The organism is Kitasatospora sp. NPDC003701, assembly GCF_053587085.1.
In genome coordinates this window covers 169,524-227,194 of record NZ_JBSFNM010000005.1, presented here as the reverse complement: position 1 = coordinate 227,194, position 57,671 = coordinate 169,524, and the positions used below count along the sequence as shown (strand labels likewise).

46 protein-coding genes and 2 tRNA genes (2 of these 48 cut by a window edge) are annotated in these 57,671 nt (G+C 72.6%); 37 read left to right on the top strand and 11 right to left on the bottom strand.

The genetic code is table 11. From position 1 onward, the window contains the following. Nucleotides 1-1,276: the 3' end of an aconitate hydratase AcnA gene (gene acnA / locus ACWDRR_RS07405; RefSeq protein WP_449771204.1), read on the top strand. Its footprint begins 1,385 nt before the window's first position; only the last 1,276 of its 2,661 coding nucleotides appear in the window; the start codon falls outside the window, past its left edge; it ends in the stop codon at nucleotides 1,274-1,276. A gap of 173 nt (nucleotides 1,277-1,449) precedes the next feature. Further along, entirely contained in the window at nucleotides 1,450-2,757 is a 1,308-nt protein-coding gene (locus ACWDRR_RS07400; RefSeq protein ID WP_449771203.1) for a glycoside hydrolase family 18 protein, read from the top strand. A gap of 130 nt (nucleotides 2,758-2,887) precedes the next feature. Here the strand turns inward: ACWDRR_RS07400 and pepN are convergent, their stop codons facing one another. Next, a complete protein-coding gene (gene pepN / locus ACWDRR_RS07395; RefSeq protein ID WP_449771202.1) occupies nucleotides 2,888-5,461 on the bottom strand; it encodes an aminopeptidase N in 2,574 nt (857 codons plus the stop codon). Between the two features lie 222 nt (nucleotides 5,462-5,683). Here pepN and ACWDRR_RS07390 point away from each other — a divergent pair, with 222 nt between their 5' ends. Beyond that, the gene (locus tag ACWDRR_RS07390) at nucleotides 5,684-6,316 is read left to right on the top strand and encodes a mycothiol-dependent nitroreductase Rv2466c family protein (protein ID WP_449771201.1); all 633 of its coding nucleotides are present in this window, start codon (nucleotides 5,684-5,686) and stop codon (nucleotides 6,314-6,316) included. Between the two features lie 94 nt (nucleotides 6,317-6,410). Here ACWDRR_RS07390 and ACWDRR_RS07385 read toward each other — a convergent pair whose 3' ends face one another. Beyond that, entirely contained in the window at nucleotides 6,411-7,826 is a 1,416-nt protein-coding gene (locus ACWDRR_RS07385) for an amino acid permease (RefSeq protein ID WP_449771200.1), read from the bottom strand. A gap of 321 nt (nucleotides 7,827-8,147) precedes the next feature. Here ACWDRR_RS07385 and ACWDRR_RS07380 point away from each other — a divergent pair, with 321 nt between their 5' ends. The 4 genes from ACWDRR_RS07380 to ACWDRR_RS07365 all read left to right on the top strand — a co-directional run bounded on the left by ACWDRR_RS07380 (nucleotide 8,148) and on the right by ACWDRR_RS07365 (nucleotide 11,784). After that, complete coding sequence (locus ACWDRR_RS07380; RefSeq protein WP_449771199.1) at nucleotides 8,148-8,762, top strand: biotin transporter BioY; 615 nt, start codon at nucleotides 8,148-8,150, stop codon at nucleotides 8,760-8,762. Nucleotides 8,763-8,889: 127 nt separating this feature from the next. After that, nucleotides 8,890-9,375 carry a ribose-5-phosphate isomerase gene (locus ACWDRR_RS07375; protein WP_449771198.1) on the top strand — a complete coding sequence of 162 codons (486 nt, stop codon included), beginning with the start codon at nucleotides 8,890-8,892 and terminating at the stop codon, nucleotides 9,373-9,375. 313 nt (nucleotides 9,376-9,688) lie between these two features. Beyond that, complete coding sequence (locus ACWDRR_RS07370; protein ID WP_449771197.1) at nucleotides 9,689-10,918, top strand: PP2C family protein-serine/threonine phosphatase; 1,230 nt, start codon at nucleotides 9,689-9,691, stop codon at nucleotides 10,916-10,918. Nucleotides 10,919-11,589: 671 nt separating this feature from the next. Beyond that, on the top strand, nucleotides 11,590-11,784 hold the full coding sequence (locus tag ACWDRR_RS07365; protein WP_329487645.1) for a hypothetical protein: 195 nt from the start codon (nucleotides 11,590-11,592) through the stop codon (nucleotides 11,782-11,784). Nucleotides 11,785-11,847: 63 nt separating this feature from the next. On the opposite strand, the gene ACWDRR_RS07360 is transcribed toward ACWDRR_RS07365, so the two are convergent. Then, on the bottom strand, nucleotides 11,848-12,588 hold the full coding sequence (locus ACWDRR_RS07360) for a DUF6348 family protein (RefSeq protein WP_449771196.1): 741 nt from the start codon (nucleotides 12,586-12,588) through the stop codon (nucleotides 11,848-11,850). Between the two features lie 260 nt (nucleotides 12,589-12,848). On the opposite strand from ACWDRR_RS07360, the gene ACWDRR_RS07355 reads away from it, so the two are divergent. Then, nucleotides 12,849-13,400 (top strand): DUF6197 family protein, encoded by a 552-nt coding sequence (locus tag ACWDRR_RS07355; RefSeq protein WP_449771195.1) that lies wholly within the window; start codon nucleotides 12,849-12,851, stop codon nucleotides 13,398-13,400. A 142-nt stretch (nucleotides 13,401-13,542) separates the two neighbouring features. Here ACWDRR_RS07355 and ACWDRR_RS07350 read toward each other — a convergent pair. Continuing rightward, a tRNA-Gly gene (locus ACWDRR_RS07350) sits at nucleotides 13,543-13,616 on the bottom strand. Nucleotides 13,617-13,760: 144 nt separating this feature from the next. Between ACWDRR_RS07350 and ACWDRR_RS07345 the strand changes: the two genes are divergently transcribed. The 6 genes from ACWDRR_RS07345 (at nucleotide 13,761) to clpX (ending at nucleotide 20,375) form a co-directional block, all read left to right on the top strand. Continuing rightward, nucleotides 13,761-13,834 (top strand) — tRNA-Pro (locus tag ACWDRR_RS07345). A gap of 179 nt (nucleotides 13,835-14,013) precedes the next feature. Then, entirely contained in the window at nucleotides 14,014-15,483 is a 1,470-nt protein-coding gene (locus ACWDRR_RS07340; protein ID WP_449771194.1) for a DHA2 family efflux MFS transporter permease subunit, read from the top strand. 255 nt (nucleotides 15,484-15,738) lie between these two features. Continuing rightward, nucleotides 15,739-17,142: a trigger factor gene (gene tig / locus ACWDRR_RS07335; protein ID WP_449771193.1), complete on the top strand. Its 1,404-nt coding sequence runs from the start codon at nucleotides 15,739-15,741 to the stop codon at nucleotides 17,140-17,142. A 323-nt stretch (nucleotides 17,143-17,465) separates the two neighbouring features. After that, nucleotides 17,466-18,083: an ATP-dependent Clp protease proteolytic subunit gene (locus tag ACWDRR_RS07330; protein ID WP_305067940.1), complete on the top strand. Its 618-nt coding sequence runs from the start codon at nucleotides 17,466-17,468 to the stop codon at nucleotides 18,081-18,083. A gap of 59 nt (nucleotides 18,084-18,142) precedes the next feature. Further along, on the top strand, nucleotides 18,143-18,805 hold the full coding sequence (locus ACWDRR_RS07325; RefSeq protein WP_327676905.1) for an ATP-dependent Clp protease proteolytic subunit: 663 nt from the start codon (nucleotides 18,143-18,145) through the stop codon (nucleotides 18,803-18,805). Nucleotides 18,806-19,085: 280 nt separating this feature from the next. Then, on the top strand, nucleotides 19,086-20,375 hold the full coding sequence (clpX, locus tag ACWDRR_RS07320; protein ID WP_030397392.1) for an ATP-dependent Clp protease ATP-binding subunit ClpX: 1,290 nt from the start codon (nucleotides 19,086-19,088) through the stop codon (nucleotides 20,373-20,375). A gap of 76 nt (nucleotides 20,376-20,451) precedes the next feature. Here the strand turns inward: clpX and ACWDRR_RS07315 are convergent, their stop codons facing one another. Both ACWDRR_RS07315 and ACWDRR_RS07310 read right to left on the bottom strand, forming a co-directional pair. Continuing rightward, the gene (locus tag ACWDRR_RS07315; RefSeq protein WP_449771192.1) at nucleotides 20,452-21,261 is read right to left on the bottom strand and encodes a hypothetical protein; all 810 of its coding nucleotides are present in this window, start codon (nucleotides 21,259-21,261) and stop codon (nucleotides 20,452-20,454) included. A gap of 97 nt (nucleotides 21,262-21,358) precedes the next feature. Continuing rightward, nucleotides 21,359-22,234: a hypothetical protein gene (locus tag ACWDRR_RS07310; protein ID WP_449771191.1), complete on the bottom strand. Its 876-nt coding sequence runs from the start codon at nucleotides 22,232-22,234 to the stop codon at nucleotides 21,359-21,361. Nucleotides 22,235-22,421: 187 nt separating this feature from the next. Between ACWDRR_RS07310 and ACWDRR_RS07305 the strand changes: the two genes are divergently transcribed. Further along, a complete protein-coding gene (locus ACWDRR_RS07305) occupies nucleotides 22,422-25,061 on the top strand; it encodes a valine--tRNA ligase (protein WP_449771190.1) in 2,640 nt (879 codons plus the stop codon). Nucleotides 25,062-25,394: 333 nt separating this feature from the next. Next, a complete protein-coding gene (locus tag ACWDRR_RS07300; RefSeq protein ID WP_449771189.1) occupies nucleotides 25,395-25,916 on the top strand; it encodes a hypothetical protein in 522 nt (173 codons plus the stop codon). 28 nt (nucleotides 25,917-25,944) lie between these two features. Here the strand turns inward: ACWDRR_RS07300 and ACWDRR_RS07295 are convergent, their stop codons facing one another. The 3 genes from ACWDRR_RS07295 to ACWDRR_RS07285 form a co-directional block, all read right to left on the bottom strand. After that, nucleotides 25,945-27,474, bottom strand: coding sequence for a chitinase (locus ACWDRR_RS07295; protein WP_449771188.1), 1,530 nt, complete (start codon nucleotides 27,472-27,474; stop codon nucleotides 25,945-25,947). A gap of 164 nt (nucleotides 27,475-27,638) precedes the next feature. Next, a complete protein-coding gene (wecB, locus tag ACWDRR_RS07290; RefSeq protein WP_449771187.1) occupies nucleotides 27,639-28,769 on the bottom strand; it encodes a non-hydrolyzing UDP-N-acetylglucosamine 2-epimerase in 1,131 nt (376 codons plus the stop codon). A 90-nt stretch (nucleotides 28,770-28,859) separates the two neighbouring features. Then, nucleotides 28,860-30,293 (bottom strand): glycosyltransferase, encoded by a 1,434-nt coding sequence (locus tag ACWDRR_RS07285; protein ID WP_449771186.1) that lies wholly within the window; start codon nucleotides 30,291-30,293, stop codon nucleotides 28,860-28,862. A gap of 174 nt (nucleotides 30,294-30,467) precedes the next feature. Here ACWDRR_RS07285 and folC point away from each other — a divergent pair, with 174 nt between their 5' ends. From folC to rodA, 8 genes are all read left to right on the top strand, one after another. Next, nucleotides 30,468-31,859, top strand: coding sequence for a bifunctional tetrahydrofolate synthase/dihydrofolate synthase (gene folC / locus ACWDRR_RS07280; protein ID WP_449771185.1), 1,392 nt, complete (start codon nucleotides 30,468-30,470; stop codon nucleotides 31,857-31,859). A 2-nt stretch (nucleotides 31,860-31,861) separates the two neighbouring features. Next, nucleotides 31,862-32,209 (top strand): DUF4233 domain-containing protein, encoded by a 348-nt coding sequence (locus ACWDRR_RS07275; RefSeq protein WP_449771184.1) that lies wholly within the window; start codon nucleotides 31,862-31,864, stop codon nucleotides 32,207-32,209. 107 nt (nucleotides 32,210-32,316) lie between these two features. Beyond that, nucleotides 32,317-32,730 carry a nucleoside-diphosphate kinase gene (gene ndk, locus ACWDRR_RS07270; RefSeq protein WP_360637090.1) on the top strand — a complete coding sequence of 138 codons (414 nt, stop codon included), beginning with the start codon at nucleotides 32,317-32,319 and terminating at the stop codon, nucleotides 32,728-32,730. A 310-nt stretch (nucleotides 32,731-33,040) separates the two neighbouring features. Further along, nucleotides 33,041-34,066, top strand: a complete 1,026-nt coding sequence (locus ACWDRR_RS07265) for a rod shape-determining protein (RefSeq protein ID WP_305067939.1) — start codon at nucleotides 33,041-33,043, stop codon at nucleotides 34,064-34,066. A gap of 92 nt (nucleotides 34,067-34,158) precedes the next feature. Then, a complete protein-coding gene (gene mreC / locus ACWDRR_RS07260) occupies nucleotides 34,159-35,106 on the top strand; it encodes a rod shape-determining protein MreC (protein WP_449771183.1) in 948 nt (315 codons plus the stop codon). Between the two features lie 3 nt (nucleotides 35,107-35,109). Continuing rightward, nucleotides 35,110-35,751: a rod shape-determining protein MreD gene (gene mreD, locus ACWDRR_RS07255; RefSeq protein WP_449771182.1), complete on the top strand. Its 642-nt coding sequence runs from the start codon at nucleotides 35,110-35,112 to the stop codon at nucleotides 35,749-35,751. A gap of 53 nt (nucleotides 35,752-35,804) precedes the next feature. Beyond that, nucleotides 35,805-38,066, top strand: coding sequence for a penicillin-binding protein 2 (gene mrdA, locus ACWDRR_RS07250; protein ID WP_449771181.1), 2,262 nt, complete (start codon nucleotides 35,805-35,807; stop codon nucleotides 38,064-38,066). Continuing rightward, on the top strand, nucleotides 38,063-39,262 hold the full coding sequence (gene rodA / locus ACWDRR_RS07245) for a rod shape-determining protein RodA (protein ID WP_449771180.1): 1,200 nt from the start codon (nucleotides 38,063-38,065) through the stop codon (nucleotides 39,260-39,262). The genes mrdA and rodA overlap by 4 nt, the downstream gene beginning before the upstream one ends. A 137-nt stretch (nucleotides 39,263-39,399) precedes the next feature. Here rodA and ACWDRR_RS07240 read toward each other — a convergent pair whose 3' ends face one another. Continuing rightward, nucleotides 39,400-40,698, bottom strand: coding sequence for a M14 family zinc carboxypeptidase (locus ACWDRR_RS07240; protein WP_449771179.1), 1,299 nt, complete (start codon nucleotides 40,696-40,698; stop codon nucleotides 39,400-39,402). 278 nt (nucleotides 40,699-40,976) lie between these two features. Between ACWDRR_RS07240 and ACWDRR_RS07235 the strand changes: the two genes are divergently transcribed. The 11 genes from ACWDRR_RS07235 to ACWDRR_RS07185 all read left to right on the top strand — a co-directional run bounded on the left by ACWDRR_RS07235 (nucleotide 40,977) and on the right by ACWDRR_RS07185 (nucleotide 55,807). Then, nucleotides 40,977-42,902 (top strand): TIGR03960 family B12-binding radical SAM protein, encoded by a 1,926-nt coding sequence (locus ACWDRR_RS07235; protein ID WP_449771178.1) that lies wholly within the window; start codon nucleotides 40,977-40,979, stop codon nucleotides 42,900-42,902. A gap of 222 nt (nucleotides 42,903-43,124) precedes the next feature. Then, complete coding sequence (locus ACWDRR_RS07230; RefSeq protein ID WP_449771177.1) at nucleotides 43,125-43,925, top strand: TIGR03936 family radical SAM-associated protein; 801 nt, start codon at nucleotides 43,125-43,127, stop codon at nucleotides 43,923-43,925. 396 nt (nucleotides 43,926-44,321) lie between these two features. Then, nucleotides 44,322-47,918 (top strand): Rne/Rng family ribonuclease, encoded by a 3,597-nt coding sequence (locus ACWDRR_RS07225; protein ID WP_449771176.1) that lies wholly within the window; start codon nucleotides 44,322-44,324, stop codon nucleotides 47,916-47,918. 222 nt (nucleotides 47,919-48,140) lie between these two features. Next, a complete protein-coding gene (gene rplU, locus ACWDRR_RS07220) occupies nucleotides 48,141-48,458 on the top strand; it encodes a 50S ribosomal protein L21 (protein ID WP_360637117.1) in 318 nt (105 codons plus the stop codon). Nucleotides 48,459-48,470: 12 nt separating this feature from the next. Continuing rightward, complete coding sequence (gene rpmA / locus ACWDRR_RS07215) at nucleotides 48,471-48,728, top strand: 50S ribosomal protein L27 (RefSeq protein WP_360637120.1); 258 nt, start codon at nucleotides 48,471-48,473, stop codon at nucleotides 48,726-48,728. A gap of 99 nt (nucleotides 48,729-48,827) precedes the next feature. After that, entirely contained in the window at nucleotides 48,828-50,306 is a 1,479-nt protein-coding gene (gene obgE / locus ACWDRR_RS07210) for a GTPase ObgE (RefSeq protein WP_449771175.1), read from the top strand. Nucleotides 50,307-50,622: 316 nt separating this feature from the next. Beyond that, the gene (gene proB / locus ACWDRR_RS07205; protein WP_449771174.1) at nucleotides 50,623-51,759 is read left to right on the top strand and encodes a glutamate 5-kinase; all 1,137 of its coding nucleotides are present in this window, start codon (nucleotides 50,623-50,625) and stop codon (nucleotides 51,757-51,759) included. 132 nt (nucleotides 51,760-51,891) lie between these two features. Continuing rightward, nucleotides 51,892-52,419 carry a hypothetical protein gene (locus ACWDRR_RS07200; RefSeq protein ID WP_449771173.1) on the top strand — a complete coding sequence of 176 codons (528 nt, stop codon included), beginning with the start codon at nucleotides 51,892-51,894 and terminating at the stop codon, nucleotides 52,417-52,419. A 175-nt stretch (nucleotides 52,420-52,594) separates the two neighbouring features. Further along, nucleotides 52,595-53,917, top strand: coding sequence for a glutamate-5-semialdehyde dehydrogenase (locus ACWDRR_RS07195; RefSeq protein ID WP_449771172.1), 1,323 nt, complete (start codon nucleotides 52,595-52,597; stop codon nucleotides 53,915-53,917). Between the two features lie 100 nt (nucleotides 53,918-54,017). Next, nucleotides 54,018-54,611 (top strand): SCO2584 family spore wall biosynthesis protein, encoded by a 594-nt coding sequence (locus tag ACWDRR_RS07190; protein ID WP_449771171.1) that lies wholly within the window; start codon nucleotides 54,018-54,020, stop codon nucleotides 54,609-54,611. 134 nt (nucleotides 54,612-54,745) lie between these two features. Beyond that, nucleotides 54,746-55,807: an SCO2583 family membrane protein gene (locus ACWDRR_RS07185; protein WP_449771170.1), complete on the top strand. Its 1,062-nt coding sequence runs from the start codon at nucleotides 54,746-54,748 to the stop codon at nucleotides 55,805-55,807. Nucleotides 55,808-55,937: 130 nt separating this feature from the next. On the opposite strand, the gene ACWDRR_RS07180 is transcribed toward ACWDRR_RS07185, so the two are convergent. Beyond that, complete coding sequence (locus ACWDRR_RS07180; protein WP_449771169.1) at nucleotides 55,938-56,996, bottom strand: M48 family metallopeptidase; 1,059 nt, start codon at nucleotides 56,994-56,996, stop codon at nucleotides 55,938-55,940. Between the two features lie 245 nt (nucleotides 56,997-57,241). On the opposite strand from ACWDRR_RS07180, the gene ACWDRR_RS07175 reads away from it, so the two are divergent. After that, a complete protein-coding gene (locus ACWDRR_RS07175; RefSeq protein WP_406198499.1) occupies nucleotides 57,242-57,388 on the top strand; it encodes a hypothetical protein in 147 nt (48 codons plus the stop codon). A gap of 160 nt (nucleotides 57,389-57,548) precedes the next feature. Further along, nucleotides 57,549-57,671, top strand: the 5' portion of a protein-coding gene (locus tag ACWDRR_RS07170) for a hypothetical protein (protein WP_360637147.1). It continues 36 nt past the right edge of the window; the window shows 123 of its 159 coding nt (coding positions 1-123); its start codon is at nucleotides 57,549-57,551; the stop codon falls past the right edge of the window.

Below are 57,671 nucleotides of genomic sequence, written 5' to 3'. Positions count from 1 at the left end.
CAAGGTCGTCATGGACTACTACGAGAAGGCCGGCCTGCTCCCGTACATGGAGAAGCTGGGCTTCAACCTGGTCGGCTACGGCTGCGTCACCTGCATCGGCAACTCGGGCCCGCTGCCCGAGGAGGTCTCGGCCGCCGTCAACGAGTCCGACCTGGCGGTCGTCTCGGTGCTCTCCGGCAACCGCAACTTCGAGGGCCGGATCAACCCCGACGTCAAGATGAACTACCTGGCCTCCCCGCCGCTGGTGGTCGCCTACGCCCTCGCGGGCAACATGAACATCGACATCACCCGCGACGCGCTGGGCCAGGACGCCGACGGCAACGACGTCTTCCTCGCCGACATCTGGCCGTCCGAGAAGGAGGTCGCCGACACCGTCGCCGGCTCCATCGACGAGGCCATGTTCGACAAGGGCTACCAGGACGTCTTCGCCGGCGACCACCGCTGGCAGTCGCTCCCGGTCCCGACCGGCAACACCTTCGAGTGGGACGCCGAGTCCACCTACGTCCGCAAGCCCCCGTACTTCGAGGGCATGGCCAAGACCCCGAGCCCGGTGACCGACATCGCCGGTGCCCGCGTCCTGGCCAAGCTGGGCGACTCGGTCACCACCGACCACATCTCCCCGGCCGGCAACATCAAGCCGGGTACCCCGGCGGCGCAGTACCTGACCGCCAACGGTGTGGAGAAGCGCGACTTCAACTCGTACGGCTCGCGCCGTGGCAACCACGAGGTGATGATCCGCGGCACCTTCGCCAACATCCGCCTGCGCAACCAGATCGCGCCGGGCACCGAGGGCGGCTACACCCGCGACTTCACCCAGGCCGACGCGCCGGTGTCGTTCATCTACGACGCCTCGCAGAACTACCAGGCCGCCGGCACCCCGCTGGTCGTCCTGGCCGGCAAGGAGTACGGCTCGGGCTCGTCCCGCGACTGGGCCGCCAAGGGCACCGCGCTGCTGGGCGTGAAGGCCGTCATCGCCGAGTCCTACGAGCGCATCCACCGCTCGAACCTGATCGGCATGGGCGTCCTGCCGCTGCAGTTCCCGGAGGGCCAGAACGCCGAGTCCCTCGGTCTGACCGGCGAGGAGACCTTCTCCTTCACCGGCGTGACCGAGCTCAACGAGGGCCGCACCCCGGCGACCGTCAAGGTCAAGGCCGTCGGCCCGGCCGGGACCAGCACGGAGTTCGACGCGGTCGTGCGCATCGACACCCCCGGCGAGGCGGACTACTACCGCAACGGCGGCATCCTGCAGTACGTGCTGCGCAGCCTGATCGGCTGATCACCGCGGTGACGGCGGGGCCGAGGCCCCGCCGGTAAAGAGACAGTCAAGAGGCCGGATCGCGTCAACGCGGTCCGGCCTCTTGTATGTCCGGACCGAATGGACTAAACCTCTGTTTCAGCTTGGTCCAGACCATTTGACGCTGAATCAGAGAAAGCCGCAGGTCTTCTCCCATGCGCATGATCAGTCGCACCGCCGCCCTCATCGCCGCCGCCACGGTGGCCGCCGCCCTCGCGGCCCCCACGGCCCAGGCCCACGACCGTGACCACGGCCCGAAGCTGAAGGGGCAGCGGGTCGGCTACTTCACCCAGTGGGGCGCCGACAGCTCCGCGAAGCGGGTGCAGGAGTCCGGTCAGGCCGAGAAGCTCACGGTCATCAACTACGCCTTCGGCAACGTCTCCGCCGAGGGCACCTGCTTCGAGTCCAACGAGGCGGGCCAGGGCGACGCCCTGAACGACTACCAGCGCCCGTTCTCCGCCGCCGAGTCGGTGGACGGCGTCGCCGACCGCCCCGGCCAGAAGCTCAAGGGGCACTTCAACCAGCTGCGCAAGCTCAAGGCCGAGAACCCGCAGCTGAAGACGGTGATCTCGCTCGGCGGGTGGAGCTGGTCCAAGTACTTCTCGGACGCCGCCGCCACCGAGGAGTCCCGCAAGAAGTTCGTCTCCTCCTGCATCGACCTGTACATCAAGGGCAACCTGCCCCGGCTCGGCACCGCCGAGGGCGGCACGGGCGCCGCGGCCGGAGTCTTCGACGGCATCGACCTCGACTGGGAGTACCCGGGCGGCGGCGGTGACGCCGGCAACGTGGTGCGGCCCGAGGACGGCCACAACTTCACCCTGCTGGTGCAGGAGTTCCGCCGCCAGCTGGACCAGCTCAGCGGCCGCAAGGGCCCGCACTACCTGCTGACCGCGGCGGTGGCCGCCAACGAGACCGTGGCCGCCCGGCTGGAGCTGCCCACGCTCTCGCGCTCGATCGACTGGCTCAACCTGATGACCTACGACCTGCACGGCCCGTGGGAGGGCACCGGCCCGGCCGCCCACCACGCCAACCTGTACTCCGACCCCAAGGACCCGTCGCCGCTGCAGCGCAGTGCGGACAAGGCGGTCGACTTCTACGCCCAGCACGGCCTGCCGGGCTCCCAGACCGTGCTCGGCGTGCCGTTCTACGCCCACGGCTGGACCGGGGTGCCGGCCGGCAAGCGGGGCGGCCTGTACCAGTCGGCCACCGGCGCCACCGCCGACTTCACCTACAACGAGGTCTCCCGGCTGCCCGGCAAGGTCTACACCGACCGTGACCACGGCGCGTCCTGGAAGTACGACGGCACCAACTTCTACAGCTACGACAACGCCGAGGTGCTCACCCAGAAGGCCCGCTACACCCGGTGGAACGACCTGGCCGGCGTGATGGTCTGGTCGCTGGACGGCGACGACGCCGACGGCAGCGCGCTGGAGGCCCTGGACCGCGGCCTCCAGCGCGGCTGACCGGCGCCGGAAGCAGGAGCCCCGGACACAGGAGTCCCGGGCACGGGAGCGCCGGAAGCAGGAGCCCCGGACGCGGGAGCCCCCGCCGCGAGCACGCGCGGCGGGGGCTCCCGGTGCGGCCGGGGACGGCTCAGGCGCGGTCGCAGGCCTGCGCCCGCAGCGCCCGGGCCAGGTCGTCCCGGCGCTCCAGCACCAGCCGGCGCAGCGCCGGCGCCGCGTCCGGGTGGCCGGCCAGCCAGGCGTCCGCCTCGGCCAGCGTCTCCTCGCTGATCTGGGCGTGCGGGAAGAAGCCGCCGACGATCCGCATCGCGATCTCGATGGTCCGCTCGGACCAGACCCGCTCCAGCAGCTTGAAGTACGGCGCCGCGTACAGCGCGGTCAGGTCGCGGTGCGCGGGCAGCGCGAAGCCGGCGATGTTCGCCTCGACCAGCGCGTTGGGCAGCTCGTCCGAGTCGATCACGGCGGACCAGGCGGCGGCCTTGGCCTCCGGGGTCGGCCGGGCGGCCAGGCACTGGGTGTACTGGCGCTTGCCGCTCGCGGTGTTGTCGGCCGCCAGCTCCTCGGCGAGCTCCTCGTCCGAGGCCTGGCCGGCCGCGGCCAGCGCCAGCCAGAGCGCCCAGCGCAGCTCCTGGTCGACGTCCAGGCCGTCGATCCGGGCGGTGCCGGCCAGCAGCCCGCGGACCAGGCCCAGGTGCTCGGAGCCGTTGGCGGTCTGCGCCAGGAAGCGGGCCCAGGCCAGCTGGTGGTCGCTGCCGGGGGTGGCGGCGCGCAGCTCGCGCAGGGCGCCGTCGGCCAGCAGCCGGCCGCCCTCGCCGCGCCAGGCCGGGTCGGCGTACAGGTCGACGGCGCCCTTGGCCTGCAGGTGCAGCGACTGCAGCACGCCGATGTTGGACTCCTGCCCGGCGAAGCGCAGCACCAGGGCGATGTAGTCGCGGGCCGGCATCAGGCCGTCCCGGGTCAGGTTCCACACCGCGGACCAGGCGAGCGCCCGGGCCAGGTCGCCGTCGACGTCGCCGAGGCCGGCGCGCAGCGTCTCCAGCGACTCGGTGTCGAAGCGGATCTTGCAGTACGTCAGGTCGTCGTCGTTCAGCAGCACCAGCGCGGGCCGGGGCCGGCCGACGGCTTCGGCGACGACGGTGCGGGCACCGGTGACGTCCAGCTCGATCCGCTCGGTGCGCACCAGCGCGCCGTCGGCGTCGCGGTCGTAGAGGCCGACGGCGATCCGGTGCGGGCGCAGGGTGGCGCCGTTCCCGGCGTCCTGGAGGACGGCGAGCTCGGTGATCCGGCCCTCGGCGTCCACGGTGACCTGCGGGGTCAGCGAGTTGACGCCGGCGGTCTGCAGCCAGGCGGCGGCCCAGGACTTGAGGTCGCGGCCGCTGGTCTCCTCCAGGATGTCCAGCAGGTCGGCGAGCTCGGTGTTGCCGAAGGCGTGCCGCTTGAAGTAGCGGCGGGCGCCCTCGAAGAAGGCCTCCGAACCGACGTACGCCACCAGCTGCTTGAGCACCGAGGCGCCCTTGGCGTAGGTGATGCCGTCGAAGTTGAGCTTGGCGTCCTCCAGGTCCCGGATGTCCGCGGTGATCGGGTGCGTGGTCGGGAACTGGTCCTGCCGGTAGGCCCAGGCCTTGCGCTGGTTGGCGAAGGTGATCCAGGCGGAGGAGTAGCGGGTGCGCGCGCCGATCAGCGCGTAGGAGCCCATGAAGTCCGCGAAGGACTCCTTCAGCCACAGGTCGTCCCACCAGCGCATGGTGACCAGGTCGCCGAACCACATGTGCGCCATCTCGTGCAGGATGACGTTGGCCCGGCCCTCGTAGGCGGCGTCGGTGACCTTCGAGCGGAAGATGAACTCCTCGCGGAAGGTGACGCAGCCCGGGTTCTCCATCGCGCCGATGTTGTACTCGGGCACGAAGGCCTGGTCGTACTTGCCGAACGGGTACGGGTAGTCGAACTCCTCGTGGAAGAAGTCCAGTCCGAGCTTGGTGACGCCGAGGATCTCGTCGGAGTCGAAGTAGGGCGCGAGCGACTTGCGGCACAGCGCGGCGAGCGGGATCTCCAGCGTGGTGCCGTCGGCCAGCGTGCGGCTGTAGTGGTCGGTGGCCACGTGGTACGGGCCGGCGACCACCGCGGTGAGGTAGGTGGAGATCGGCTGCGTCGGCGCGAACTGCCAGGTGCGGGCGGCGCCTTCGGTGCTCACCTGCTCGTGCACGGCGTTGGAGCGGACGTCCCAGGCGGCGGGCGCGGTGACGGTGAAGGAGAACGGGGCCTTCAGGTCGGGCTGCTCGAAGGTGGCGAACACCCGGCGGGCGTCGGCCGGCTCGTAGTGGGTGTAGAGGTAGGTCTCGCCGTCCACCGGGTCGGTGAAGCGGTGCAGGCCCTCGCCGGTGCGGCTGTACGCGCAGTCCGCGTCCACCACGAGGACGTTCTGCTCCGCGAGGCCGTCGACGTGCACCCGGGCGCCGTCGAAGGCGGTGGCCGGGTCGAGCGCGCGGCCGTTCAGGGTGACCGCGCGGACGGCGCTCGCCAGCAGGTCGAGGAAGGTCGAGGCGCCCGGCTCGGTACAGCGGAAGGCGATCGTGGTGGTGGAGCGGAAGGTGGCGGCCGCCGGGTCGGGGGCCGAGGTCACGTCCAGCCGGACCTGGTAGCTGTCCACGGCCAGGATGCTGGCCCGCTGCTGGGCTTCGTCGCGGCTCAGGTTCTTGCCCGGCACGGCGGTACTCCTTTGTCCGGCTCGCACGGTGGTGCGGTGTTCACTGGTGCGGTGGGGTGCTGCGCGTTGTGGTGCTGCGGGGGCATCCTTTCACGCCGCCCGCGCCGGTACCATTGCACAAACCGGGGCGCCGGTCCGGAATCAGCGGCGCCCTGCGGGTGTTCGGGATCGGGTGGACCCCGTGTCGGGGGCCGCCCCGCATCTCACCGAAGGACGACAGCCGTGACGACTGCCGCTGAGCGCAAGACCGCCGACTTCTGGTTCGACCCGGCCTGCCCGTGGGCCTGGATGACGTCCCGCTGGCTGACCGAGGTCCAGCAGCTGCGCCCGGTGGACGTGAACTGGCACGTGATGAGCCTGTCGGTGCTGAACGAGCACCGTGACCTCCCGCAGGACTACCGCGAGCTGCTGGACAGCGCCTGGGGCCCGGTCCGGGTCTGCATCGCCGCCGCCCAGCAGCACGGCGACGAGGTGCTCGGCCGCCTCTACACCGAGCTGGGCACCCGCTTCCACAACCAGGGCCTGCCCCGGACCCGCGAGACCGTCGAGGCGGCGCTGGTCGCGGCGGGCCTGCCGGCCGAGCTGGCGGACGCCGCCGACACGGACGCGTACGACGAGGCCCTGCGAGCCTCGCACAAGGAGGGCATCACCCTGGTCGGCGAGGACGTCGGCACCCCGGTGATCGCGGTCGAGGGCGCGGACGGCGAGCGGGTGGCCTTCTTCGGCCCGGTGGTCACCCCGGCCCCGCGCGGCGAGGCCGCCGCCCGCCTCTGGGACGGCACCCTGCTGGTCGCGTCGACCCCGGGCTTCTACGAGATCAAGCGCACCCGCACCGCCGGCCCGTCCTTCGAGTAGGCGCACCCGCACCGCGGGCCCGTCCTCGCGGGCGGGGCCGCGGCAGCGCGAAGGGCCCGGTACCGCTCGGCGGTACCGGGCCCTTCCGCATCTCCTACCGGCCGGCGGCGGCGTCGCGGCGCTGCTTGAACAGCCCCGCCGCGACGAGCAGCGCGACGAGCACGCCGGCCGCGTACAGCTGCTGCCGGTTGCCCTCGGTGGTGGTCATCAGCGCCAGGATGCCGACCACGGCGGCCATCGCGATCCAGGTCAGGTACGGGAAGCCCCACATCCGGACGGTGAGCAGCTCGGGCGCCTCGCGCTCCAGACGGCGGCGCATCCGCAGCTGGACGACGCAGATGAAGAACCAGACCACCAGGATGGCGACGCCGGTGGTGTTCATCAGCCAGGTGAAGACGGTGTCGGGCCAGAACTTGGAGGCCAGCACCGCGCCGAAGCCGAACAGGCAGGAGGCGACCACGGCCAGCCGCGGCACCCCGCCGCTGACCTTGGCCAGCGCCTTCGGGCCCTGGCCGCGGGAGACCAGCGAGTACGCCATCCGGGAGGAGCCGTAGATGTTGGCGTTCATCGCGGAGAGCAGCGCGATCAGCACCACGGCCTCCATGATGGTGCCGGCGCCGGGCACGCCCAGGTGCTGCAGGACGGTCACGTAGGGACCGTTCTCGACGACCGACGGGTCCTTCCAGGAGACCAGGGTGACGACCAGGGCCATCGAGCCGATGTAGAAGATCGCGATGCGCCAGACGGCCGTGCGCACCGCGTTGGCGACGTTGCGCTTGGGGTCGTCGGACTCGGCGGCGGCGATGGTGACCGTCTCCAGGCCGCCGTAGGCGAAGACCGAGGCGAGCAGGCCGACGATCAGTCCGCTGACACCGGTGGGCAGGAAGCCGCCCTGGCCGGTGAGGTTCTCGGTGCCGGGGGCGCCGGGGCCGAGCACCCCGGCGACGCCGAGCCCGCCGATCACCAGGAAGGCGATGATCGCGGCGACCTTGATGGTGGCGAACCAGAACTCGAACTCGCCGAAGTTCTTCACCGCGGTGAGGTTGCTGGCGCAGAAGAAGACCATGAAGAGGCCGACCCAGACCCAGGCGGAGACGCCGGGGATCCAGCCGTTGACGATCTTCCCGGCGGCGGTGGCCTCGGCCGCGACGCCGCAGCAGAGCATCACCCAGTACATCCAGCCGGCGGTGATCCCGGCCCACGGGCCGATCTCCTTCTCGGCGTGCACCGAGAAGGAGCCGGACGCGGGGCGGGCCGCCGACATCTCGCCGAGCATCCGCATGATCAGCATGACCAGCAGGCCGGAGAGCGTGAACGCCAGGATGATGGCGGGCCCGGCCGCCGCGATGCCCGCCCCGGAGCCGACGAAGAGACCGGCGCCGATGACCCCGCCGAGCGCGATCATCGAGAGGTGGCGCTGCTTCAGGCCGTGCGAGAGCTGCTGCCCACCGGCCGGCACATCGGCGGTGGAGGTCGTCCCGGGCGCCGAGGGCGCGGAGGTACGGGCCATGAGGAAGGAATCCAGACTGTTCGGAATGCGGTGCGAATGGCCCAATATCCGGGGGCACTGCTGTCCATGCCAAGAATGACGGGGCCGGGCCCACGATGCGGACCGGATCGTGACGGGAAATGGCCGGAATGGTCACATTCCGTGCTCCTGGGTGGGTCGGACCCGACAATGACCGGCTCCGGGGCTTTGTCCGGTTCCCTGACGGTGTCGAGGGCGATCAGCGCGTAGGTTCACAGATGTTCACTCACCTGATCATCAGAATCACCCGATCATCCGATCACTCACCCGATCGCCGACCGTCCCCGTGCGGAGGAACCCCCGATGGCCACTGCCAGCACCCCGACTGCCAGCACCCCGATACTGGGCCGCGCCGTCCTGGCCGACCTGCTGCCCGCCGCGTCCGGCCGCTTCGGCGCCCAGGCCCGCGACCTCGCCCTGGTGACCGGCGGCGCCGCCCTCACCGGCCTGGCCGCCCAGTTCTCGGTGAACGTCGCCGGCTCCCCGGTGCCGGTCACCGGCCAGACCTTCGCCGCCCTGCTGGTCGGCACCGCGCTCGGCGCCCGCCGCGGCATCGCCTCGCTCGGCCTCTACCTGCTGGCCGGCATGGCGGGCCTGCCCTGGTTCGCCGAGGGCGCCTCCGGCTGGTCGATGCCCACGCTCGGCTACATGATCGGCTTCGTCCTCGCGGCCGCCCTCACCGGCGCGCTGGCCCGCCGGGGCGCCGACCGGACCCCGCTGTACACCGCCGCCACGATGGCCCTCGGCACCCTCGCCATCTACGCCGTCGGCGTGCCGTACCTCGCCTTCTCGCTGGGCGTCCCGCTCGCCCGCGCCGCGGAGCTGGGTCTCTACCCGTACCTGGTCGGCGACGCGCTGAAGGCCGTCCTGGCGGCCGGCGCCCTGCCGCTCGCCTGGAAGCTCCTCGGAAAGCGCTGAACTCCGGGGCGCTCGGCGGTCGGGGCCCCGGCTCGCCTCCGGGCCGCCCGGCCGGATTCCCGGCCCCGGCTCGCTCGGCTCCGCCCCCTGCGCGGACCCGGTGCGCGCGCATGCCACACTCATGGGCATGCGCGTGTACCTGGGCTCCGACCATGCCGGATACGAACTGAAGAACCACCTCGTGGGGTGGCTCAAGGAGGCCGGCCACGAGCCGGTCGACTGCGGGCCGCACATCTACGACGCGGCCGACGACTACCCGCCGTTCTGCCTGCGGGCAGCCGAGCGCACCGCCGCCGACCCGGAGGCGCTGGGCATCGTGATCGGCGGTTCGGGCAACGGCGAGGCGATCGCCGCCAACAAGGTCAAGGGCGTCCGTGCCGCGCTGGCCTGGAGCGAGCAGACCGCCTCGCTCGGCCGCGAGCACAACAACGCCAACGTGATCTCCGTCGGCGGCCGGATGCACACCCAGGAGGAGGCCACCCGCTTCGTCGAGGTCTTCCTCAACACCCCGTACAGCGGCGAGGACCGGCACACCCGCCGGATCGAGATGCTGAGCGAGTACGAGACCACCGGCGAGCTCCCGCCGATCCCGGCCCACCACCCGCAGGTCTGACCCGCCCCTCGACCGCTCCCGCCGGCCGGCCGCGCACCCCAGCGCGGCCGGCCGGCGCGTCTTTCGGCATCCGCGCCGCCCTGTGTGATCGGCCACAGCGCGTGCTCTGCCCGGTCGGCGTGCGGACCACCCCGCACGCGGGGCGCATGCGCGGCCCGCGTGGTTCGTACGCCCAACCGGCGTACGCCTCCTGACGCAGCGGCCGACGCCCGCCGCAATCGGCCGAAACCCGCTGACGCGCCCGCGCCACGGCGGCGCCGCCCGCGCACGAGCCGTCGACGCCGACCCGTACCGGTGGATATGGTCGGTCCCCATGGCTGGCAGACCGCCGGGCGAAACGCCCCAGACGACTGCGACGAGGCCCGGCGCCGCCACGGTGCCCGACCCCGTGACGGCCCGGTTGCGCAAGAAGCTCCGCCGGGTCCGCCGAAGGCTGCGCACCGCCGGTGTCGACTACTTCCGCGGCGGCGCCGCCGACTGGCCGGTGCTCTGCGTGCTGGCCCTGCTGGTCCCGCTGCTGATCCTGCTCAACATCTGGATCCCGGCCTGGGCCCCGCCCACCTCCCTGGTCCTGCCCATCCTGGCCGCGGCCCTGCTGCTGCGCCCGGGCAGCCTGGTGGTGCTCTACGCGCTGGCCGCGCTCGGGCTCTCCGCCGAGTCCGTGATCCACACCGGCCAGCGGGTCGCCAGCGCCGACCCCGACGCCTACACCTACGGCGTCACCCCCGGTGCCGCCCTGGTGGTCGGCGCGGCCGGGGTCGGCGGTCTGCTGCTGGCCCAGTTCCGCAGCCGGGTCGGCGTCCCCTGGTGGGGCGGCTCGACCATGCTCTTCGACCTGCGCGAGCGGCTGCGCGTGCAGAGCCGCGTCCCGGAGCTGCCGGACGGCTGGCACGCCGACATGGCGCTCCGCCCGGCCGGCGGGCAGTCCTTCTCCGGGGACTTCGTGGTCGCCGCCCGGACCGGCCCCGCCCAGCGGGTGCTGGAGGTGGTCCTGGCGGACGTCTCCGGCAAGGGCATGGACGCCGGCTCGCGGGCCCTGCTGCTCTCCGGGGCCTTCGGGGGCCTGGTCGGCTCGCTGCCCGCGCACGACTTCCTGCCCGCGGCCAACGGCTACCTGCTCCGCCAGTCCTGGGAGGAGGGCTTCGCCACCGCCGTCCACCTGGTCCTCGACCTGGACACGGGGGAGTACGAGCTGCTCTCGGCGGGCCACCTGCCCGGGATGCAGCGGCTCGCGGGCGCCGGGCGCTGGGAGATCAAGGAGACCACCGAGGGGCCGCTGCTCGGCATCTACGACGGCGCCAAGTTCGAGGGCGTGCGGGGCCGGCTGAACCGCGGCGACGTCCTGATGCTCTGCACCGACGGCATGGTCGAGGCACCGGGCCGGGACCTCTCCGACGGGATGGACCGGCTGATGGGCGAGGCCGACCGGCTGGTCCCCGGCGGCGGTCCGGGGGCCGGCGCGGGTGCCGCCGCCCGGCTGATCGAGACGGTCGCCCGGGACATCAACGACGACCGGGCCGTCCTGCTGCTCTGGCGCGACTGACCGGCACCGCGCGCCCGGGCCCCGTCCGCCGTTCCGCCCGGGCCCCGTCCGCCGTTCCGCCCGGACCACGTCCGCCGTTCCGGCCGGGCCGCCGACGGGCCGCACCCGCGCCACCCGTCGGAGCCGCCGTCCACCGGGTCCGCCGGCCCGCTCGCTGGCCCGCCCACCGGGCCGTTTCCCCCGGTGACCGCGCGCGCGGCTCCCGGGCACATGCCGCAGGCAGCTGCTGTCAAGCCTGGGAGCTGATCTTCAGCCATTTCCGACCCGCCGTCACCGGAGCGGACCAGCCCGTTCCGGTCCGGCCCGCCGGGCGTTTCCCGGCCGCTCAGCGGCGCCCCACCGACGATTCGTCAGAACGCCTCCGCTATCGTCTCGGTCGGCGGAAACTCGTCTCGCATCGCAGGATATCGGCGTTCGGCTGACAGTCAGACCTTTACGCAATCGGCACGTTCGACCACACTGAGTCCGGGCGGGACTGGTCAGGACTCGGGGGATGGGGGCGCCACATGCGGCACGACGGACACCGTCCGGCCGTACCGGACTCTCCTTCCGGCCGCGACACGTCGGACGAACTGCCGTTCCGCCTCGGGACCGTCGGACAGGCCGGGGTCCGGCTTCGCAGGGGTGGTCAGCCGATGGCGCCCCGCTATGAAACGAGGAAGTGAGTCCGGGTGGCACTCTCCGTCTCCGCGCTGGTCCTGTTCGGCGTCATCTGCTTCATCTTCATCCGCAACAAGCAACTGAAGGTCGGGCACGCGATCCTGGCCGCTCTGTTCGGCTTCATGCTCAACCAGAGCACGGCCGCCAAGCCGATCCAGGACTTCCTGAGCCAGATCGCCAAGAGCATCTCCAACATCGCGAGCTGACCCCGGCGGCCTCGGTCGAGGCCCCAGGACGGGTTCAGCGGGGGAGGAGGCCGGCCGCCCGGGTCACCGGTCGGCCCGTCTGGCCTGCCGCCAGCGGGCGAAGAGCCCCCGGGCCCGCGCCGCCGCCGGGGTTGGCCACCGCACCGCCACGGGCGCCGCGGCGCCCGTCGGCGCGGGCGTCACCGCTGCCGCGTCCGGGGCCGTCAGCAGCACGAACAGCCGCGCCCAGCAGAGCCGTTCGCCGCGCGGCCAGTCCAGCGCGCGCAGCGCCGCCGAGGCGGCCTCCGACACCTCGCCGTTGACCCGGACCTCGGCGACGTCGTCCCCCGCCTTGCCGCCGAGGAAGAGCTTCACCCCGTTCAGGTGCCGCCCGGTCAGCTCCGGCAGCAGCGCGGGCGCCAGCGCGGGCAGCACCCGGTGCTCCGCGAGCCAGCCGGCCAGCCGCTCGTTGCCGAAGCCGAACACCGCCGCCGGCCCCTGCACGGCGTGCCAGCCCGGCAGTTCCGGGTGATCGGCGTGGTCGCCGTGCCGGCCCCGGCGCTCCTGCAGCTCGACCAGTGCCGAGGCGGTGGTGGTCGCCCACATCCGCACCGCGTTGTCGAGCTTCTCCTCCTCGGTCTTGCCGAGGCCGGCCGCGCAGTCCCACACCACCGGCGCGTCCGCGTGGCCCAGCCGCAGCACGAAGCCCAGGTCGACGTGGCCGGCGCCGTCGACGCCCGGGTGCTCCCGGACGGCCACCGCCGTGGTGCCCGGACCGCGCACCACCTCGCCGTCCGCGGTGAACACCTGCCCGAGGCGTGCCATTTCCCGGACCACAGAGCGCTGTATGACGGCCAGTCGGTCCTCGGGACGCACCGGACACTCCTCCACCCTCGGGTTCGCAGCGTTCTCGAACTGCTCTCGAACTGCTTTCGAACGCCGCCGAGGCTATCGGCCCGGAGCCCTGCCGGGAAACCGATGCGCGCCGCCGGTCGCCGAGGCGGACCCGGCTCTCCGGTCGCAGAAATGTCCTTTATGCACCATTTTGGGTAGCGGCAACCGTAGGCCACCGCCTGGAGAACCGCATGCCCCGCACCGACCTGACGCCCGCTCCGCCGCTGCTCGCCCCGGACGGCTCCGGCCTGGTCGCCGAGATCGAGGCGTACCTCTCCTCGCTGCCCGCTCCGGCGCGCACTCCGGCGCCGTACCTCCGGCCGCCGTACGTCTGCCCGCTCGGCTCGACCGTGCAGCCGTGGCACGCCGGCCACCCGCTGCCCCGGGCCACGCTGCTGGAGCGGGTGCTGCGCCGGCCGGCCCGCCCGGTGCCGGTGAGCGCCGCCGACCACCTGCGGCTCGCCTCCCGCTACATCGGCGCGGCCGGCTGGCTGCAGGGCGCGATGTGGGACGGCGCCGGCCGGGTCTGCCTGCTGGGTGCCCAGGCCGCGGTGCTCGCCCACGGCTACGGGACCCCGGACACCGTCCGGACCGCCCGGGTGCAGCTGATGGAGGTGCTGCACGCCACCGGCCGGCCCGCGGCCTCCCCGGACGAGTACAACGACCGGCCCACCACCCGGCAGGCGGACGTCCACCAGCTGCTCGACCGTGCCGCGGCCCGGGCCGGCCGGCTCGGCCTCTGACGGTCCGCCGGGCGGCCGGGGCGTCGGGTCGCCGGGGCGCCGGTCCGGAGGGTGCGTGCGGGTGCGGCCGACGGCCCTGACGGGCGGTCGGGAAACGGAACGGCCCCGGAACGACGAGGTCGTCGTTCCGGGGCCGGACGGTTGGAGCGGGTGACGAGAATCGAACTCGCGTGACTAGTTTGGAAGACTAGGGCTCTACCATTGAGCTACACCCGCGCGATCCCCCGGCCGTCGCCGGACGGAAGGTCGGGAACAGCGTACCTGGTCCGGTCGGCTGCGCGCACACCACATTCGTTCTCGGGCCCTCGGATATGTCGCCGACCGGGTAGGGCCCGGCGTGTACGCTTCCTCTCGGCACCACGGGGTGTGGCGCAGTTTGGTAGCGCGTCCGCTTTGGGAGCGGAAGGCCGTCGGTTCGAATCCGGTCACCCCGACAGTGCGGCAGGGTCTCGTCCTCGGCGGGGCCCTGTTGGCGTCTTCGGGGGTCCGTCGGTGTCCTCGGGGGCCGCTTGGTACCGCTCGGCGGTCCGCGGACGCCATCGGGGCTGTTGTCGTTTCCGGGTCCGGTCCGGCATGGTGAATGGTTGACATTTCACCAAATGCTGGAGCCCGGATGAGTCCGATGAGGATCAACCCCAAGATCGCGGTCGGAGTCGTCTTCGTCGCCTCGCTCTTCATGTCGATCATGGACACCACGATCGTCAACGTCGCCCTGCCCGCGATCGGCCGCGAGTTCGGCACCGATCCGGCCGGGGTCGGCGTGATCAACGTCGGCTACCTGGTCAGCCTGGCCGTCTTCGTCCCGCTCTCCGGCTGGCTGGGGGACCGCTTCGGCACCCGCCGGGTCTTCCTCGTCTCGCTCGCCCTGTTCACCGTCGCCTCGCTGTTCTGCGGCGCGGCCGGCTCGATGACCTCGCTCACCCTCTACCGGATCTTCCAGGGCGCGGCCGGCGGTCTGCTCACCCCGGTCGGGATGACCATGCTCTTCCGCGCCTTCCCGCAGGAGGAGCGGATGCGGGCGACCCGCATCCTGATGCTGCCCACCGCCGTCGCGCCCGCCGCCGGGCCGGTGCTCGGCGGCTGGCTGGTGGACGGCTGGTCCTGGCACTGGGTCTTCATCGTCAACGTGCCGGTCGGCATCGCCGCGCTGGTCTTCGGGCTGCTCGCCCTGCCCGACTACCGCGCCGAGCGGGCCGGGCGGTTCGACGCGGCCGGGTTCCTGCTCTCCGCCGTCGGCTTCGGCGCCGCGATGTACGCGCTCTCCGAGGGCGCGTCGCAGGGCTGGGGGAGCGCGCGGATCCTGGTCTCGGCGCTCGTCGGTGTCTGCGCGCTGGCGGCCCTGGTCGTCGTCGAGCTGCGCCTGCCCGAGCCGATGCTCGACCTGCGGCTCTTCCGGGACCGCATATTCCGCACCACCAACCTGCTCTCGCTCTTCTCCGGCGCCGCCTTCCTCGGCATGCTCTACCTCTTCCCCCTGCTGATGCAGGACGCGCTCGGCATGGACGCCCTGCACAGCGGCCTGATGGTCTTCCCCGAGGCGCTCGGCGTGATGCTCGCCTCCCAGATCGCGAGCCGCCTCTACCCGAGGATCGGCCCGCGCCGGATCCTGGCCACCGGCGCCACCGTGGTGGCCTGCTGCCTGGCCCTGATGGCCACGATCGGGCCGGACAGCAACCTCTGGGCGGTGCGCGCCCTGATGTTCGTCACCGGCTACGCGATGTCGCACGTCTTCATGCCCTCGCAGACCGCCGCCTTCGCGACCATCAGCGCCCGCGACACCGGCGCCGCCTCCACCCTCTACAACGCGCAGCGCCAGCTCGGCTCCGCGCTCGGGGTCGCGGTGCTCGGCACCGTGCTGACGGCCGTGGGAGCCTTCACCGTGAATGCGTCGGGTACGCCCGTGGCGAACCTCACCGCCTACCGCGCGGCCTTCCTCACCGCCGCCGGCCTGGCGCTGGTGGCGGCCGCGATCGCCTTGCTGGTACGGGATTCCGACGCCGCCGCCACCATGCGCGCGGTACCGGCCGGGGGTACCGACGAGGGGGCGGCCGAGCCGGCCGCGGAGCCCGTCGGGAAGGCCTGAGCGTCCGCCGGCGGCAGCGTCCTGGCGTCCGCCTTTCGTGGTACCGGTAGGATGGGGCGCTGGCGGTAGTCCCTGTGGCGTCAACCCAGGTCAACCGCACGAGGGCGAGGAGTCACGCTCACCGTCCACCCCCCACGGGAGATGCAGCTCCAACCGCCCATCGCCCGTCTCGCCCGACCCGCCCGCACCGGCCCCGGCCGGCGTCGATGGGGAGGGCGGAGGCAACCTGACCGCAAGCCCATAGGAGACCAAACCGTGAAGAGCGCCGTCGAGACTCTGAACCCGACCCGGGTTCGACTCACCGTCGAGGTGCCCTTCGAGGAGCTCAAGCCCAGCCTCGACGCGGCGTACAAGAAGATCAACCAGCAGGTCTCGGTCCCGGGCTTCCGCAAGGGCAAGATCCCGAACCGTGTCATCGACCAGCGTTTCGGTCGTGGCGCCGTGCTGGAGGAGGCCGTCAACGACGCCCTCCCGCGCTTCTACACGCAGGCCGTCGACGAGGGCAAGATCGAGGTCCTCGGCCAGCCCGACATCACCAACATCGAGGGTGTCGAGACGATCGCCGACGGCGGTGACCTGAAGTTCACCGCCGAGGTCGACGTTCGTCCCGAGATCACCCTTCCGGACTTCTCGACCATCGAGGTCACCGTCGACCCGATCGTGGTCACCGACGAGGACGTCGACAAGTCGCTGGAGCAGCTGCGCGAGCGCTTCTCCTCGGTCAAGGACGTCGAGCGCGCCGCGGCCGCCGGCGACATCGTGGTCGTCGACCTCGAGGCCAAGGTCGACGGCGAGGTGCCGGAGGACGGCATCGCCAAGGGCGTCAGCTACGAGATCGGCTCCGGCCGTCTGATCGACGGCATCGACGACGCCGTCGTCGGCCTGGAGGCCGGTGGCACCGCCACCTTCTCCACCGAGCTCAAGGGCGGCACCCAGGCGGGCAAGACCTCCGAGGTCACCGTCACCGTCTCCGCCGTCCAGGAGAAGGAGCTCCCCGAGCTGGACGACGAGTTCGCCCAGCTGGCCAGCGAGTTCGACTCGCTGGAGGAGCTGCGCGGCGACTCCCGCAAGCGCCTCGAGCGCATGAAGGAGTACGACCAGGCCACCCAGGCCCAGGAGAAGGTGCTCGACGCGCTGCTGGCGCTGGTCGAGATCGAGTTCCCGGAGAAGCTCCTCAAGGACGAGATCGAGACCCGCAAGCACAACCTGGAGCACCACCAGCTGGAGCCCATGGGCCTCAACCTCGCGTCCTACCTGGAGACCCAGGGCAAGACCGAGGAGGAGTTCCTCGCGGAGACCGAGGAGCAGGCGAAGAAGGGCATCAAGACCCAGTTCGTCCTGGACCAGATCGTCGCCGACGAGGAGCTGGGCGTCGACCAGCAGGAGCTCACCGAGCACCTCATCCGCCGCGCCGCCGGCTCGGGCCTGACCCCGGACCAGTTCGCGCAGCAGGTCGTCCAGGGTGGCCAGGTGCCGCTGCTGGTCGGCGAGGTCGCCCGCGGCAAGGCGCTGGCCACCGTGGTCGAGGCCGCCAAGGTCCTCGACACCGAGGGCAACGAGATCAACTTCGACGACGACGAGACCGACGAGTCGGCCGAGACCGTCGCCGCCGAGGCCCCGGCCGCCGAGGCCGACGCCGAGGAGAAGACCGAGGCCTGATCGCCCCGGTCGCGCTGACGCAGCAGCGGGCCCGGACGCCGTACCAGGCGTCCGGGCCCGCCGCGTTCTCCCGGGCCGTCGGGCCGGGCCGCCCGAGGTCCCCCCCGGCCCGCCCGGGGCGGTCCCCGGGCCCGCGCCGTGAACCCTGCGCTCACAGCGAACAGTTCTGCGTGAGGGATTCTGCGGCCCGGCCTGCGCGTTAGGGTCCTTGGACAGCAACAATCACACCGTGATACCCGGAAGCTGTGCGACACCGTGAGAGCCGTGCAACGGCCCTCCAAATCGACTGAGCAGGTGGCTAAGTGACGTTCCCGCAGATGCAGATGCCTGGCCCGATGGCGCCGCACGCCGCCTCTGGTGACGTGCTCGGCGGCCTGGGCGACCAGGTCTACAACCGGCTGCTCAACGAGCGGATCATCTTCCTCGGCCAGCAGGTCGACGACGACATCGCCAACAAGATCACCGCCCAGCTGCTCCTGCTGGCCGCGGACCCGGACAAGGACATCTTCCTCTACATCAACTCCCCGGGCGGCTCGATCTCGGCCGGCATGGCGATCTACGACACCATGCAGTACATCAAGAACGACGTCGTCACCATCGCCATGGGCATGGCCGCCTCGATGGGGCAGTTCCTGCTGACCGCCGGCGCCAAGGGCAAGCGCTTCTCGCTGCCGAACGCCAACATCCTGATGCACCAGCCGTCCGCCGGTCTCGGCGGCTCGGCCACCGACATCCGCATCCAGGCGGAGCAGCTGCTCCGCACCAAGAAGCGGATGTCCGAGCTGATCGCCTTCCACAGCGGCCAGTCCTTCGAGCAGATCACCGCGGACTCCGACCGCGACCGCTGGTTCACGCCCGAGGAGGCCCTGGAGTACGGCCTGATCGACGCGATCATGCACAGCGCCGCGGACGTCCCCGGCGGCGGCGGCACGGGCGCCTGAGCCTCGGCCCCGGCTCCCACGAGACCACAGCCACAACGCTCCGGAGGACTAGAACCCCCATGAACATCCCCAGCCTGTCCAGCGCCAAGGCACGCGTCGAGGACATGCGCGCCGAGGGCCGCTACATCGTCCCGCGCTTCGTCGAGCGCACCTCGCAGGGCATCCGCGAGTACGACCCGTACGCCAAGCTGTTCGAGGAGCGCATCATCTTCCTCGGCTCGCAGGTCGACGACGTCTCCGCGAACGACATCATGGCCCAGCTGCTCTGCCTGGAGTCGATGGACCCGGACCGCGAGATCCAGATGTACATCAACTCGCCCGGCGGCTCGTTCACGGCCCTGACGGCCATCTACGACACCATGCAGTACGTGAAGCCGGACATCACCACCGTCTGCATGGGCCAGGCCGCCTCGGCCGCCGCCGTGCTGCTCGCGGCCGGCACCCCCGGCAAGCGGATGGCGCTGCCGAACGCCCGCATCCTGATCCACCAGCCGTACACCGAGACCGGCCGCGGCCAGGTCTCCGACCTGGAGATCCAGGCCCGGGAGATCTTCCGGATGCGCGAGCAGCTGGAGGAGATGCTCTCCAAGCACTCCAACAAGTCGGTGGAGCAGGTCCGCGACGACATCGAGCGCGACAAGATCCTCACGGCCGAGGAGGCCGTCGAGTACGGTCTGGTCGACCTCGTCATCTCCACCCGCAAGGCCTCGCTGACCTCCTGAGGCCGGCACCCGCCCGCCCTGCCCTCCCGGCGGGCGGGGCGGAACCCACGGGCGGGGCGCGCGAAATCCGGCGCCCCGCCCCGGCGCATCGGCGGCGCGGCCGCCGGCATCTGTTCGGTATCAATTCGCCCAGGGCGTAGGGCAGACCTGGCGAAGAGGACGGAATCAGGGGCCCGGCAGAGTACCGTCGGATAGCGAGACCGATCGCCGTCGGCGTAGACGGTCCACAGCACCAGGCCCCGGAACCCCCGCGGGGCCCCTGGCGAAGGGGAAGCACCTCGTGGCACGCATCGGAGACGGTGGCGACCTGCTCAAGTGCTCGTTCTGCGGCAAGTCGCAGAAGCAGGTGAAGAAGCTGATCGCCGGACCAGGCGTGTACATCTGCGACGAGTGCATCGACCTGTGCAACGAGATCATCGAGGAGGAGCTCGCCGAGACCTCCGAGGTGCGTTTCGAGGAGCTCCCGAAGCCGCGCGAGATCTACGAGTTCCTGGACCAGTACGTGGTCGGTCAGGACCTCGCCAAGAAGGCGCTGTCGGTGGCGGTCTACAACCACTACAAGCGCGTGCAGGCGGGCGAGGCCGGCCGCAGCGGCGGCAACGGCCGTGAGGACGCCATCGAGCTGGCGAAGTCCAACATCCTGCTGCTCGGCCCGACCGGCTCCGGCAAGACGCTGCTCGCGCAGACGCTGGCCCGGATGCTGAACGTGCCGTTCGCGATCGCCGACGCCACCGCGCTGACCGAGGCCGGCTACGTCGGCGAGGACGTCGAGAACATCCTGCTGAAGCTGATCCAGGCGGCCGACTACGACGTCAAGAAGGCCGAGACCGGGATCATCTACATCGACGAGATCGACAAGGTCGCCCGCAAGAGCGAGAACCCGTCGATCACCCGCGACGTCTCCGGCGAGGGCGTGCAGCAGGCGCTGCTGAAGATCCTGGAGGGCACCACCGCCTCGGTGCCGCCGCAGGGCGGGCGCAAGCACCCGCACCAGGAGTTCATCCAGATCGACACCACCAACGTGCTCTTCATCGTGGGCGGCGCGTTCGCCGGCCTGGAGCGGATCATCGAGGGCCGCGCGGGTGCCAAGGGCATCGGCTTCGGTGCGAACATCCGCTCCAAGCGGGAGCAGGACGCCAGCGACCACTTCCGTCAGGTGATGCCGGAGGACCTGGTCAAGTTCGGCATGATCCCGGAGTTCATCGGCCGTCTCCCGGTGATCACCAGCGTGCACAACCTCGACCGCGAGGCGCTGCTGCAGATCCTCACCGAGCCGAAGAACGCGCTGGTCAAGCAGTACCGCAAGCTCTTCGAACTGGACGGCGTCGAGCTGGAGTTCTCCCGCGACGCGCTGGAGGCCATCGCCGACCAGGCGATCCTGCGCGGCACCGGCGCGCGCGGTCTGCGGGCCATCATGGAGGAGGTGCTGATGTCCGTGATGTACGAGGTGCCGTCGCGTCAGGACGTCGCCCGCGTGGTGGTCACCGGGGACGTCGTCTCCAAGCACGCCATCCCCACGCTGGTCCCGCGTGACATGATCAAGCGGGAGCGGCGCGACAAGAGCGCCTGACCTTCCGCGTGCGAGGGCCCCCGGAGACCGTCGGTCGGTCTCCGGGGGCCCTTCGCGATCCGTGGCGCCGGGGCTGTTACTTCGCCACCTCGGCGACCGCGCGCAGGTCGCGGGCGTCGGCGGCCAGCTTCTCCAGGTTGGGCGCCTTGCCCTCCTCGGGTGCCTGCATCAGCAGCACCAGGGTGCTGTTGTCGGCCCAGGCGCAGATGCCGAGGTCGGTGCCGGACTGGGTGGCCTTGGCGCACTCCATGGTGCCGCCCTTGGAACCGGCGTCGACCGAGTGCCGGTCGGTGACGGTGGGGCCGCCGGACGAGAAGCCCTTGAACATGGCGTCGAGCTCCTGCTTCGGGAGCAGCACCTTGCCGTAGCCGCCGACCACGATGAGCTGGGGCTCGTCCGCCGAGTCCTGGTACACGGCGCTGACGCCGGTCGGGTTCCAGGCGCCGTCGCCCTTGCCGAACTCGGAGGTGATCTCCTTCTCCATCGCCCGGGCGATCTCGTTGTCGTCGTCCTTGCTGAGGTCCTTGAAGGTGGCCGGCAGGACGATCTTCTGGGTGCCGGCGTTGGACGTCACGTCGAAGACGAAGTAGGCGAGACCGCCGCCGATCAGCGCCAGCACGCCGACGAACACGCCCAGCAGGATCCAGAGCGTCTTGCGGGACTTGCGCTGCGGCACCGGGGCGTAGGCGCCGTAGCCGGGGTAGCCGGGCTGGCCGTCCGCCGGCGGGTAGCCGGGCGGCGCGGCCTGCGGCGGGACGGCGCCCCAGGCCGGGTCGGCGGCGGGCGGCGGGGGCGTCGCGCCGTAGCCGGGCTGGGGCGGCACGGGGGCGCCGTGCGGCTGTCCGGCGGGCGGCGGCGGGCTGCCGTAGGGGGTCTGATCGGTCACGATGGCCCTTTCTCGGGACGGGAGGGAACGGCGGGCGTGGCGCACTCCCACCCGGAGCCGGGTGGCAGGTGTGACGCGGTGTACGAGCGGTGAGCGGTTACTTGGCGACGACCATGGCGGAGCGGATCGCGCGGGTCTTCTCGGCGGCCTGGGCCGGGGTGAGCGCCGTCTGGGCGCTGCCGGTGAGGCCGGCCTTCAGGAAGGAGACCCGGGCCGTGGTCGACTTGTCGGCCCAGACGCAGACGGTCGACTGCGACTTGCCGCCGAGCACGCCGTAGACGCCGCAGGAGAGCTTGGCCGAGGAGTTGTTGCCGTCCTGGGCCGGGAAGTCCGCCAGCGGGGTGGTCCAGCTGCCGCCCTCGCCGGGCTTCTTGGAGTCCTCGATGATCTTGTCCGGGTCGTCCAGCTCCCCGTAGACGCCGATCACGCTGATGGTGTCCAGCGGGTCGGCGCCCTTGGCGTAGCTGGCGATCAGCACGTGCAGGTCCTTGCCGATCTTGGAGGTCTCGGCCTTGCTCGGGTCGGCCGCCTGCTCCTTGGCCGACTTCTGGGTGTAGCCGTCCGGCAGCGACTGGGCGGCGGTGATCTTGTACTTTCCGCCGGTGTCGCCGCCGAGCACCTTGTAGAGGCCGAAGCCGCCGCCGCCCAGCACCAGGGCGCCGATCACCAGGCCGATCACCAGCCCGGCCCTGCCCTTCTTCGGCGGCGGCGCCATCGGGTAGCCGGGCGCGCCGTACGGGGCCTGCGGCGGCACCGCGCCGTAGGGCGGCTGTGGGGCGCCGTAGGGGGGCTGCGGCTGGGGCGCGCCGTACTGCGGGGCCGGTGCCCCCTGCTGCGGGTGGCCGTACTGCGGCGGCTGGCCGTAGGGCGGCTGGGCCCCGTAGGGCGGTTGCGGCTGCGGCGCGCCGTAGGGCTGCGGCGCCCCGTACGGTTGCGGCTGACCCTGCGGATACTGCTGACCCTGGCCGTACATCTGCCTGTGCTCCCCCGCCGCACCCGCGGCCTGTCGTGATCCGAAGTCGTCCGTGTCCGTACCGAGGACCGGACGATTGTGCGGGCACGTTATCGCACAGGGCCGACGGCCGTCCGGACCGGGCGCGCGGGGCCCCGGACCGAAAGCGGTTCGTAACCCACGTCCGCAGGTACGTAAACTGTGCGTCGTGACCGACACCACGAACCAGCGCCCCGTGAGCACTCACGCCGGGGACGAAGCAGCCACCCTCCCGACGACCTACGCTCCGGCGGACGTAGAGGGCGAGCTGTACGAGCGCTGGGTAGAGCGCGGTTACTTCACGGCCGACGCGAAGAGTGACAAGCCCCCGTACACCATCGTCATCCCGCCGCCGAACGTCACCGGTGCGCTGCACCTGGGCCACGCCTTCCAGCACACGCTGATGGACGCGCTGACCCGCCGCAAGCGCATGCAGGGCTTCGAGACGCTCTGGCTGCCCGGCATGGACCACGCCGGCATCGCCACCCAGAACAAGGTGGAGCAGCAGCTCGCCGAGTCCGGGCTCTCCCGCCACGACCTGGGCCGGGAGGCCTTCGTCGAGAAGGTCTGGGAGTGGAAGGAGAACTACGGCGGCAGGATCCTCGGCCAGATGCGCCGCCTCGGTGACGGCGTGGACTGGTCCCGCGAGCGCTTCACCATGGACGAGGGCCTCTCCCAGGCCGTCCAGACCATCTTCAAGCGTCTCTTCGACGACGGTCTGATCTACCGCGCCGAGCGCATCATCAACTGGTGCCCGCGCTGCCTCACCGCGCTCTCCGACATCGAGGTGGAGCACGAGGAGGTCCCCGGCGAGCTGGTCTCGATCCGCTACGGGGACGGCGACGACTCGATCATCGTCGCCACCACCCGCGCCGAGACGATGCTGGGCGACACCGCCGTCGCCGTCCACCCGGAGGACGAGCGCTACAAGCACCTGGTCGGCCGGACCATCAAGCTGCCGCTGACGGACCGGGAGATCCCGGTCGTCGCCGACGAGCACGTCGACCCGGAGTTCGGCACCGGCGCCGTCAAGGTGACCCCGGCGCACGACCCGAACGACTTCGCCATCGGCCAGCGCCACAACCTGCCGAACCTGAGCGTGATGGACGAGCGCGGCGCGATCACCGTGCACGGCCCGTTCCTCGGCCTGGACCGGCTGGAGGCCCGCTCGGCCGTGGTCGGTGCGCTGCGCGAGCAGGGCCGGATCGTCGCCGAGAAGCGCCCGTACATGCACGCCGTCGGCCACTGCTCGCGCTGCCACACCGTGGTCGAGCCGCGGCTGTCGCTGCAGTGGTGGGTCAAGGTCGCCCCGCTGGCCCAGGCGGCCGGCGACGCCGTCCGGGACGGCAAGGTGGAGATCCACCCGAAGGAGCTGGAGCGCCGCTACTTCGACTGGGTCGACAACATGTACGACTGGTGCATCTCGCGCCAGCTCTGGTGGGGCCACCGGATCCCGGTCTGGTACGGCCCGGACGGCGAGGTCGTCTGCGTCGGCCCCGACGAGCAGCCGCCGACCGGCGAGGGCTGGCACCAGGACCCGGACGTCCTGGACACCTGGTTCTCCTCCGGCCTCTGGCCCTTCTCCACCCTCGGCTGGCCGGAGCGGACCCCGGACCTGGAGAAGTTCTACTCGACCGACGTCCTGGTCACCGGCCACGACATCATCTTCTTCTGGGTCGCCCGGATGATGATGTTCGGCCTGTACGCGATGGACGGCCAGGCGCCGTTCAAGACCGTCGCCCTGACCGGCCTGGTCCGCGACGAGTTCGGCAAGAAGATGTCGAAGTCCTCCGGCACCGCCGTGGACCCGCTGGACTGGATGGACGCCTACGGCGCCGACGCCGTCCGCTTCACCCTGGCCCGCGGCGCCAACCCCGGCGCCGACGTGCCGATCGGCGAGGACTGGGTCAAGGGCTCGCGCAACTTCTGCAACAAGATCTGGAACGCGACCCGCTTCGCGCTGATGAACGGCGCCACCGTCGAGGGCCCGCTGCCCGCGCCGCAGGAGCTGACCGCGGTCGACCGCTGGATCCTGTCGCGGCTGAACGCCACCGTCGCCGAGGTGGACGCGCTGTACGACGACTACGAGTTCGCCAAGGTCTCGGACACGCTGTACCACTTCGCCTGGGACGAGGTGTTCGACTGGTACGTCGAGCTCTCCAAGACCACCCTCGCCAAGGGCGGCGCGCAGGCCGACGCCTCCCGCCGGGTCCTGGGCGAGGTCCTGGACGTCACGCTGCGGCTGCTCCACCCGATCGTCCCGTTCGTCACCGACACCCTGTGGACGACGCTCACCGGCGCCGAGTCGCTGGTGGTCACCGCGTGGCCCGAGGACAGCGGCTTCCGGGACGCCGAGGCCGAGGCCGAGGTCGCCACGCTCCAGCAGGTGGTCACCGAGGTCCGCCGGTTCCGCTCGGACCAGGGTCTTCAGCCCGCGCAGAAGGTCCCGGCCCAGCTGGACCTCTCCGGCACCGTGCTCGCGGTCCACGAGGACGCGATCCGCTCGCTGCTGCGGCTGACCGCGCCCGAGGAGGGCTTCGCGGCCACCGCCTCGCTCCCGGTGGCCGGCGCCACGGTGGCGCTGGACCTCTCCGGCACCATCGACGTCGCGGCCGAGCGCAAGCGCCTGGCCAAGGACCTCGCGGCCGCCGAGAAGGAGAAGGCCCAGACCACCGCCAAGCTCGGCAACGAGGCGTTCCTCGCCAAGGCGCCGGACGACGTGGTCGCCAAGATCCGGACCCGCCAGGAGGCCGCCGAGGCCGACATCGCCCGGATCACCGCCCAGCTCGCGGCGCTGCCGCAGGCCTGACCCGGCCGACGGGCCCGGCCCGCCGACGGCTCACCAGGGGCCGCATCCCGCCGACGCGGGGTGCGGCCCCTCGGCCTTTTCCGGCCCGCGCGCCGGGGCGCGGACCGGGCGGCACCGGGCCGTACCCGCCGAACGTGGAAATCCGACCCTCCAATAGCCCAATGCCATTGCGCTGTTCCGGCGAATATTCATCCTGGACCGGGTGAAGTCCTATTCCGCCCGAATTCATTCCGGTCTTGCCCGCGCGGGTTCGCGGAAGTTTGCAGGTCGGATGTGTACGGTGTGCACGGAGTTTCGCTGAGCCGACGACCGACGGGAGGGCATGGCGTGGTGGTGACCGAGAAGTTGGCCGACGAACTGCCGATGGAAGCGGTCCAGGAGGCCAAGGCCAGGGCGGCGACCCTGCTGCTCGCGTTCCGGCACGGGAACCAGCTCGCGTTCGACCACGCGCTGGACCGGCTGTTCGAGGAGCACGCGGAGCGGGAGGTGACCACCCTGCTGGCCTGGATCGCCGCCGAGGCGGTCCGCAAGGCGTACGCGCCCGAGGTGGGCGACAAGGTGCTGCACGCGCTGGTCCGGCGCGCCCCGGCCGACGCCGGCGGGGTCGCGGTGGACGAGGAGACCGCCGACGCGGCCCGGCTGATCGAGGCCGTGGCGGCCGGCGAGGTGGCCGAGGTGCGCGGCCTGGTGGCCGCCACCGCCGACACCACCTTCCTGCTCGGCGGCCTGCTCCAGGGCGTCGCCATGATGCTGCCGCTGCTGCCCGAGGGCGAGCTGGCCGAGATCACCGCGGAGCTGCGCCGCCGGCACTGCGGCCCGTGCCCCGAGATCCCGGAGGCCCGGGCCGGGGTCTGAGCCCCGGCCCGGGCCCGCGCGGTCGCGGCTACGGCAGCGCGTGCAGGTGCGAGCCGACGGTGCCGGCGATCCCGCCGCCGGCCTTGGCGTCCCAGTTGGTCGACCAGGTCATCGCCCCGCCGATGCCGGGCCACTTGGTGTCGGGCTTGAAGCTCCCGCAGTTGGTGCCGGAGGCCAGGCAGTCCAGGGCGTTGTTGACCACGCCCGGGCTGACGTACCCGCCGCCCGCCGCGCTGGTGGAGGCCGGCACCCCGAGCCCGACCTGGTCGGGCCGCAGCCCGCCCTTGAGCTGGATGCAGGCCAGCGCGGTCAGGAAGTTGACGCTGCCCTGGGAGTAGACCTGCCCGTCGCAGCCGAGCATCGCGCCGGAGTTGTAGTACTGCATATTGACGATGGTGAGGATGTCCTTCACGTTCAGCGCCAGCTTGAAGTACTCCATCCCGGTCGACTGCATGTCGATGGTCTGCGGCGCCATGGTGAGGACGAACCCGCTGCCCGCCTTCGCCGCCAGCGAGTGCAGCGCCTGGCCCATGTAGGTGGCGTTGACGCCGTTCTCCAGGTCGATGTCGATCCCGTCGAAGCCGTAGCCCTGCAGCAGGGCCCAGGCGGTGTTGGCGAAGGTGGTGGCCGAGGCGGAGCTGTTCACCGAGACGGTGCCGTTCTGGCCGCCGACCGAGAGCACCACCTTCTTGCCGGCCGCCCGCTTGGCCGCGATGTCGGCCTTGAACTGGGCGTCGGTGTAGCCGCCGAGCCTGGTCGACAGCGCCGGGTCCAGGGTGAAGCCCAGCCCGCCGGGTGTGCCGGTGGCGTCGGCGAAGGAGACCGCGATGATGTCGTACGCCGCCGGGACGTCGCTGATCCGCTGCACGGTGGCGCCGTTGTCGAAGTTCTGCCAGTAGCCGGTGAGCAGGTGCTTGGGCAGGCCGGGCCGGGTCGGAGTGACGGTCGGGGTGACCGTCGGGGTGGCGGTGGGCGTCTGGGTCGGGGTCGCGGTGGGGCTCGCCGTGCCGGTCGGGGTGGGCTTCGGGTCGCCCGGCCCGATCAGCGAGACGTCGTCGGCCAGGTAGGAGGGCTGGCCGTACCAGCCGTGCAGGTAGACCGTGACGCTGGTGGTGCCGGCCCCGGTGGTGAAGGTGGTGGAGAGCTTGGACCAGCTCGCCGAGTTGGTCCAGGTGCCGGGATCCGTGCCGCCGGTGCCGCGGGCGCCGAGGTAGACGTAGGAGCCCTGCACCCAGGAGCTCAGGGTGTAGGTGGACGAGGGCTTCACGGCGACGGTCTGGGTGCACTCGCCGGTGTCGCTCGCGCCCGGGGTGGCGCGCAGCGCGTACGCGCCGGAGTGGACGGTGGTGGTGTCGGGGGTGCCGCCGGAGGGGCAGGTCCAGCCTCTGAGGTGGTCGGCGGCCTCGAAGCCGCCGTTGTCGATCAGGTCGACGTCGGCGGTCGCCGCGCCGGAGGCGCTGGTGGCGACGACCAGGCCGCTCAGGCCCAGGGCGATCGCCGAGGCGGCGGCGAGCAGCGTGTGGACGGCGCGGGCGCGCCGGTGTCGGGCAGGTGGCATGACTCCATCTCCTGTGGGGGGAGACCGTCGGCTCACGTGGGGGAGAGCCGTCCGGCTGTCGCGGGTGCGGGAGCTACCGACAACTCAAGTCCCTGTCGGGAAAGGAGACTTGCCCTCACAAGGTGGAGTAGACCAATCCGGCTGTCAAGGGTGCCTGCCGGGCCTCAGGCGGCCACCGGCTGTTCGGCCAGCCGCGCCGTCAGCCGGGCGATCCGGGCCGAGGCCAGGCCGTCCCCGTACGGGCTGGGGGTGGCGGCCAGCCGGGCGAGCCGCTCGGGGGAGTCGGCCAGCCAGGTCCGGGCCAGCTCGCCGAACTCCTCGCCGGGCCGCACCAGGGCGGCGAAGCCCGCGTCGACGGCCTCCGGGCGCTCGGTCGAGCGGCGCACCACCAGCAGCGGGCGGCCGAGCACGGTGCACTCCTCCTGGACCCCGCCGGAGTCGGAGACCAGCAGCGCCGCGTGCCGGGCCAGGCCCAGGAACTCCGCGTACCCGACCGGTTCGGTCACGGTGATCCGCTCCAGCAGGCCCGCCAGGGCGAACCGGTCGACGGCGGCCCCGGTCCGCGGGTGCATCGGGAACAGGACGGGGGTGCCGGCCCGGGCGATCCGGTCCAGCTCGGCCAGGACGGCGCCCAGCGCCTCGGCGCTGTCGGTGTTCTCCGGCCGGTGCACGGTGGCGAGCACGTAGCCGTCCGGCTCCAGCCCGTGCGCGGCCAGCAGGGCGGCCCGGGCGGCCCGGTCGGGCAGCCGGCGGCGGACCACCTCGACCACGGTGTTGCCGGTGACGGTGATCCGCTCCTCGTCCAGCGACTCGGCGCGCAGGTTGGCCGCGTTCTCCGCGGTGGCGGCGCAGAGCAGGTCGGAGACGTGGTCGACCATCACCCGGTTGTGCTCCTCGGGCATCGCCCGGTCGAAGCTGCGCAGCCCGGCCTCGACGTGCACCAGCGGGATCCCCCGGGAGTTGGCGGCCAGCGCGCCGGCCAGGGTGGCGTTGGTGTCGCCCTGGACGACGACGGCGGCGGGCCGGTCCTCGGCGAAGGCGGCGTCCAGCTGGCCGAGGGACTGGGCGATCTGGCCGGCGCGCGGGCGGCCGCCGACGCCGGTCAGCAGCTCGGGGCGGGGCAGGTCGAGGTCGCGCAGGAAGCGCCCGGACAGTGCCTCGTCCCAGTGCTGGCCGGTGTGCACCAGCCGGGTCGCGGCGCCGAGCTCGTGGATCAGCGGGGCGAGCTTGACCAGCTCGGGGCGGGTGCCGAGGACGACGGCGACGCTGGCGGGCGGCAGCTGGGACGGGCACATGGACACGGTGGTACTCCGGACGGGTCTCGGGCGGGACGGGACGGCCCCGGGCTTCGCGGGGGGAAGGGCTCGGGCTTCGCGGGGGACGGCTCAGGCTTCGAGGGCGGTGGGGGCGCCGGCGGCGACCGTTTCGGCGTTGCGCCTGGTCTTGGCCCAGCCGTTGCGGCCGAGCAGCAGGCGGACGGCGGCCCGGGTGGCGACCACGAACAGGTGGTAGGCGTAGAGCCAGACCAGGACGCCCCAGAGCAGGCCGGTGAGCCGGCTCCGGTCGGGGTGGACGAGCCTGCGGTAGGTGAAGCCCCAGAAGATCATCGGCAGCGTCGCGACCAGGAAGGCGACGGTCATCAGCGGCCCGAACCGGGCCTGGAAGTCGGCGGTGTCCTCGGGGAAGAGCACCAGCCCGGCGGCCGTGATCCCGATCGAGACCGGGGTGAGCACCACCAGCAGCACGCAGACCACGGGCTGCAGGAAGGTGTACAGCACCTCGGCCTTGCCGGCCCAGCGGTAGTGCGGCGAGCGCAGCACCCGGCCGGTGTAGCGCAGGCACTGCATGTTGCCCTGGGCCCACCGGGTGCGCTGGGTGAGGAAGCGCCGGAGCGAGACCAGGCCCTCCTGGGACACCCGCGCCTCGGTGACGTGCGTCAACCGCCAACCGGCCAGCCGCAGTTCGAGGCCCGACTCGTAGTCCTCCAGAAGCGCCCGCTCCGGCCAGGGGCGGCCCTCGCGGCCCTCCTCGGCGGTGAGCGAGTCCAGCGTGGTGAGCCGGACGAACTGGCCGTTGCCGCCGAGGCCGACGCTGCCGGTGCGCCGGCGCAGCAACTGCATGCCGGCGTTGTTGGCCTGGAACTCGACGTCCTGCATCCGGACCAGCGCGCGGGCCAGCGCGTTGGCGGTCCGGCCGCGCCCGGGCAGCGGCCGCTCGTCGTCGGCGTTGCGCATCCGGACGCCGATCTGCACGGCGCCGGTGTCGGGGCGGGCCAGCGCGTGGTCGGAGCAGACCAGCGCCAGGGTGCCCCGGTCCAGCTCGCCGTCGGCGTCGACGACGCCGACGACCACCCGGGCGCGGTCGGTGGACTCCGGCAGCCAGGCGCAGACGGCCCGGTAGGCGGCGTTGAGCGCGGCGCCCTTGCCGATCCGGGCGTGCGGGCGGCGGCGCTGGACGAGGTGGATCCGGTCGTCGTGCTCGGCGGCGGCCAGGACCAGCGCGCGGGTGCGGTCCTCGCTGTCGTCGTCGATCACCCACAGGTGGGCCTCCGGGGCGGAGCGCCGCAGCCCGTCGAGGGTCTGGGTGACGACGGCCTCCTCGTCGCGGCAGGGGATCAGCAGGTGCCACTGGAAGGCGGCCGGCTCGCCCGGCTCGGCGGGCCGGTTGTGCCGGAAGGCGTGCCGCGAGCCGGCCCAGTAGAGCAGGAAGCGGCCGAACACGAGGAGCATGTAGCCGAGGAGCAGCAGCGAGAGCAGCTCGGCGGCCCAGACGACACCGCTCCGATGGATCAGGAGGGACTGGCGCAGGGCGTCGGGCATGAGGCTGTACTCCTGGCGATCAAAGGTGATGTGGCTCCCTGGGGTGCGAATCGATGCTTCATTGCCGTCCGAGCTCGCGGAATCAATAGTAAATCGGGTGAATCGGAAAGTCCGGGCAAAGTGGTGGTTCTCACCCCGTCGGGAGCGCGCGGCGCCGCTCCGTAGACTGTGGTCGTGAGCGACAAGGCCGACCCGAACCCGTACACCCTCCGCCCCGCCGACGGCGGCTCCGCAGACGTCCTGCGCGACGTCGAGCTGGAACTCTCCAAGCGCTGGCCGGAGAACAAGCTGGAGCCCTCGCTCGACCGGATCGAGGCGCTGATGGACATCCTGGGCCAGCCCCAGCGGTCCTTCCCCTCGATCCACATCACCGGCACCAACGGCAAGACCTCCACCGCCCGGATGGTCGAGCAGCTGCTCAACACCTTCGAGCTGCGCACCGGCCGCTACACCAGCCCGCACGTGGAGTCCGTCACCGAGCGGATCACCCTGGACGGCGCCCCGATCAGCCCCGAGCGGTTCGCCGAGGTCTACCGGGACATCGAGCCGTACGTGCGGATGGTCGACGAGCGCGAGCCGGTCGCGATGTCCTTCTTCGAGGTGCTGACCGGCATGGCCTACGCGGCCTTCGCCGACGCCCCGGTGGACGTCGGCGTGATCGAGGTCGGCATGGGCGGCTCCTGGGACGCCACCAACGTGATCGACGCGGCCGTGGCCGTGATCACCCCGATCTCGCTGGACCACACCGACAAGCTGGGGGAGACCACCGGCGAGATCGCGGTCGAGAAGTCCGGGATCATCAAGTCGGGCGCCGTCGCGGTCGTCGCCCAGCAGCAGCTGGACGCCGCCCAGACCATCCTGCGGCGCGCGGTCGAGGTGGACGCCACGGTGGCCCGCGAGGGCATGGAGTTCGGAGTGATCCGCCGTGAGGTCGCCATCGGCGGCCAGCTGGTGACGCTGCGCGGGCTCGGCGGCGAGGAGTACACGGACGTCTTCCTCCCGCTGCACGGCGCCCACCAGGCGCAGAACGCGGCGCTCGCCCTCGCGGCGGTCGAGGCCTTCTTCGGCGTCGGCGGTGCGCGCGGCGGGCAGCTGGACGCGGACAAGGTGCGGCAGGCCTTCTCCGGCGTCGCCTCGCCGGGCCGCCTGGAGGTCGTCCGCCGCAGTCCGACGATCGTCCTGGACGCCGCGCACAACCCGGACGGCGCCCACGCCACCGTCGCCGCGATCGGCGAGTCCTTCGGCTTCACCCGGCTGGTCGGCGTGATCGGCACCAGCGGCGACAAGGACGTGGCCGGCCTGCTGGAGGCCTTCGAGCCGATCCTCGCCGAGGTCGTCATCACCCAGAACTCCACCCACCGCGCGATGGACGCGGACGCGCTCGCCGTGCTCGCCGTCGAGATCTTCGGTGAGGACCGCGTCCAGGTCGAGCCCCGGCTCGACGACGCCATCGCCGCCGCCGTCACCCTCGCCGAGGAGGACGGGGACCTCGGCGGCGCCGGGGTGCTGGTCACCGGTTCGGTCATCACGGTGGGCGAGGCCCGCCTGCTGCTCGGGAGGAAGTGACGATGAGGACGCTCTGCTCCTCGACGCTGATCGGCGAGGCACTGCTGGCGATGTTCGCCGGACTGGTGGCGATGCAGCTCTCCGACGTGCCGACCGCCACCGTCTGGACCGTGACCGGCATCGCGATGGCGCTGTGCGTGCTGCTCTGCGGCATGATCACCCGCCCCGGCGCGGTCGCGATCGGCTGGGCGCTCCAGCTCGGCCTGATCGCCAGCGGCTTCGTCCTGCCGACCATGTTCGGCCTGGGCGTCGTCTTCGCCGGGCTCTGGTGGTGCTCGGTGCACTACGGCCGCAAGATCGACGAGTTCAAGGCCGCCCGCGCGGCCGCCCAGGCGGTCCCGGCCGGGTAGCCCCGGCCCCGCCCGGACCCGCTGCTCACGCAAGGTAACCTCTGCCGTAGTCGCACTCCGCACCGCGAACCGGGTGCGCGCCGAACCGATTTCCCAGGAGACGCACCGTGTCCCAGCGCACTCTCGTCCTGCTCAAGCCCGACGCCGTCAAGCGAGGCCTGGCCGGCGAGATCATCAGCCGCATCGAGCGCAAGGCCGGCTGGCGGCTCGCCGCCGTCGAGCTGCGGACCTTCGACCGGGCGACGCTGGAGCAGCACTACGCGGAGCACGTCGGCCGCCCGTTCTACGAGCCGCTGCTGGAGTTCATGACCTCCGGCCCGTCGATCGCGCTGATCGTCGAGGGCGAGGAGGTCGTCCCCGGCATCCGGATGCTGGCCGGTGCGACCAACCCGCTGGAGGCCGGTGCCGGCACCATCCGCGGCGACTACGCGACGATCACCCGCGAGAACCTGATCCACGCCTCCGACTCCCCGGAGTCGGCCGAGCGCGAGATCAAGATCTTCTTCCCCGCGCACGCCTAAGCACCACCCAGGGACCTTCGGGTGCCCCGGCCGGGACCATTGGCCCGGCCGGGGCATTCTTATCGTGAAATAGGGAACTGGGGACGCCGACACGGCGTCCCAATGCTCGGAGAAGCGATCACGCTCCGGACAATGGACGGTATGCCCCACGTCGACGTCCGTACTGGCCGGCGTGACTACGATGGACGCGACTCATGGGCCCGGTACGGCTGGTCAGCTGCTCTTCGCCCACGCCGCGGGCGCGCTCTCTCGTCCACCCCCCGCAATGACTCCGAGCCCGGGAAGGCACCTACACCCCATGGCAACCAACCTGTCGTTCATCGGCCGCGACCTGGCGATCGACCTCGGAACCGCCAACACGCTGGTGTACGTCAGGGGCAAGGGGATCGTCCTCAACGAGCCGTCCGTGGTCGCGGTGAACACCAACACCGGCGGCATCCTGGCGGTCGGCGCCGAGGCCAAGAAGATGATCGGCCGCACGCCGGGCAACATCGTCGCCATCCGCCCGCTCAAGGACGGCGTGATCGCCGACTTCGAGATCACCGAGCGGATGCTCCGCTACTTCATCCTCAAGATCCACCGCCGCCGCTACCTGGCCCGCCCCCGGGTCGTGGTCTGCGTTCCCTCGGGCATCACCGGGGTCGAGCGCCGCGCCGTGATCGAGGCCTCCTCGCAGGCCGGCGCGCGCCAGGTGCACATCATCGAGGAGCCGATGGCCGCCGCGATCGGCGCCGGGCTGCCGGTCCACGAGGCCACCGGCAACATGGTCGTCGACATCGGCGGCGGCACCACCGAGGTGGCCGTGATCTCGCTCGGCGGCATCGTCACCGCCCAGTCCATCCGGGTGGCCGGCGACGAGCTGGACAACGCCATCGTCCAGCACATCAAGAAGGAGTACTCGCTGCTCCTGGGCGAGCGCAGCGCCGAGCAGATCAAGATGAGCATCGGCTCCGCCTTCGCGCTGGAGGGCGAGAAGGACGAGCACGCCGAGATCCGCGGCCGCGACCTGGTCAGCGGCCTGCCCAAGACCGTCGTCATCTCGGCGGCCGAGGTCCGCGAGGCCATCGACGAGCCGGTCAACTCGATCATCGACGCGGTCAAGACCACCCTCGACCAGTGCCCGCCCGAGCTCGCCGGCGACGTCATGGACCGCGGCATCGTGCTCACCGGCGGCGGCGCCCTGCTGCGCGGCCTGGACGAGCGGCTGCGCCGCGAGACCGGCATGCCGATCCACATCGCCGAGAACCCGCTGGACTCCGTCGCGCTCGGCTCCGGCAAGTGCGTCGAGGAGTTCGAGGCGCTCCAGCAGGTACTCGACGCCCAGCCGCGCCGTTAGCAGAACCGTCAGACCTGTAGTCAACTGAACGGCCCCCGCCCGGGCCCACAGCCCGGGTGGGCGGCCAGGTACGAAGGGGCAGTACCAGCACCGTGAGGGACACACGAGAGAGCCGGCTGCTGCTCATCCTGCTGGTGGCCGTCGCCTTCGCGCTGATCACCGTGGACATCAAGGGCGGTGAGAGCTCGCCGCTCGGCGGAGCCCGGCGCGCCGCCGCCGGTGTCCTCGGCCCGGTCGAGCGCGGCGCCGCCACCGCGGTCGACCCGGTGGCCGACACCGTCCGCGCCTTCCGCGACGCCGCCGGCCACAGCGGGCGCACCGACCAGCTGGCCCGCGAGAACACCGAGCTGCGCCAGAAGCTGGCCTCCTCCGACATGGCCGGCGGGCGCACCAAGCAGCTCGACGACCTGCTGCGCACCGCGGGCTCCGGCGGTTACACCGTCAAGGCCGCCCAGGTGATCGCGATCGGCCCGGCCCAGGGCTTCTCCTGGACCATCACCATCGACGCGGGCAGCGACGACGGCCTGGCCCGGGACATGACGGTGATCAACGGTCAGGGCCTGGTCGGCCGGATCACCACCGTCGCCCCGACCACCTCCACCGTCCTGCTCGCCTCCGACCCGGGCTTCAGTGCCGGGGCCCGGCTGGAGGGCACCGGCGAGATCGGCTTCGCCTCCGGTGGCGGCACCAGCGCCATGAAGGTCTCCCTGCTCAACGGCAAGGCCCAGGTGAAGGAGGGCGACCGGCTGGTCACCTTCGGCTCGCAGAGCGGCCGCCCGTTCGTGCCCGGGGTCCCGGTCGGCAAGGTGGTCCAGGTCGAGGCGAACCCCGGCCAGCTGACCAAGACCGTCCTGGTCGAGCCCTTCGTCCAGTTCACCCGGCTCGACCTGGTCGGCGTGGTGGTGGTGCCGCCGCGCACCGACCCGCGCGACGCCGTCCTGCCGCCGGCGCCGGCCGCCCAGGGCCAGGCCCCGGCCGCGCCGGCGCCCGCCGCCCCGGCCGCCGCCGTCCCGCCCGCCAAGACCACTGGGGGGAACTGAACCATGCGCCTCGCCCGCATCCCCGTCACCGCCGTCCTCGTCCTGCTCGGCCTGATCCTCCAGGTCAGCGTCTTCGGGCGCCTCCAACTCCCGGGCGCCACACCGGACATACTGCTCCTCGTGGTGGTCGGACTGGCCATGGTCTACGGGCCGACCGGCGGCTGCCTGGTGGGCTTCGCCGCCGGACTGCTGGCCGATCTCGCGCCGCCGTCCGACCACGCGATCGGCCGCTACGCGCTGGTGCTCTGCCTGATGGGCTACGCCGCGGGGCTGCTGCGCCCCGACCACGGCCGGCAGCGCTCGGTCTCCAGCGCGCTGCTGGTGGTGGCCGCCGCGGCGGTCGCCTCCACCCTGCTGTACGCGATGGTCGGCGCCCTGGTCGGCGACACCGCCGCCCGCCACGTCGGCCTCGGCAGCCTGGTGCTCACCGCGCTGCTGTACGACCTGCTGCTGGCGCCGTTCGTCGTCCCGGTGGTGATGCTGATCGGCCGCCGCTTCGGGCGTGACCCGGTGGCCGCCGCGGCCGGCGACGACGAGGGCGGCCCCGGACTGGGCACGCTGTCCCGCTACCGCACCACCCGTGAGGCGTCGTCCGGGCCGTCCTACAAGAAGCGGCGCTCGCTCGGCTTCGCCAAGCGGCCGTAGCCCCCGGCCCCGCCCATGAATCCCGGAACCCCGCACTCTGGAGCGCACGAGACGTGAGCAACATCCCCGAGACCGGCCGCACCCGGCGGGTGACGATCCGTCTGGTGGTTCTGCAGATCCTCGTGCTGTCGCTGCTCGCCACCCTCGGCGGCCGGCTCTGGTACCTGCAGATCCGCAACGCCAGCGTCTACACGGCCAAGGCGACCGGCAACCACATCCGCGAGGTGGTCGAGCCGGCCGTGCGCGGCGAGATCCTCGACGCCTCGGGCCGCATCCTGGCCGGCAACGAGACCCGGCTGGTGGTCTCGGTCAGCCGCACCTCGCTGCTGCAGCAGAAGGACGCCGGCAAGGCGGTGCTGGGCCGGCTCGCCGAGGTGCTCGGCATGCCGGCCAAGGACGTCCAGGAGAAGGTCCGGCTGTGCGACGCCAAGACGCCGCAGCCCTGCTGGAACGGCTCGCCGTACCAGCCGATCCCGGTCACCAAGGAGGCGACCACCCAGCAGGCGCTGCAGATAATGGAGCGCCGCGAGGACTTCCCCGGGGTCACCGCGCAGCCCACCGCCGTGCGCCACTACACCGGCGTCGAGGGCGCCAACATGGCCCAGGTGCTCGGCTACCTCTCGCCGGTGACGGACGAGGAGGTCAGCAAGACCGCCGACAAGGCCGGCCTGGACCGCTACCTGCCGGCCGACCAGATCGGCCGCGCCGGGCTGGAGTCGGTGTACGACCGCGATCTGCGCGGGACGGCCGGGATCACCAAGCTGGAGGTGGACAACCTCGGCCGGGTGATCGGCAACGCCGGCATCGTCGAGCCGCAGACCGGCAACAACCTGGTGACCAGCGTCGACGCCCGGGTGCAGAAGGTGGTCGAGGACAACCTGCTGCAGGCGATGAACGACGCCAGGAAGACCTTCGACAAGGTGACCAACCGCAACTACGAGGCCGACTCCGGCGCCGCCGTCGTCATGGACGTGCACACCGGGCGGATCGTGGCGATGGCCAGCGCGCCGACGTACGACCCCAACCTCTGGCAGGGCGGCATCTCGGGCAAGGACTACCAGGCGCTGACCAGCAAGGACTCCAACTTCCCGCTGCTGAACCGGGCCATACAGGGTCAGTCCGCCCCCGGCTCGACCTTCAAGGTCATCTCCACCACCGCCGCCGTGCAGGCCGGCTACTCGCTGGACGGCACGTACCCGTGCCCGAAGAGCCTGACCATCGGCGGCCGTGAGTTCAAGAACTTCGAGAGCGAGAACTTCGGTTCGATCACGCTGGAGAAGGCGCTGGAGGTCTCCTGCGACACCGTCTTCTACGGGCTGGCGTACGACCAGTGGATGAAGGACGGCGGCATCAAGCCGAAGAAGGACACCGCGGACTGGTTCTACAAGACCGCGCACCAGTTCGGCCTCGGTGCCAAGACCGGCATCGACCTGCCCAGCGAGGTCCCCGGCCGGGTGCCGGACCGGCAGTGGAAGCAGTCCTTCTACGACAACAACAAGGACGCCTGGTGCCGGCAGGCGGAGAAGGGCGGCAACACCTTCTCCGACCAGATCGCCCGGGAGAACTGCGTCGACGGCTACCAGATGCGCGCCGGTGACTCGGTCAACTTCGCGATCGGCCAGGGCGACACCCTCGTCACCCCGATCCAGATGGCCCGGATCTACTCCGCGCTCGCCAACGGCGGCACGTTCTACCGGCCGACCGTCGCCAAGGCGGTGATAAGCCCGAGCGGGGAGCTCGTCCGCGAGATCGCCCCGCACGAGGACGCCAAGTTCCCCGGCGACCAGAAGCTGCTGAGCTACATCGACCAGGCCACCGCGGGCGTCGTCACCGGCGGTACCGCCGCCTGGAAGTTCACCGGCGCCGGCTGGCCGCAGGGCAAGATCGAGCTGCACGCCAAGACCGGCACCGCCGAGGTCGAGGGCAAGCAGACCACCTCGTGGCTGACCACCTACAGCGACGACTACGCGGTCGTGATGACGATAAGCCAAGGCGGCACCGGTTCCGGCGGCTCCGGCGACGCGATCCGCCGGATCTACCAGGCGCTGTACGGCGTGGACGACAAGGGCAACATCGACACCGGCAAGGCGCTGCTGCCCAAGCCGCAGGCCGAGCTGCCGAAGTTCAACCCGGACGGCACCGCCATCCTCAAGCCGGCCGGCTACACCGCCGCCGACGGGGGCCAGGGCGTGACCGGCGGCTCGCCGCGGGTCTTCCTGGACCCGGCGCAGCCGGCCGGCCCGCCCATCGCGCTCACCGCGGTGGACGCCCACGCCGTCGAGCCCAACCGGAGCACCGGAAGGAGCCGGGCATGACCTCCTACGGCTCGTACCGCCAGCTGCGGCTCGCCCCGCAGCGCAGCGGGGTCTCCAAGGCCCTCGCCAAGGACTCCCCGCTCTGGCGGATCGACTGGATACTGCTGCTGGCCGCCATGGTGCTGTCGCTGGGCAGCTCGCTGCTGGTCTGGTCGGCCACCCGGGGGCGGGACTCGCTCACCCACGGCGACCCGCAGTACTTCCTGTTCCGCCACCTCACCAACGTGGTGATCGGACTGGTGCTGTGCGCGGTGGTGATAGGGATAGGGAGCCGGCGGTTCCGCACGGTGGTGCCCTTCCTGTACGTCGCGGTGATCCTGCTGCTGATGGCCACGCTGAGCCCGCTCGGCTCGACCATCAACGGCCAGCACTCCTGGATCCAGCTCGGCGGGGGCTTCTCCGTCCAGCCGGCCGAGTTCGCCAAGCTGGCGATCGTGCTGGCGATGGCCGTGGTGCTGTCCGACCAGGTGGACGCGGGGGAGCGGGAGTTCCCCTCGCACCGGGCGGTGTTCCGCGGGCTGGTCTGGGCCACGCTGCCGATGGCGGTCGTGATGCTGATGCCGGACGCCGGTTCGGTGATGGTGATGGCCGTCATCGTGCTGGGCATCCTGCTGGCCTCCGGAGCGGCCAACCGCTGGGTGTTCGGACTGATCCTGGCCGGGGTCGGCGGCTGTGTGGCGATCTGGAAGCTCGGGGTGCTGAGCAAGTACCAGATCGACCGGTTCGCGGCCTTCGCCAACCCGGCGCTGGACCCGTCCGGGGTGGGCTACAACACCGCCCAGGCCCGGATCGCGATCGGCTCGGGCGGGCTCACCGGCAAGGGCCTGTTCCACGGGACGCAGACCACCGGGCAGTTCGTGCCGGAGCAGCAGACCGACTTCGTCTTCACGGTGGCCGGTGAGGAGCTGGGCTTCCTCGGCGCGATGGCGATCATCGTGCTGCTGGGCGTGGTGCTCTGGCGGGCCTGCCGGATCGCCCGGCACGCGACCGACCTGTACGGCACCATCGTGGCCGCCGGGGTGGTGGCCTGGTTCGCCTTCCAGGGCTTCGAGAACATAGGGATGTGCCTGGGCATCATGCCGGTGGCCGGCATCCCGCTGCCGTTCGTCTCCTACGGAGGGTCGTCGATGTTCTCGACCTGGGTGGCGATCGGGCTGTTGCAGGCGGTGCAGAGCCAGCGGCCGATAGCGGCCTGAGCGTACGGGTGTGCCGGCGGGGCCGGTCCGGAGTCACCCTCCGGACCGGCCCCGCCGCGTTCCTCCGCTCCCCGCCGCCGCTCCCCGCCGCCGGTCCCTGCCCCGGCCCCTGCCACCTGTCTCCGCTTCCGGTCCGGTCACCGGCGGGGCAGGCACGCGGCCGCCGCGAGCACGGCGCGGGTCTGGTGGGCGGTCTGGACCTCCACCGGCACCCAGCGGGCGCCGAAGCGGTGGCGCAGCTGGTCCAGGCTCCCGGCGACGATCCCCTGCGCGCGCTCGCGGGCCGCGTCCACCGCCGGGCCGCCGGTGTCCGCCAGCAGGCGCAGCAGCACCGAGGCCACCCGCAGCGGGATCCGCGCGGCGGCCAGCCCGGCGGTGGTCACCCGGGAGACGGTGAGCGGCTGGGCGCACCACTGCTCCAGCCACTCGTCGGCGACCGGCGGGCAGACCGCCAGCGTGAACTCGGCGGCGCGCACCAGCGGGCCGTACGCCCGGCGGGTGTGCGGCGGGACGTGGACGAGCAGGCCGGACAGCTCCTCGGCGCGCTCCCGCAGGGCCCGGGCGGCGGCGGCGACCGCCTGCCGGACGGCCGGGTGCGGGCGGGCGTCCCCGACCGGGTCGACGGCCCACATCGGCACCTCCAGGACGGCCGTCACCCCGCCGTGGCGGCCGGCGTACGACCAGGTGGAGAGCTCGGGCTCGTCCGGGAGCGCCCGCGAGAGGCCGGTGCCGCCGGGCGCGGGCATCAGGTACGTCCCGGGTGCGGGGCTGGCCCAGCCGACCGCGTCGTAGGAGTCGACGTCCAGCGGGATGCCGCCGCGCTCCGCCGAGCGGCCGAAGCGCTCGGACAGGCCCGGGACGGGGCCGGTGAGCTGGACGAAGGCGCCGCCGAAGTCCACCCCGTGCAGCGAGCACTGGAGGAACGGCCGCAGCTCGTCGATCAGGCCGGTCAGCGCCAGGCTCTCCGGCATCGGCGCGCGGTCGGCGTCGGCGGGCGGCAGCAGCTCGGGCTGCTCCTCGAAGGACGGCCGGTAGAAGTGCTCGTAGTGGCGGCGCATGGTGAGCGGACCCTCCAGCCAGCCGGCGTTGAGCGCGGCGCCGTCCGGGTCCAGGCAGGGCAGGATGTGCCAGGAGACGCCCGGGCGGGGCGGGCGGTCCAGCAGCCGCTCGGCCAGCCGCAGGGCGCTGGCGACGCCGACCGGTTCGTTGGGGTGCGGACCGCCGACCACCAGGACGGCGTCCGGGCCCTCGTCGACGGAGAGCAGCAGCAGCGGGCGCCCGGCCCGGGAGCGGCCCACCTCCCGCAGTCGGCAGCGGTCCGGGTGGCGCCAGGCGAGCCGCCGGGCCGCCGCCTCGGCGCGGGCCACCGTGGGGTAGCGGTCCGCCTGCTCGGGCGCGGGGTGGCAGTGCGGCACCCGCCGGCCGGTGTCGGTCATGTCCGGAGGCCGGTGTCGGTGCCGTCGTGCATGGTCAACTTCCTTGTCCCGATGGCGTGCAGGGCCTCCCGGCGGAGCCCTGCCAGTAGCGCATGGGCCGTCCGGGGCTGTCAACAACCGGTCTGCCGGGTTCCGGGAAGCCGGCCGGGGGCCCGCGGCCGGCCGGACCCTCCCCGGATTCGGCTACCCTTGAGGGTCACCCCTCCCAGCCGTCGCCCACCACCCCGACCGGGTCCGATGCGAGCGACACCTCTCAACGTCGTAAGGGTTCCTAGTACATGACTGTCGAATCGGTCTTCCCACGCCTGGAGGCCCTCCTCCCGCACGTCCAGAAGCCGATCCAGTACGTCGGCGGCGAGCTCAACTCGACCGTCAAGGACTGGGACGCCTGCGACGTCCGCTGGGCGCTGATGTACCCCGACGCCTACGAGGTCGGCCTGCCGAACCAGGGCGTCATGATCCTCTACGAGGTGCTCAACGAGCGCGAGGGCGTGCTGGCCGAGCGCACCTACAGCGTCTGGCCGGACCTCGAGGCGCTGATGCGCGAGCACGGCGTCCCGCAGTTCACCGTGGACGCGCACCGGCCGGTCAAGGCCTTCGACGTGTTCGGGCTCTCGTTCTCCACCGAGCTCGGCTACACCAACATGCTGGCCGCGCTCGACCTGGCCGGCATCCCGCTGGAGGCCCGCGACCGGACCGAGGACGACCCGATCGTGCTGGCCGGCGGCCACGCCGCGTTCAACCCGGAGCCGATCGCCGACTTCGTCGACTGCGTGGTGGTGGGCGACGGCGAGCAGGCCGTGCTGGACATCACCGGCCTCGTCCGCGGTTGGAAGGAGGAGGGCCGCCCGGGCGGCCGCGAGGAGCTGCTGCTGCGCCTGGCGCGCACCGGCGGCGTCTACGTGCCCCGGTTCTACGACGTGGAGTACCTGGCCGACGGCCGGATCGCCCGTGTGGTGCCGAACGCGCCGGGCGTGCCGTGGCGGGTCTCGAAGCACACCGTCATGGACCTCGACGAGTGGCCCTACCCCAAGCAGCCGCTCGTCCCGCTCGCCGAGACCGTGCACGAGCGGATGTCCGTGGAGATCTTCCGCGGCTGCACCCGCGGCTGCCGTTTCTGCCAGGCCGGCATGATCACGCGCCCCGTGCGGGAGCGAAGCATCACCGGCATCGGCGAGATGGTGGAGCGCGGGCTGAAGGCCACCGGGTTCGAGGAGGTCGGCCTGCTGTCGCTGTCCAGCGCCGACCACACCGAGATCGGTGACGTCGCCAAGGGCCTGGCCGACCGCTACGCCGAGGACAAGATCGGCCTGTCGCTGCCGTCCACCCGGGTCGACGCCTTCAACATCGACCTCGCCAACGAGCTCAGCCGCAACGGGCGCCGCTCGGGCCTCACCTTCGCCCCCGAGGGCGGCAGTGAGCGCATGCGCAAGGTGATCAACAAGATGGTGTCGGAGGAGGACCTCATCCGCACCGTCTCCACCGCGTACGGCAACGGCTGGCGTCAGGTGAAGCTGTACTTCATGTGCGGCCTGCCCACCGAGACCGACGAGGACGTGCTCCAGATCGGCGAGATGGCGAAGAACGTCATCCAGAAGGGCCGCGAGGTCACCGGCCAGAACGACATCCGCTGCACCGTCTCCATCGGCGGGTTCGTGCCCAAGCCGCACACCCCGTTCCAGTGGGCCCCGCAGCTGTCCGCCGAGGACACCGACGCCCGCCTGGCCAAGCTGCGCGACTCCATCCGCGGCGACCGCAAGTACGGCAAGAACATCGGCTACCGCTACCACGACGGCAAGCCCGGCATCGTCGAGGGGCTGCTCTCCCGCGGCGACCGCCGGATCGGCGCCGTCATCCGGGCGGTCTACGACGACGGCGGCCGTTTCGACGGCTGGCGCGAGCACTTCTCCTACGACCGCTGGATGGCCTCGGCCGAGAAGGGCCTGGCCGGCACCGGCGTCGACGTCGACTGGTACACCACCCGCGAGCGCACCTACGAGGAGGTGCTGCCCTGGGACCACCTGGACAGCGGCCTCGACAAGGACTGGCTCTGGGAGGACTGGCAGGACGCCCTCGAAGAGGTCGAGGTCGAGGACTGCCGCTGGACCCCGTGCTTCGACTGCGGCGTCTGCCCGCAGATGGACACGTCCATCCAGATCGGCCCGACGGGCAAGAAGCTCCTGCCGCTGACGGTCGTCAAGTAGCACGCGGCACGCCATGCGGGGACCCCGGCCGGACGCTCCGGCCGGGGTTTCGCGCATCCGCGCTGACCAGGGGCGGAGCGAAGGGGGTGCGCGGGCGCGTACCCTTTGAGTGACAGAGTCCGGAGGGTGGCGCGTTGGTGCCACGCCGGACGGGGACAACTGACTAAGGACTGAGCGACCCTGGCACGCCGTACGCCCGACGGTCCTCCGCCCGCGCCGACGGTGCAGCGGATCCGTCTCCGCTACACCAAGCGCGGCCGGCTCCGCTTCACCAGCCACCGCGACTTCCAGCGCGCCTTCGAGCGCGCCCTGCGCCGGTCCGCCGTGCCGATGGCCTATTCGGCCGGCTTCACGCCGCACCCCAAGGTGTCCTACGCCAACGCCGCTCCCACCGGAGTGGCGAGCGAGGCGGAGTACCTGGAGATCGGCCTGGCGGCCTTCCGCGACCCGGAGGAGCTGCGCGCGCAGCTGGACGAGTCGCTGCCGAACGGCCTCGACATCATCGACGCGGTCGAGGTCCGGACGCCGAACTTCGTGGAGCGCCTGGAGGCCTCCGAGTGGCAGGTCCGGCTGGACGGTGTCACCGGGCAGGAGGCGGCCCGCGCGGCCGCCGCCTTCCTCGCCGAGGAGCGGGTCGAGGTCGAACGCCTCACCAAGAACGGCGTGCGCGTCTTCGACGCGCGCGGCGCGGTGGCGGCGCTGGAAATCCTCTCGCCGCAGGTCGACAGCGGTGCGGACACGGAGGGCGAAGGGGCCCGCGATGTTCGGACCGGCCGCGCCTGTGCGATACTGCGCCTGGTAGTACGACACGCCACACCCGCCGTACGACCCGACGACGTATTGTCCGGTCTCCGTGCGACGGCTGACCTGGCGCCGCCGGTCCCCGCAGAGGTGACCAGGCTGGCGCAGGGGCCGCTCGACGAGGAGACCGGCACGGTGACCGACCCGCTGGCGCTCGACCGCGCCGCGGCCCCGGCCGGCCCTGTGGCCGCCGGCGAGCCGCGCGCAACCGCGTCCGCCTAGCGGGCGGAGGCCTGGTCCAGTGCCTCACTGGACCCGTTGGTCCTCCAGGCCCCCGCGGCTCCCCAGGGGAGCGAGCGTCGTCGAAGCACAGGCCGGCCTCTTGCGGCCCGCCGACCCGGATGGTCGGTGGGCCCGAGGACCCCGTCCGGGAGCCACCCGGGGTTGGGGGACGGCGCAGCTTGGGAAAACCTCAGAAGACTGGTCAGACCAGAAGACTTTCGACACCCCGCCGCGTGCGGGGCGCCGAGCGAGACTACGAGCCCCTGTGCGGCCTCGCGTCCGCACGGCGGCACCAGGAAAGGGTCCGGCCCGAGCATCCTCGTGATGCCGGCCGGCCACCGGTGCCCTGCCGTGCCCGGATACGGAGCCCGGGGGCCTGACGGGAGATCCACCCGCATGCTCGATAACACCGATCCGCAGCAGACTGCGGCAACGGAACCGAACGAGAACACCGTCGCCACCGGCGACGGAACCACCGGCGAGGGCGCGTCCGCCGCGCCGCCGCGCCGCCGCCGCAGGGCGGTGTCCCGCCCCGCGGGCACCCCGCAGGGTGCGGCCGCCGACACCGCCGAGACGGTGATCGCGGCCGAGGCGCCGGCCGCCGAGGCCCCCGCGGAGGCGCCGGCCGCCGAGCCGGTCGCCGAGAAGCCGGTCCGGGCCCGCCGGACCCGCAAGCGCGCCGAGGCGCCCGCCGGGGCGCCGGAGGCCACCCCGATCGTCGTCACCGCACCGGCCGTCGCCGAGGCGCCGGCCGCCGAGGCCCCCGCCGTGGAGGCGCCGGCCGCCGAGCCGGTCGCCGAGAAGCCCGTCCGGGCCCGCCGGGCCCGCAAGCGTGCCGAGGCGCCGGTGAGCGCGCCCGCCGCTGCCGAGGCACCCGTCGAGACCCCTGCCGAGGCTCCGGCCGAGGCGCCCGCCGCCGAGGCCGCCCCGGTCGAGGAGGCCCCGGCCGCACCGGCCCGCCGCCCCCGCCGCCGCCGCGTGGTCGAGGCCGCGCCGGTCGTCGAGGAGACCCCGGTCGAGGAGCCCGCCGCCGAGGAGGAGCCCGCCGAGGAGGAGGCCGCGCCCGTCGCGCCCGCCGCCGAGCCGGAGCCCGCCCCGGCCCCCGCGCCGGTCGCCGAGGCCGAGCCGACCCACCGGGTGCGCCGCCGTGCGGTCCGCCCGTCCACCGCCATCTTCCAGGCCCCGGTCTTCCAGGAGCCGGCGCCCTACACCGCGGCGTCGGCCCCGGCCCCGGCCGCCGCCCCGGCTGCCGCGGCCGCTCCGGTCGAGACCCCGGCCCCGGCCGAGGCCCCCGCCGTGAAGACGTCGGAGGAGGACGAGTACGAGTACAGCGGCGTCGGCCGCCGTCGTCGTACCCGCACCCAGGTGCGGGTGCAGACCCCGGGCCGCCGCAAGTCCGGCGGCGCCGCCGCCGCGCCCGCCGCCGCTCCCGTCGCCCCCGCCGCTCCGGTGGTCGAGGCCCCGGTCCAGGCGCCCGCCGTCGTCGCGGCTCCGGCCGCCGTCGAGGCCCCCGCCGCCGGCCCCGAGGCCGAGGACGAGTGGGAGGACGGCCGTCCGTCGCGCCGCCGCCGCCGGGGTGGCCGTCGCCGCCGTCGTGGCGAGGCCGAGGAGTTCGAGGCCGAGGCCGTCGAGACCGAGCAGCCCGTCCAGGAGCCGGCCGCCGTCGAGGACGAGGAGGACGAGGACGACGACGAGCTGTCCGCCGGCCTGGCCTCCTCCCGCCGCCGTCGCCGTCGCCGCCGTCGCAGCGGTGAGGCCGGTGCGACCGAGGCCGCCGAGACCACCGAGGACGGCGTCCGCACGGTGGTGAAGGTGCGCGAGCCGCGCCGCCGCTCCACCGAGCCGTCGTTCGACCCGGACGAGGTGCAGTCCATCAAGGGCTCCACCCGTCTGGAGGCCAAGAAGCAGCGCCGCCGCGAGGGCCGCGAGCTGGGCCGCCGCCGGGTGCCGATCATCACCGAGGCCGAGTTCCTGGCCCGCCGCGAGTCGGTCGAGCGCGTCATGGTGGTGCGCCAGAACGGCCAGCGCACCCAGATCGGCGTCCTCGAGGACGGCGTGCTGGTCGAGCACTACGTCAACAAGGAGCAGGCCACCTCGTACGTCGGCAACGTCTACCTGGGCAAGGTCCAGAACGTGCTGCCGTCGATGGAGGCCGCCTTCGTCGACATCGGCAAGGGCCGCAACGCGGTGCTGTACGCCGGTGAGGTGAACTTCGGCTCGCTGGGCGGCCACGGTGGCCCGCGCCGGATCGAGTCGGTGCTGAAGTCCGGCCAGTCCGTCCTGGTGCAGGTCTCCAAGGACCCGATCGGCCACAAGGGCGCCCGCCTGACCAGCCAGATCTCGCTGCCCGGCCGCTACCTGGTGTACGTGCCCGAGGGCTCGATGACCGGGATCTCGCGCAAGCTGCCCGAGAACGAGCGGGCCCGCCTGAAGCAGATCCTGAAGAAGATCGTCCCGGACGACGCGGGCGTCATCGTGCGCACCGCCGCCGAGGGGGCCTCCGAGGAGGAGCTGACCCGCGACGTCCAGCGCCTCCAGCAGCAGTGGGAGGAGATCCAGAAGAAGGCCGCGACCGGCAACGCCCCCGCGCTGCTCTACGGCGAGCCGGACATGACCGTCCGGGTCGTCCGCGACATCTTCAACGAGGACTTCACCAAGGTCATCGTCTCCGGCACCGAGGCGTGGAACACCATCCACGACTACGTCTCCAACGTGGCCCCCGACCTGGCCGAGCGCCTGCAGCGGTGGACCTCCGAGGTGGACGTGTTCGCCACCTACCGGATCGACGAGCAGCTGATGAAGGCGCTGGACCGCAAGGTCTGGCTGCCCAGCGGCGGTTCGCTGGTGATCGACCGCACCGAGGCGATGGTCGTCATCGACGTCAACACCGGCAAGTTCGTCGGTCAGGGCGGCAACCTCGAAGAGACCGTCACCCGCAACAACATCGAGGCGGCCGAGGAGATCGTGCGCCAGCTGCGGCTGCGCGACCTCGGCGGCATCATCGTGATCGACTTCATCGACATGGTGCTGGAGTCCAACCGGGACCTGGTGCTGCGCCGCCTGCTGGAGTGCCTGGGCCGGGACCGGACCAAGCACCAGGTGGCCGAGGTCACCTCGCTGGGCCTGGTCCAGATGACCCGCAAGCGGGTCGGCCAGGGCCTGCTGGAGTCGTTCTCCGAGCCGTGCGTCCACTGCAACGGGCGCGGCGTGATCGTGCACATGGAGCAGCCGAGCACCCACGTCCACACCGGTGGCGGCCAGGCCGTCGCGGCGGGCGAGGCCGGCTCGGGCAGCGGCAAGCGCCGGCGCCGGGGCAAGGGCGGCGCCGCCCAGGACGAGGCGCAGGCCGCGATCGAGGCCGGCACCGAGGTGCTGGAGCACGAGGAGGTCGAGGGCCAGCTCGCGATCGAGGTGCCGGTGGCCGAGGTCGAGGCCGAGGCCGAGGTCGTCGTCGAGCCGGTGACCGAGCCGGCGGCCGTCGAGGAGACGGCCCAGCCGAGCCTGGTCGAGATCCCCGCCGCCACGGCGGCGCCGGCCGGCCGCACCCGCCGCCGGGCGGTGCGCAAGGCGACGGCTCCGGCCGGCGCTCCGGCCGAGGCCGAGATCGTGGTGCTGCAGGCCCGTGCCGACGCGGCGCTGCAGGCGGCCTTCGCGGCCGCCGAGACGCCCGGGGAGACCCCGGCCGAGGCGCCCGCGGAAGCCGTCGTCGAGACGCCCGCCGAGGCCTCTGCCGAGGCGCCCGCCGCGGCCGGGCCGGTGGCCGAGGAGACCGAGGCGGCTCCCGCCGAGGCCGCCGCGACCGAGGAGCCCGCCGACGAGGCGCCGGCCCCGAAGAAGCGGGCCGCGCGCAAGACCGCGGCGAAGAAGACGGCCGCCAAGAAGACCACGGCGGCCGCCGCGAAGAAGACCACCGCCCGCAAGACCGCCACCAAGCGGACGAGCGCGGCGGCCAAGAAGGCCGCGGCCGCCGAGGGTGATTCGGCAGCCGAGTAGTGCCCCGGTCCGGGGCGGGCGCGAGTCCGCCCCGGACCAGGACGGCCCGGTTTGCCCCGAAGGCGGCCGGTCCGTATTCTTGACCCTCGGCGTGTCTACGCCGCGCTCCCGAGCACATCACCTTCCGGGCGCCTCGTCAGAGGAGTCGGGGAGAGGCCCCTGTGTCCGTACCCAGGCGGCTGGCATCTGGAGCTCCGACCGAGTTAGGAAAGTAGGTACCGCATGTACGCGATCGTTCGCGCAGGCGGCCGCCAGCACAAGGTCGCCGTCGGCGACGTGCTGGAGATCGACCGTATCGAGGCCAAGCCGGGTGACTCGGTGGAGCTCTCCACCATCCTGGTCGTCGACGGTGACGCTGTCACCTCCGACCCGTGGGTGCTGGCCGGCGTGAAGGCTCACGCCGAGGTGGTCGACCAGACCAAGGGCGAGAAGATCGTCATCCTGCGCTACAAGAACAAGACCGGTTACCGTCGCCGCCAGGGTCACCGCCAGCAGCACACTGCTGTGCGGATCACGAGCATCGACTCCGTCAGCAAGTAAGGGGATAGCGAGATGGCACACAAGAAGGGCGCAAGCTCTACCCGGAACGGCCGTGACTCGAACGCCCAGCGCCTCGGCGTGAAGCGCTTCGGCGGCCAGGTCGTCTCGGCCGGCGAGATCATCGTCCGCCAGCGTGGCACCCACTTCCACCCGGGCGCCAACGTCGGCCGTGGTGGCGACGACACCCTGTTCGCGCTGGCCGCCGGTGCGGTGCAGTTCGGCACCCGTCGCGGCCGCAAGGTCGTCAACATCGTGGCCGTCGAGGCCTGAGTCCGACAAGACTCACAATGAAGGGTGGGCCGGAATGATCCGGTCCACCCTTCATGCTTTACAGCAGGTCAACACTTTCTTCGCACTGGAGGCACACCCATGACCACCTTCGTGGACCGCGTCGAGCTGTACGTCGCCGCGGGTAACGGGGGCCACGGCTGCGCCTCCGTGCACCGGGAGAAGTTCAAGCCGCTGGGAGGCCCCGACGGCGGGAACGGCGGTGAGGGCGGCAGTGTCATCCTCACCGTGGACGCGCAGATCACCACCCTGCTGGAGTACCACCACTCGCCCAAGCGCAAGGCGACCAACGGCAAGCCCGGCGCGGGCGGCCACCGCACCGGCGCCGAGGGCCAGGACCTCGTCCTGTCGGTGCCGGACGGCACCGTCGTCATGGACCGGCAGGGCAACGTCCTCGCCGACCTGGTGGGCCACGGCACCAGCTTCGTCGCCGCCGCCGGCGGCCGCGGCGGCCTGGGCAACGCGGCGCTCTCCTCGGCCCGCCGCAAGGCGCCCGGCTTCGCGCTGCTCGGCGAGCCGGGTGAGGCCCGTGACATCGTCATGGAGCTCAAGTCCGTCGCCGACGTGGCCCTGGTGGGCTACCCGAGCGCCGGCAAGTCCTCGCTGATCTCGGTGCTCTCCGCCGCCAAGCCGAAGATCGCGGACTACCCGTTCACGACCCTCGTCCCCAACCTCGGCGTGGTGACCGCCGGCGACACCGTCTACACCGTCGCCGACGTGCCCGGCCTGATCCCGGGCGCCAGCCAGGGCCGCGGCCTCGGTCTGGAGTTCCTGCGGCACGTCGAGCGCTGCTCGGTGCTGGTCCACGTGCTGGACTGCGCGACCCTGGAGCCCGGCCGCGACCCGCTGACCGACCTGGAGACCATCGAGGCCGAGCTGGCCCAGTACGGCGGCCTGGAGGACCGGCCGCGACTGGTGGCGCTCAACAAGATCGACGTCCCGGACGGCCAGGACATCGCCGACCTCACCCGGGCCTCGCTGGAGGAGCGCGGCTACCGCGTCTTCGAGGTGTCCGCCGCCTCCCGCAAGGGCCTGCGCGAGCTGAACTTCGCGATGGCGCAGATCGTCGCCGAGGCCCGGGCGGCCAAGCCGCTCGAGGAGTCCACCCGGATCGTGCTGCGGCCCACGGCCGTCGACGACGAGGGCTTCACCATCACCGAGGAGGACGGCGCCTACCGCATCCGCGGCACCAAGCCGGAGCGCTGGGTCCGCCAGACGGACTTCTCCAACGACGAGGCCGTCGGCTACCTCGCCGACCGGCTGGCCCGCCTCGGCATCGAGGACAAGCTCTGGAAGGTCGGCGCCCGGGAGGGTGACACCGTCATCATCGGCCCCGAGGAGAACGCCGTCGTCTTCGACTGGGAGCCGACCATGGCCGCCGGTGCCGAGATGCTCGGCCGCCGCGGCGAGGACCACCGCTTCGAGAGCCCGCGCCCGGCGGTCGACCGCCGCCGCGAGAAGCAGAAGGGCCGGGACGCGGCGGAGTCCGAGTTCCTCGCCTTCGAGGCGCTCTCCAGCGGCCGCCAGGCGGCCGTCGAGGGCGACGACGAAGAGGAGTAGGACCGGCCGGTCCCGACCCGCGTGACACCGCGGCCCCGTCTCCTTCCGGAGGCGGGGCCGCGGTCCTTTTCCGGGCTGACGAAACGTCACATCGGCCGGGGCGTGGGCGGCTTGCGACGGCGGGCCGGCCCGGGGGCGGCCGGCGGGGGCGCCGCCTCGCGCCGGGACCGGCGACGGCGCGGCGGGCCCGGGGCCGGGGCGGGTCCAGCCGGTGAAATCCCCTGCGGCCGAGCTGCGCCGATCGCGTAGATTGCGGGGGTAACGGCCGGGCCCGGGCCCGCCGTACCCGCACCACACCGGAAGGGCGTACAGCGAGATGAGCGAGGACTCACTGCGGGAGGAGGTCCTGACCGCGCGGCGGATCGTCGTGAAGGTCGGCTCCTCCTCACTCACCACGGCGGCCGGCGGCCTGGACGCCGACCGGGTCGACGCCCTGGTGGACGCGCTCGCCAAGGTGCGCAGCGGCCCGGAGGCCCCCGAGGTCGTCCTGGTCTCCTCCGGCGCCATCGCGGCCGGCCTGGCCCCGCTGGGCCTGGAGCGGCGGCCCAAGGACCTCGCCCGCCAGCAGGCCGCCGCGAGCGTCGGCCAGGGCCTGCTGGTCGCCCGCTACACCGCCTCGTTCGCCCGGTACGGCATCCGGGTCGGCCAGGTGCTGCTGACCGCCGAGGACGCCAGCCGGCGGGCCCACTACCGCAACGCCTACCGGACGCTGGACCAGCTGCTGGCGATGGGCGCGATGCCGATCGTCAACGAGAACGACACCGTCGCCACCGCCGAAATCAAGTTCGGTGACAACGACCGGCTGGCCGCGCTGGTCGCCCACCTGGTCCGGGCCGACCTGCTCGTCCTGCTCTCCGACGTGGACGGCCTCTACGACGGCGACCCGAGCCGCCCCGGCACCAGCCGGATCGCCCAGGTGGCCGGGCCGCACGACCTGGACGGCGTCTCGATCGGCAGCGCGGGCAAGGCCGGGGTGGGCACCGGCGGCATGGTCACCAAGGTGGAGGCGGCCCGGATCGCCACCGGCGCCGGCATCCCGGTGGTGCTCACCGCCGCCAGCCGGGCCGCCGACGCGCTGGCCGGCCGGCCCACCGGCACGCTGTTCCTGCGCACCGGCAGCCGCTCCTCCGACCGGCTGCTCTGGCTGGCCCACGCCAGCAGCCCGCGGGGCGCCCTGCACCTGGACGAGGGCGCCGTCGCGGCGGTCGTCTCCGGGGGCGCCTCGCTGCTGCCGGCCGGGGTCACCAAGGTCGACGGGGAGTTCGCCGCGGGTGATCCGGTGGACCTTCTTGGCGAAAACGGCCACATCGTGGCGCGCGGACTGGTCAACTTTGATGCGAGGGAGTTGCCCCGGCTGCTCGGCCGGTCCACCCGCGACCTGGCCCAGGAGTTCGGTGCCGCGTACGAGCGCGAGGTCGTCCACCGGGACGATCTGGTCGTCCTGCGCGGCTGACCGGCCTGGAGGAGCGGCGGCGACTGCGCACGGGGTGCAGGCCCCGCCACGGGCGAGGAGGGGCGCAGCCGTACGCGCCGGGCCGAGGCCGGCGGGTACGACGACACGAGATCGCCGAACAGGAGGCCGCCGGTGGAACGCAGGCGCGAGGCAGCGCTGACCGGAGGAACGGCGGGCCGGCGGCTGACCAGCATCGGCGGCGGGCGCGGGGCCGACGCCCCGGCCGAGCCGTCCGGTCCGCCGCCGCAGGAGCCCGGCGCGGTACGCAGGCTCCGGCCGGAGCGGCGGGACGAGGGCGAGCCGCCCGCGGTGCCCGAACAGGCCCGGCTCTGGCACGTGGTGCTGAGCGTGGCCGGGCAGACCACCCCGCTGTCCGCGCTGCGGGCGGGGCTGGAGCGCCTGGCGCACGACCACTCGTTCTTCCTGACCGCCCGCTACGCGGCCGACCACGCGGAGATCCGCTACTGGGAGCAGGCCCGGGACCTGCACGACGCGGCGGCGATCGCGCTGCGGCTCTGGGGCGAGCACAAGGTGACCGCGAGCCTGCCGCCGTGGGAGATCGTCGGGCTGGAGGTGGTCGACCGGGCGACGTACCACAAGCGGGTCGCCGAGGGCTTCGGCGATCCACCGCCGCACCTGGGCGGGGTGCACCCGTACTGATGGTCCGGGGCCTCGGCCCGCCTCCGGGGTGCCCCGGCCCGGTTCGGCTCGCTCGGCCGGGTGTCGGGGCCTCGGCCCGCCTCCGGGGCGCCCGGCCGGTTGCCGGGCCCCGGGTGGTGTCTCACCGGCCGAAATACCCCGCGGGTGGCGTCCGCGCAGTCGCTACCCTTGGCGCATGACCAGCGACCTCGCCACCGCCGACAGCCCCGTCCTCGCCGTAGCGCGCCGAGCCCGGGAGGCCGCCGCCGTGCTCGCCCCGCTGCCGCGTCGGGCGAAGGACGCCGCGCTGGCGGCGATCGCGGACGCCCTGGTGGCCCGGAGTGCCGAGATCACCGCCGCCAACGCCGAGGACGTCGCGCTGGCCCGGGAGGCGGGCACCGCCGAGTCGGTGATCGACCGCCTCACCCTCACCGACGAGCGGATCGCCGCGATCGCCTCGGACGTCCGGGACGTGGCCGGCCTGCCCGACCCGGTCGGCGAGGTGGTGCGTGGCTACACCCTGCCCAACGGCCTGGACGTGCGGCAGGTCCGGGTCCCGCTCGGCGTGGTCGGCATCATCTACGAGGCCCGCCCGAACGTCACCGTGGACGCCGCCGCGCTCTGCCTGAAGTCCGGCAACGCGGTGCTGCTGCGCGGCTCCGCCTCCGCCTACCGCTCCAACACCGCGCTGATCGCGGTGCTGCGCGACGCCGTCGTCTCGGCGGGCCTGCCCGCCGACGTGATCCAGCTCGTCCCGGGCGAGAGCCGGGACTCCGTCCAGGAGCTGATGCGCGCCCGCGGCCTGGTGGACGTGCTGATCCCGCGCGGCGGAGCCTCGCTGATCCGTGCCGTGGTCGAGGGCTCGACGGTGCCGGTGATCGAGACCGGGACGGGCAACTGCCACGTCTACGTGGACGCCGAGACGGACCTGGCGATGGCCGTCGGCATCCTGCTGAACTCGAAGGCGCAGCGGGTCAGCGTCTGCAACTCCGCCGAGACCCTGCTCGTCCACCAGGACGTCGCGGAGGCCTTCCTGCCGCTCGCGCTGGCGGCGCTGGCGCAGGCCGGGGTGACGGTGCACGGCGACGACGCGGTGCTCAAGGCCGCCGAGGGCTCGGCGGCCACCGTGGTGCCGGCCACCGAGGCGGACTGGGAGACCGAGTACCTCTCGTACGACCTGGCGGCCGCCGTGGTGCCCTCGCTGGAGGCCGCCGTCGCGCACATCCGCCGCTGGTCCTCCGGCCACACCGAGGCGATCGTCACCACCTCGCAGGCCGCCGCCCGCCGTTTCACCCAGCTGGTCGATGCGACGACGGTGGCCGTCAACGCCTCGACCCGGTTCACCGACGGCGGTGAGTTCGGTTTCGGCGCCGAGATCGGCATCTCGACCCAGAAGCTGCACGCCCGCGGCCCGATGGGCCTGCCGGAGCTGACCAGCACCAAGTACATCGTCACTGGTGACGGGCACGTCCGGGGCGAGGCGACGCAGACCGTGGGCGGCGCTGCCGACGCCGGCTGAGCCGGCCGGGAGCCCCGGGCGCCCGCCCCGCGTCACACGAGTGACGGACCAAGTGCGAGGAGCCACAGACAAAACGCCCGACCGGTAATACGCTGAATCCGTGGCTGACGATGTGGGGGGCTTGCCGTACCCCGACGGCGCCGACCACGGTGGTGCGGACGACGAGTTCGCCACCGTGGTCTTCGATGAGGCCTTCGTCCGGTCCGCCGCCGTGCACGAGCCGACGGCCAAGGAGCGGCAGCTCGCCGCCGCCGAGGCCCGGTTCGAGCCGGACGCGGTGGCGCCGGGCTGGGCCTATGACGTCCCCGCCGGTGACGGGGTGCCGCTGGAGCTGCGCCCCTACCCGAGCGGGCTGGACGACGACCGCCTCTACCCCGATCCGTGGTCGGGCCCCGGCCGGGTGGCCGGGCGCCGGTCCGGGCGGTGGGGCCGGGACAGCGTCTACGACCCGGTCCGGGCGCGGCGCGGGCGCTACGTCGCCCAGCAGCGCTGGCACCGGCCGGTGGCCTGGGTGCTCGCCGTGATCATGGGCGTGAGCCTGGTCGCGGTGGCGGTCGCGGCCGTCTACCAGGGCGTGGGCGGGGCCGGCGGCGGTACGCCCCGGCGGCCCGACTCCGGGAGCAGCAGCGCGGGGGTCGATCCGGCGCCCTCGTCGGCCGAACCGTCGCTCGTGGTCACCGCGCCGGCGGGTTGAGGCGCTGATCCGCGGGTTCTGCGCCGGAGTGCGCCCGGGGGCGTTCGCGTGCCGGTGTTCCGGCTGCGGAGTGCTCCCGGGAATCTCTGCGAACACCCTCGTGGCCGGGCGCGGATGCGGCTTACCCTGGTGTCATGGGTGACCCGCGAGAGCCTCCGGAGGGTGCGCCCGACGGTGGTTCCGGAAGCGATGACGAGTACCGGTCCGTCGTCTTCGACGAGTCGTTCGTCCGGGCTGCCCGGATCCAGGAGCTCTCCGCCCGGGAGCGGCTGGCGAGCTCGTTCGGCCGGGCGACCCGCCCGCGCATCCGGCTCGGTCCGCTGGGGACCGTGCCGCGGCAGGCGCTCGCCCTGCTGCTGTTGATCCTGCTGGCCTTCTCGGCCGCCGTGTACTTCGGCATCAGCACGCCGAACCGGCAGACGGCCCGCCCCGAGGGCAGTCAACTGACCGTCAGTCTGGTGGCGTTGAGCCCCGCTTCGGCGGTCCGCGCGGTCGCCGACCCGGCCGCCCCGTTCGCCGCGCTGCCACCCGGCTACAGCGACGGCGCCATCGGCCTGGGGACGCCCGCCGGGGCCGCCACCGAGCACTTCAGCAAGATCGAGGTGACCAAGGCGCTCGACACCGTCCAGCGCTACCTGGTGGCCTCCTCGCTGGCGCCGACGGCCCTGATCCAGGGGGCGACCGCCGATGTGCGGGCCTTCGTGACGCCCGGTGAGCAGGCGCAGTTCGACGCCGGCGCCGCGCAGCCCGTCGACGACCGCCACCACGCGCTGACCGGCTGGGTGGTCCGCTTCGACCCGGCGCAGGTCGCGCTGGCCGCCGACAGCGTGAAGGTGGCGGGAGCGATGCGGATCGACGAGGCGGACAGCACCACCCTGCAGATCACCACCGACCACACCTTCGTCTACGCGCTGAAGTCGGCCGGGGCCCCGAGCGGTGCGCCGGTGACCCTGGAGACCGTCCGGCGGCAGCTGACCTTCCAGTTCGACCGGCTCGACCTGGCCGCCGCCCAGCTGCGCCTGGTGGACTCGGTGCTCCAGGCCGGGCCGGTGTCCTGCGGCAGCTCGCTGGCCGGACACGTGCAACCGCTGCTGGCGGGGGCGGACGCCGACCGGGCGGCCGGTGCGCAGCCGATCGATCCGGGCAACCACGCCCGCCCGGCCTGGCAGGTCTGCGGGGTGCTGGCGGGCAGCTGACGCCGTGCCGCGGGGGCCGCGGTGCCGCGGCCGTCCGGGCAGCCGGGGCGCCGCGGTTGCGCGGACGGGCCGGGCCCGGGGACGCCGACGGCTCCCGGCGGGGGAGCCGGGAGCCGCGGGCGGGGCGGGATCAGTCCTCGTCGCGGGGCGCCGAGGATCCGTTGGTGCGGGTGGCGCCGGTGAAGGTGTCGCGGAGCTTGCCGCCGACGGTGGCCGCGCCACCGGCGACGTCGCGGATCAGACCCATCAGCGGGTCCTTGCTCTCCTTCACCGACGTCGTGTAGTGGTCGGCGGCGGCCTTCCACTGCTCGCCGACCGAGGTGTCGGCGTCGTCGCTGCGGCGCGGGTAGGCGCCGGCCAGGATCGAGCGGTACTCCTCGCTCTCCGCCCACTTCTTCAGCTTGGCGACCCGCACCACCGCGAACGGGTGGCTCTGCGGCAGCACCTGCAGCAGCTTGAGCACGCCGTCGCGCAGGTCCCCGGCCTTGTCGTACTCCTCGGCCTGCTCCAGGAAGGCGTCGACGTTCATCTCGGCCAGGTTGTGGCCGCCGGCCAGCTTCATCAGGGCCCGCATGGAGGCCTGGAGGTCCTGCCCGGCGAGCAGACCGGCCCGGTCGCAGGAGAGCTCGGCCTTGCGGAACCACTCCTTGAGCGCGGTCACGATCGCCATGATCGCCAGGTTGCCGAGCGGCACCCAGGCGATCCGGGCGGCGATGTTGGTGAGGATCAGCAGCATCGTCCGGTAGACCGCGTGGCCGGACATCGCGTGGCCGACCTCGTGGCCGATGACGGAGCGCAGCTCCTCCTCGTCCAGGAGCTCGACCAGACCGCTGGTGACCACGATGATCGGGGTGTCGATGCCGATGCAGTAGGCGTTGACCGTCGGGTCCTGGGAGACGTAGAGGTCCGGGACCTTCTCCAGGTCCAGCACGTACGCGGCGTCGCGCACCATCTCGTTCAGCTCGGGGAACTGCCGCTCGGAGGTCTTCACGGCGGTGGCCAGGAACATCAGCCGGATCGAGCGCTCGGAGACCAGCCCGGCGAGCTTCTTCAGGACGTCGTCGAAGCCGGTGAGCTTGCGCAGCGCGACCAGGGCGGAGCGGTCCGCCGGGTGCTCCCAGGCCCGGGTGGAGATCTCCGGGAAGCGCTGGCGGCGCCGGCTCGGGGTCTTCGAGGTCGTATCGGTCATGGTGTGAGTACCCTCCTGGTCGACGGCGGCCCCGGCAGCTGGCCGGCCCCCGCTGGTCTTCGCCTGCAACGACTGTCTGTGCAACGTCCGTGGTTGCGTACTCGTCCCCGCGCTCACCCTACGCGGCGCGGACGGCGCCGCAGGGGGCGGTGACCGGCGCGGGTGTGAGGCCGGTTTACCCTGAATGCCCTGGAGAGCCGAGACCAGACCTGGCCGCGGTACCGAGCAGTCCGAGGAGCCCGCAGATGTCCACCGACGCCCTTGTCAGCCTGGCCGGTCCGATCTCCACGGAGAACGGTCCGGGGCTGTTCCTGCGGATCATCGTGGTGGCCTCCTTCGTCGGTGTCGGCCTGCTCGCCTGGGTCCTGCTGCGGGCCGGCCGCAACAGCTGAGCGGCCCGCGGACGGGCCCCGCCGGGCGCGCCGCTCACGCCGGATCAGACGCGGTGGGCCGCCGAGCGGTTGCCGTGTCGGCACCCGTACGATGACGGGTGGGCCCTCACCGGCCCGCACACCCCTGGTCCGTCACCCGAGCCGAGAAGGTCCGCCGACCATGAGCACTGCCGCCGCACTTCCCGTCCTGAACCTGCTCGCCTCCGAGGGCGAGGGGGGCAACCACGACAGCCTCAACCCGTACCTGACGGGTGGCGCCGCACTGTTCGTCCTGCTGCTGCTG

What these genes read in the sequence shown, in the direction of transcription:
- ACWDRR_RS07400 (WP_449771203.1), top strand. Translation starts at nt 1,450, where the DNA reads ATGCGCATGATCAGTCGCACCGCCGCCCTCATCGCCGCCGCCACGGTG.
- ACWDRR_RS07385 (WP_449771200.1), bottom strand. Translation starts at nt 7,826, where the DNA reads ATGGCCCGTACCTCCGCGCCCTCGGCGCCCGGGACGACCTCCACCGCC.
- ACWDRR_RS07380 (WP_449771199.1), top strand. Translation starts at nt 8,148, where the DNA reads ATGGCCACTGCCAGCACCCCGACTGCCAGCACCCCGATACTGGGCCGC.
- ACWDRR_RS07375 (WP_449771198.1), top strand. Translation starts at nt 8,890, where the DNA reads ATGCGCGTGTACCTGGGCTCCGACCATGCCGGATACGAACTGAAGAAC.
- ACWDRR_RS07370 (WP_449771197.1), top strand. Translation starts at nt 9,689, where the DNA reads ATGGCTGGCAGACCGCCGGGCGAAACGCCCCAGACGACTGCGACGAGG.
- ACWDRR_RS07360 (WP_449771196.1), bottom strand. Translation starts at nt 12,588, where the DNA reads ATGGCACGCCTCGGGCAGGTGTTCACCGCGGACGGCGAGGTGGTGCGC.
- ACWDRR_RS07355 (WP_449771195.1), top strand. Translation starts at nt 12,849, where the DNA reads ATGCCCCGCACCGACCTGACGCCCGCTCCGCCGCTGCTCGCCCCGGAC.
- ACWDRR_RS07340 (WP_449771194.1), top strand. Translation starts at nt 14,014, where the DNA reads ATGAGTCCGATGAGGATCAACCCCAAGATCGCGGTCGGAGTCGTCTTC.
- ACWDRR_RS07330 (WP_305067940.1), top strand. Translation starts at nt 17,466, where the DNA reads ATGCCTGGCCCGATGGCGCCGCACGCCGCCTCTGGTGACGTGCTCGGC.
- ACWDRR_RS07325 (WP_327676905.1), top strand. Translation starts at nt 18,143, where the DNA reads ATGAACATCCCCAGCCTGTCCAGCGCCAAGGCACGCGTCGAGGACATG.
- ACWDRR_RS07310 (WP_449771191.1), bottom strand. Translation starts at nt 22,234, where the DNA reads ATGTACGGCCAGGGTCAGCAGTATCCGCAGGGTCAGCCGCAACCGTAC.
- ACWDRR_RS07295 (WP_449771188.1), bottom strand. Translation starts at nt 27,474, where the DNA reads ATGCCACCTGCCCGACACCGGCGCGCCCGCGCCGTCCACACGCTGCTC.
- wecB (WP_449771187.1), bottom strand. Translation starts at nt 28,769, where the DNA reads ATGTGCCCGTCCCAGCTGCCGCCCGCCAGCGTCGCCGTCGTCCTCGGC.
- ACWDRR_RS07285 (WP_449771186.1), bottom strand. Translation starts at nt 30,293, where the DNA reads ATGCCCGACGCCCTGCGCCAGTCCCTCCTGATCCATCGGAGCGGTGTC.
- ACWDRR_RS07275 (WP_449771184.1), top strand. Translation starts at nt 31,862, where the DNA reads ATGAGGACGCTCTGCTCCTCGACGCTGATCGGCGAGGCACTGCTGGCG.
- mreD (WP_449771182.1), top strand. Translation starts at nt 35,110, where the DNA reads ATGCGCCTCGCCCGCATCCCCGTCACCGCCGTCCTCGTCCTGCTCGGC.
- rodA (WP_449771180.1), top strand. Translation starts at nt 38,063, where the DNA reads ATGACCTCCTACGGCTCGTACCGCCAGCTGCGGCTCGCCCCGCAGCGC.
- ACWDRR_RS07240 (WP_449771179.1), bottom strand. Translation starts at nt 40,698, where the DNA reads ATGACCGACACCGGCCGGCGGGTGCCGCACTGCCACCCCGCGCCCGAG.
- ACWDRR_RS07235 (WP_449771178.1), top strand. Translation starts at nt 40,977, where the DNA reads ATGACTGTCGAATCGGTCTTCCCACGCCTGGAGGCCCTCCTCCCGCAC.
- ACWDRR_RS07225 (WP_449771176.1), top strand. Translation starts at nt 44,322, where the DNA reads ATGCTCGATAACACCGATCCGCAGCAGACTGCGGCAACGGAACCGAAC.
- rplU (WP_360637117.1), top strand. Translation starts at nt 48,141, where the DNA reads ATGTACGCGATCGTTCGCGCAGGCGGCCGCCAGCACAAGGTCGCCGTC.
- rpmA (WP_360637120.1), top strand. Translation starts at nt 48,471, where the DNA reads ATGGCACACAAGAAGGGCGCAAGCTCTACCCGGAACGGCCGTGACTCG.
- obgE (WP_449771175.1), top strand. Translation starts at nt 48,828, where the DNA reads ATGACCACCTTCGTGGACCGCGTCGAGCTGTACGTCGCCGCGGGTAAC.
- proB (WP_449771174.1), top strand. Translation starts at nt 50,623, where the DNA reads ATGAGCGAGGACTCACTGCGGGAGGAGGTCCTGACCGCGCGGCGGATC.
- ACWDRR_RS07195 (WP_449771172.1), top strand. Translation starts at nt 52,595, where the DNA reads ATGACCAGCGACCTCGCCACCGCCGACAGCCCCGTCCTCGCCGTAGCG.
- ACWDRR_RS07185 (WP_449771170.1), top strand. Translation starts at nt 54,746, where the DNA reads ATGGGTGACCCGCGAGAGCCTCCGGAGGGTGCGCCCGACGGTGGTTCC.
- ACWDRR_RS07180 (WP_449771169.1), bottom strand. Translation starts at nt 56,996, where the DNA reads ATGACCGATACGACCTCGAAGACCCCGAGCCGGCGCCGCCAGCGCTTC.
- ACWDRR_RS07175 (WP_406198499.1), top strand. Translation starts at nt 57,242, where the DNA reads ATGTCCACCGACGCCCTTGTCAGCCTGGCCGGTCCGATCTCCACGGAG.